The sequence below is a fragment of the Streptomyces sp. NPDC037126 genome, assembly GCF_055605965.1.
Map to the genome: position 1 here is coordinate 1 of NZ_JBVJTD010000040.1, position 47047 is coordinate 47047.

Genomic DNA, 47047 nt, shown 5'->3' on the forward strand with positions numbered 1-47047 from the left:
CAGCCCTTCGGAACGGGCCCGGTCGACCAACATCGAGATCAACTGCTCGTCCGACACCGCCTCCGCGGCCGACTCGACGACCGGCTCCTCCACCGGCTCATGCTCGCTGATGGTCTCGCTCATTTCAGGCGTCTCCTTGATCATCGGATCCGCCGTCTATTGGACACCCCCACTGATCATTTCAGAATGACGTGGCGGAGCCGTCGAAGGCAGATAATGCTGCAGGCGAGTTCGAGTGGTCCCTGGTGGAGGTCGGCTCGTTGCTCATAGCGGACACGGAGTCGTTTGAACTGATGGAGCCAGGCGAAGGTCCGCTCGGAGCAATTGTCAAATCCTGTGGATGGCTTGATCAGCCCAGTACGTTGCGGCAGTGTTCCCAGGCAGGCTCGGACAGCAAAGGCCGCCAGCGGGTGAACAGTTCCAGCAGCGCGGGGCCGAAGCGGCCGCGCACCTCCGGGCTAACCGCGGCGATGTCCAGCTCGTTGGCTGCCGTTAGTTCGGCGAAGTCCCGGCGCTGGTGGGCGGTCGGCTGGGTCCGCTCGCCGGTGAAACGGTCGGTGAACTCGGCATCGTCCGCGGTGAGGGTGCGGTAGGAGGTCTTGCGGTCGCAGGACGCATAGGAGTACACCAGCGCTTCGGCCTCCTCGCCGATGGCCTGCATCAAATCGGCCCGCCGGTCCAGTGGCAGCAGCGTGGCGGGGAATCCGTCGGTGCCGTAGAAGGCGTGACACAGCCCGGCCGACACCAGTGCCGGACGGGCGCCCCAGGAGGCAAGAAGGGCGCTGACCCGCTGTAGATGGGCCAGCAGGTTGCCACCGGGATGGTCGATCGCCTCTGCTCCGGCCGTCCGCAACATCACCAGTGCCTGCTCGGTCACGGTGCTACCGCCTTCTGTGGCTTGACATCCTTGTCCCTGGGGATAGGAGCGGAGGCTATCGACGCTCCGTCGATCCTGCCAGGGCGACCGGGCAACTGCCGGTTGGTCCGCCTCACCTCCCAGCACGCCTGAACAGACGGGATGCTCATGGCCAGAATCACCTATGACGCCGCAACAGCTGCTTCGTTCAGGGCTGTTCGAGAAATCCCGCGCGACGGGCTGACGGCCTGGGAGGACGCCGTGCGCCGACACCTGAGTCCGTCCCCAGACATGACCATCGTGGACATCGGCGCGGGCACCGGAGCCTTCGCGACAGCCTTTTGCGACTGGTTCGCCGCGAGGGTCGTCGCGGTCGAGCCCTCCGAAGCGATGCGCGCCCTGATACCCAATCGCCCCGACGTCCAAGTTCGGGCAGGTCACGCCACGTCCTTGCCACTGCCGGACGCCAGCGCCGACGCGGCATGGCTGTCCACGGTGACCCATCACATCCCCGACCTTTCGGGAGCCGCGCAGGAGATCCGCCGCGTGCTGCGCCCAGGAGCACCGGTACTCATCCGCAACGCCTTCGCGGGCCGCTACGAGCGGCTTCGCATCGTGCGCTGGTTCCCCGAGACAACCAGGCTGCTCGACACTTATCCGTCCGTCGAAGAGACCTGCGAGGCCTTCGCCGACGCGGGCTTCGCCCCGGCCGCCCTGGAGCCGGTTCCGCAGACCGATATCGCGAGTCTGGACGAACTCCTGAAACGTGTCGATGCTCTCCGAGACGCCGACACGCTAATGCGCAGCCTTACCGAGGAGGAGTTCACTCGCGGCAAGGACCGGCTGCGCGGAACTGCGGGCGTGCACGACTCGGCCGCGGCGGCGGGCCTGGCGTCGTCTCTGGATCTGCTCGTGCTGCGTTGACCTCGGTCAGGCAGCCACGAGCTCGGCGCGTTCGACCAGCTGACCTCGTTCGAAGCGGGCTCCGGCGCGGACGAGCGGGACGAGGTGGGCTCCGTTGACGGCTCGCCAACGGGCCTGGGCGGACTCGACGAGTTTGAACACCATCGCGAGCCCGGCCGCGCGGGAGCCAGCGCCTTTGGTGACCTTGGTGCGGAGCCGGACAGTGGCGAAGGTGGACTCGATCGGGTTGGTACCAGGTATGAAAGTCGTGGGTGCCGCTGTCCGTGTCCTGGTGACCAGGCTACGGCCCGGTTGTACGGTGCGACCGTCAGGACAAGGGGTGCCCGGGGAATCAGCATGGGCAGGCCGATCTTGAACGATGGGCTGCGAGCCCGCCTTACTGATCATTTCAGAATGACGTGGCGGAGCCGTCGAAGGCAGATAATGCTGCAGGCGAGTTCGAGTAGTCCCTGGTGGAGGTCGGCTCGTTGCTCATAGCGGACACGGAGTCGTTTGAACTGATGGAGCCAGGCGAAGGTCCGCTCGACGACCCAGCGGGTGCGGCCGAGGCCGGATCCGTGGGCAACGCCGCGTCGGGCGATCAGGGATCGGATGCCGCGTTTCCGTATTAGGTGGTGGTACTTGTCGTAGTCGTAGCCCCGGTCGGCGAAGAGCCGTTTGGGTCGGTTGCGGGGACGTCCGCGCACTCCTCGGATGCGGGGTATCGCGTTCAGCAGGGGGATCAACTGTGTGCTGTGGTGCCGGTTCCCGCCGGTCAAGGAGACGGCCAGAGGCGTGCCGTGGCGGTCGACGATCACATGGTGTTTGGAGCCGGGGCAGCCGCGGTCGACGGGTGAAGGGCCGACGTGAGCCCCCCTTTGAGGGCCCTGATGTGGGAGCCGTCGATGGCCGCATCGTCCATGTCCAGCAGGCCGGTTACCCGCAGCTCGGCCAGCAGTGCCTCATGAAGGCGAGGCCAGACGCCAGCCTCGGTCCAGTCCCGCAGCCGACGCCAAGCGGTTACCCCCGAGCAGCCGACGCCCTGGACTGGGACGTCGCGCCAGGCCACTCCCTTGCGTAGTACGTACACGATGCCCGCCAGCGCAACCCGGTCCGGCACCGGCAGCCGTCCGGGATGACGGTGACGTCGGGGCGGCCGCTTTGGCAGCAGTGGAGCCATTCGCTCCCACAAGTCGTCGGAGACAAGATCGATAGACACCAGCCGGACCCTGCCCAGACGGACCTTCAACCACCAGCCGACACGCCGATCTCACCTCAAGTGCTCAACGGCCCTCTTCCGGCGCTGACCGCCGGTCGGTGAGGCGCTCCTGGTCGGCGGCGTTACCGGCACGAGCCTCGGTGCGGTGACCCCGTGCCAGGTAGTCCCGGACGATCAACTCGACAGCATCCTGAGGGCTCCTGGTGCCGGCCAGCAGCATGACCTCGATGGCCAAAACGCTGTCCAGGCTGATGGTGACCTTCGCCATGACACCTCCTGAAGGGTTCCCGAGGACCCCATCCAAGCGGCTAACGGTCGGCGATGGGTAGGTTGCCGCAACCGGGAAAGAGGGACGAAGCCGGAAACCCGGCCGGTCACGAACGGCTCATTCTGTAACGAGCTCTTAAACCCACAGCACACAAACCCCCGCGCAGGAAAACCTCCCCTCTCCCCCGGAAGGGTCCTCGACACATCCCCCTTTCCCACCCAGAGGCAAGCCGGAATTTCCCAAAATGCAAACCCGCGGGACGCCCCCACAAGAACGCCGCAAGCAAGAACGAACCGGAACACCCAAAACACCCTTCCGGCACACCTCCCACCGACCGACACCGCCGACCCGACAGGGAAACCACCACCGGCACCCCAGCAGGAGAACGATCACCGGCGACCGGACGAGGACCCGAGCACCAGCGACCGGACAGCAGGCCGAACACCAGCACATCCGCGACCGAACAGGAAGCCGGACACCGGCAACCGGACGAGAGACCGGACACCGGCGACGAGACGAGAGACCCAACAGCCGCAGCGCCCTGCAGCCACGAGGCCGGATACAGGACGGCACGGCCGCTGCGCCGAAACCCGCCCCCACCGCGGCACTGTCGGGGCCGGCCAGGGAACCGCCAGACCCCCCACCGGTCGACGAGCCCGTCACCCGGCCGGTCCTCCAGCCGGGGGACGCACAGCGACCCCCCAGCAAGCTGAAATGAATTCACGAAAGCTCGACCACCGAGAACCGAGAACCGAGAAAAAGAGGATTCCTCATGTCTAACGCTCGACGTCACATGGCCCGCATCGCCGGAATCTCCTGCATCGCCGCCCTCGCCGCAGGAACCATAAGCGTGGCCAGCGCCGAAGCCGCACCCATGCTGCAGCACCACGCCGCCGCATACTCCAACCACCACCAGAACAACATGTCACGCCACAGCGGCAACACCCAAGGCGGAACCCAGGGCAACGGCCGCGGCAACACCCAGGGCGGCACCCAGGGAGGCGGCCGCGGCAACACCCAGGGCGGCACCCAGGGAAGCGGCCGAGGCAACACCCAGGGCGGCACCCAGGGAGGCGGCAACGGGAACACGCAGGGAGGTACGCAGGGCGGCGGCAACGGGAACACGCAGGGAGGTACGCAGGGAGGCGGCAACGGGAACACGCAGGGTGGCACCCAGGGAGGCGGCAACGGGAACACGCAGGGCGGCACCCAGGGCGGCGGCAACGGCAACACCCAGGGCGGCACCCAGGGCGGCGGCAACGGCAACACCCAGGGCGGCACCCAGGGCTGACCACCCACAAGAAACACCGGCACCTCGCGGAGACAACCTCCGCGAGGCCTCCGGCATCCCCCCACCACACACACAACCCCTAACCCGACACCCCCAGCCGCCCCCCAGCCGACGGAGGCGGCTGAAGACCAGGAGACCAGACACACTCACACCCCCCAAACCCCACCCGAGGAAAGCAAAACAACCCCCAAGACCGACCAGGACACCCCCGAGCCACAACAACACCGACACAGCCCGAACCCGCAACACCACCCGCCCCCCACACACCAGACCCGCAAAAACACCACACACACCCAACAACCCGACACCGAAAGAACACGCACACCGCGCCCACACCCACTAGGCACCGAACACATCCCTCACCCCGGCGGCAGCCTCCTCACCCACCTCCAGCACGTACACACACGACCCGCAACCTGCAACGCCCGCCCCACCCTCCAACTCGCCGGCCTCTGCCACGCCCTCTACGGCACCGACAGCTTCCCGCAAGCCCTGCCCCCACTCGACCGACGCAACGACCTGGCACAGATCACCCGCGACGAAGCCGAGGTCATCGTCAACCTCTACGCCTCATGCGACCGCAAGGCCACCCACCCCGGCTCACAGCCAGCCCGACGCCGCCTTCCACAACAGATCCACCGGACACCCCAGCATCCCAACACCGCAACCGCGCCATGACTTCGCCGAACTGCCCACGGCCAACGAACCCGACATCGCCCACACAAACTCAGCCGTCCCCCGACAGCGGGGCCCCACACTCCTCACCCTGTTCACCCACCCCCAGAACCTGCCGAGCACCCGCGCCCAGCGCGAATGCCCCACCAAGCTCACCACACCCACCCGCCGGCCACCCCGCTGACCAAACAACACGCAGTCCGCCCCACCGGAACACACCCCCCAAACCGCAACCTCAACACATCCGCCCCCCTCACCCACCACCCAGAATCACGTCCCCACAAAGCCGACGTGCAGGCTCCGCCGGCTGCCAAACCCCCACAACCCTTCAACGGACCTCCGGCACAACCATCCCGAAAAGCCGTACACCGCGAACTCGGAGACGGGCAGCACCCGATCCACTGACAGAGACCATTACTCGCGGAGTTGCCCAAGTCCGCGAACAACACGACCTCAGCCACGTCCTCGCCGACCGGAAGCAGGCCGATGCCGTCGATCAGGATCAGATCGGCCCGGTAGATTGGGGGGACCGTGCTGGTGGTCGAGCCGTCGACCTTCGACTTGACGATCGCGGCAGCGAGGGTCTCCGGAGTGAACCAGGCGACCCGCAGGTCCTTCTCGATCGCGGCCTGGGCCAGACCCTCGGTGGAGTGCGACTTCCCGGTCCCGGACGGGCCGGCGATCAACAGGTTCTCCGCACGGCCGATCCACTCCAGGGTGATCAGGGAATTTTGCGTGGGTGCGGGGACGGTGGAGTCTTCGGCTCGCCAGGACGCGAGGGTCTTGCCGGTGGGGAAGTTCGCCGAGCGGCGCCGGAGGCGCCTGATTGCCGCGTCGCGGCCGGTGACTTCCTCGGAGATCAGCAGGCGCAGGACCTCGACGGGGTCCCACCGCTGGGCCCGGGCGGTCGCCAGGACGTCGGGTGCAGCCTTGCGCATGTAAGGCAGGCGCATCCGGCGCATCAGCTTGTCGAGCTCCTCGGGCAGGGCCGGAGCCTGGGGGGAACGTCACGGTCGGTAATTCCTTCGTGGGTCGCAGTGGGCGCCGCTAGGCTCGGCGGATGATCAATATGGCGGTGCGGGGTGACAGCGGGAACGTCGTGGCTCGTGCCAAAGCCGGTGTGGAGTGGACGGCCGGCTTCGCGGATCTGGACCCGGCGGAGTTCCCGATGATCTGGGCCCTGACGCCGTATGGGGATGCAGTTTTCAACCAGCGGCAGGTGCCGCTGCTGCTGGCGGAACTCGACCGGCTTCCTGCCGACTTGGGCGGTGACTGGGTCGGTCAGGCCCGCGAGCTGTGCCAGGTCGTGGAGCGCGGGCTGCACCTGTATCTGTGGTTCATCGGCGACTGACTCAGGTCAGTCTGCCCTCGACTTCCCCATCCGCCGTCTGCTGCTGGCCCAGGGCCTGCCAGGCGATGGTGCCGTTCTGGATCCACGGACGGTAGGTCCGCCGTTTGCCCGCCTTGCATGCGGTCTTCGCCGCGTTGACCGCCCGCCGGGTCGAGCGCGCGCTGCCCCGGAAGCCCATCTTCACCAGCTTGTCGTGGACCACGTCGGCGCGGATCGTCGCTTTCGACTGCTCGACCCACGCCTCGATCTTCTCCAAGAACGCGTCGATCACCTTCGGTCACGGCTCGCGCTCGAACAGGTTCCGTCCGCTGGCACGGGCCTCGGCATACCGCTTGACCGTCTTCGGGTCGTATCCCGTGAGGGCGGCCGCCGACCAGACCGTCTCGGTCAGGTCGTACGCCTCGAATATCTCCATGATCTCTCTGTCAGACTTTGTCACCGCCGGCCGGACTGCCATCCACCTGGATTTCTGGTGACCATCAGCCGGGACTCAACTGGCCGCACACCTGGACTCTGCCACGGCTGCCGACAGCAAGCCGAAGAGACCTCACGCAGCACAAAACCCCGCACCGCTCGGAAACCCCGCACTCACCAACTACCCGGCGCCCACCTCGCCCCACCAGGACACTCGACCCCCTGAGCCAGCAATCGCAAAACGACGGCGACGCCAGGCCATCTCCGACCTCGACGTGGGCTACGAACCCAGTTTCGGGGAGAGGCCGTCACCGGATGGTGAAGGCGCCGAAACCTGGCACGAGGCTGCGCAGTTGCATGGTCGGGTACAGACCGAGCTCGGCGCGGAGTCGCCGCGCATAGCGTTCGAAGTCCCGCATCGCCTCTGAGGGGTTTCCTTCGGCCAGGTGCGCTCGGATCAGGCATGACTGGCTGCTCTCACGCAGGGCGTCAGCGCGGATTGCCCCGTGGGCGGCGGCGACCGCATCGGCATACCTGCCGGCCGCGGTGAAGACTTCCGCGAGCCTTTCCAGTGCATGTATCCGCAGCTGCTGCCAATCCTCCGCCCGCAACATGGCCCAGTCGTCGTACCAGCCAGGCAGCAGGTCCAGCGAGAGCTCCTCGATTGCATCGGTCGACGCGCGCCAGGCCTCCTGGGCCGAACCCCGGAGGATCCGCTGGGCCAGCTGCTTGCCCTGGTGGAAATCGACGCTTACGTGACGCGCCAAGCGGACCTCACTCGGTCCGACGTCGAGCGCCGACCTGCCAAGCCGGTGAAGGCGGGACAGGGCAGATCTGAGGCTGGCGTGGGCTCGGCACTCGGGAGCGTCCGGCCACAGTGTTCCGGCTACCAGAGCCCGCGGCACAGCCGCCCTGCAGCACAGCGCGACGAACGCCAGCAATCGTTCCGAGCCGGACGGAAGCTGCACCGACTGGCCGTCGATCATCAAATCGAAGCCGCCCAGCACGACGAGGTGGTGCGCCGCCTCGGCCTCGACTCCGGACGAGCCCCGCGCACTGCCCGACCAGGTCACGGAAGAGCGCCCCCGCCCATCCCCCGTCAGCGCTACCGCTCGAGCAGCGCTGCAACCAATCCCGTCCTGTATCGCCATCGCCGTAACCGAACCCTTGGCGGTACACCTCAGTACGCTCCCATTTTGCGGCGTGCTCCGGGACCTGTCGAAAGATGCCGCGGACATCGGGCCCATCCCGTCGCGCCACGGGTGCCGGGAACGGCTTCGAGCGCATGCCGTCGCGTTGCCGTAACGCCACAGTCACGGCCACCACTCAGAGTGAGAGGAGTGGTGGGCGTATGTTCCACCTTCAACTTCGGCGCGGCTGGAGGAGCAGTGCCGAATATCAAAATGCGAGTGGCCAACGAGAGCACAGTCCTGTAGGACGACGCGGTTGCAGCCGTGGAACCGGCACTCCGGAAGCAGGTCACCGAGCACTGCGCGCCAGCCTGAGAATGGTGACCCAACTCTCGTATGTCGCGCGTACCGAGGTCTCCGAATCGTCCTGGTGGCCACCGGCATTGGACAACTCCGGCCAGGCCCGCGCCCGGGGCCTCCACAACCTCACCCCGAACTCATGCCGTTGGGCAAGGTGTTCGCGGGTACAGACCTACAGTTCGGCGAGGAGCGGACCGTGACTGCCAGCCATGAACTTCTTGAGACTCTCGCAGATCCCGAAATCAACCGCGGTGACCACATCGGCGTCGTCGACATCGCGACAAGTGGCACGGGATCGCACCCGTCGACCCCCGACGTGGTCTCCGACCGCGATGCCAACCGGCCGCCCGTTGGCAGCCGGCGCGACCGCCGTGCGACATCGCAATCCGGCTGGTGGCCGAACTGTGGGCGGTCATGATGTCGGACGCAAATCAACTCTCAGCCATGGAGCACCTCGTGGTGTTGATGCTGGAGAATCGCTCGTTCGACCACCTGCTCGGTTTTCTCTACACCGAACACGACAACGTCTCAGCCTCAGGTCAGCCCTACGAGGGCCTGACCGGCACGGAGTCCAACCCCGACAAGCAGGGACAGCCCGTCAAGGTCAGCCGCATCCAACCTACAGATCCGCATCCCTACTTCACGCCGGGCGTGAATCCGGGCGAGGGCTACCGGCCGACCAACGCACAGCTCTTCAGCTCACTCACACCTCCGTCACCACCAACGGCTACCATGAACGGTTTCGTCACGAACTTCGCCGACACATTGGTCTTGCGGGCCCAGCAGGTGGAGCACAATCCGCCTGGCCACCGGCCGACAATCATCCCGGGCACCACCGATGGCGACGTCATGCGCTGTCACACCCCCAGCAGTCTGCCCGTCCTGTCCAGCCTGGCCAGCGGCTACGCCGTATGCGACCACTGGTTCAGCCCGGCGCCCACCGAGACGATGCCGAACCGCGCGTTCGCCTGCGCCGGCACCAGCCAGGGGCACATGGACGACCACACCCACACCTTCACCTGCCCGAGCATCTTCGGCCTGCTCAGCCGACAACGCCTCGACTGGAGGGTATACGGGTACCGCAGTGATCCTCTGACCAGGGGAAACTTCCCAGACATCCACAACGCCACTGCCGATCACTTCGGCCTGTTCACCGACTTCCAAACCGCTGCCGGGACGGGAACACTGCCCGCCTTCACCTTCCTCGAACCCAGTTGGGATGCCACCGGCAACAGCGAGCACCCGGTCAACGACATGGCCAGCGGCGAACGGCTCATCCAGCAGGTGTACCGCACCCTGCACGACAGCCCAGCCTGGAACCACACGCTCTTGGTCATCACTTACGACGAACACGGCGGATGCTACGACCACGTTCCTCCTCCGGCCTCGGCCACGCCGCCCGGGGACGGCACCACAGGCGAGTTCGGCTTCGGCTTCGACCGGTTCGGCGTCCGCGTGCCGAGCGTGTTGGTGTCCCCTCTGATCGATCAGGGCATCGTGTTTCGCGTACCCGCCAACGGGACTCCGCTGGATCACACCAGCATTCTCAAGACCCTCGAAGAACGCTGGTCGCTGCCTGCCCTCACCCAACGGGACGCCGCCGCCACCGGCCTCGGAGACGTACTCACTCTCACCACCCCCCGTACCGACGACGTCCTCGCGAACGTGACCCCGCCCGCAGTGGCGGCAGTCAACCCGTCCGCCGGCGAGATCTCCCATCTCCAGCAGATCCACGCCGACCTCGTCGCACGCCACCTTGTCCCGGGCCCGCACGATCTGTACCGCGTCCTCCCCACTGATCAGACACCCGAGGCGTACGACGAGTTCATTCGCTCCCACACCGAATGACCGGCCCCGCGCCCCTCAGGCCCCGCAGCAAGCGGGATCGCCGGACGGATCAGCAGCGATGTTGATTCCGGCCGATGTTTCTGACCGTATCGGCACTCATTGACCGATCCACATTGGATGTCATTCACCATTGAGCGACATACGAAATGAGACATCCCAACTTGCGGTCGGAATCTGAGAATGCTGGTCCGGAAGCGGGTGAGGCGCAACCGGAATTGGTGCTGGACCCGATGTGTGGCGCTCGGCCGACGGGGGGTTGCACCGGAGTCGGCTGACTACACCGGGACCGGCGGTCGAAATGATTTTCCCGCCTGCAGCTCAACGCGTCGCGTAACCGCACGATGCCCCGTTTCGCCGGCCGCTGACGGAGGTTCACGATGCCACACGTCTCCTATCTGCTCCGTTCGCTATGCCGCATCATGTCCATCTTTGTGGCCGCCGTCGGGTGCGTACCTGACGACGGGTGACCGGATCGCCCTGTTCGGGCCGGTCGATGGCCTGCCGCCCCACGCCGTTCCGCAGCACATGGGCCAGCCGGCGGGAGACCTCGGGTGCGCTCGCGGCCTCGCTCAGCACCAGGCGCGCGTCGCTGTCGTGGAGCATCGACCGGAACCAGTCCGCGCGTCGTCTGTGATCGCCGTGCCCCCACTGCCGCAGTTCGACCTGGGCCTCGGCCTCCAGCCACTGGGGGACACGCTCGCGCAGCACACTCGCGAAGGTGACCGGCCCGGAGGCGAACAGGGCGGCTCGCTTCCCGTTGCGACGGTGACCAGCCGCACTCCCCCGTCCGGAGTACGACCCCATACCTGCCGAGCATCCTCGACTGCCCACCGAAGATCTGCTGGCACCGGCCGAAGCCTGACCGCACCGGTCTATCTCACGGGCTCTGGAGATGCGCCGAGCCACGAGAGCAGGGCGGCCCCAACGGCGGCTTCGCAGCACTACAGCGCCGCTGGACCCGCTGGTTGGTAACACGCTGGCGGCGTATTGGTGCGCACGGGTGAAAAGCGGTGGTGCGTCGTTCGTGTCAGGGCAGTCGACACTCCTGGTGTGCAAAGTTGACTGACTGTCGAACGCAGATCGGAACAGGGGTGATCATGCGGGGCGCAGTCCGGCGGGTCGTGTGCGTGGCTTCGATGGTGGCCGTGGCCGTGTGGGCGACGGCGGGATGCCAGGTGCAGAAGGACTCGGACAAGCTGTACGGCGATGTCCACACCGGGGACACTTCGAGCGTGGATGTTCCTACGGTGGAACTCGGATCCTCTGCCACCGGCCGGGTTCGCGTCACCAATACCGAGGACCATCCGGTGAGGGTCCGGAGCGTTCACACCATCGAAAGCACCGCCGGATCGATGCCCCACCGGGCCACGGCATCCCCACGGCCGCCTCAGCTCTCCGCCAACCTGGGGACGTGTGCCGGAAAGACGCTCAAGCCCTCAGAGACGTGTGAGATCGAGATCGTGTCCCGACCGACGGTCGCGGGGGTCAGCAAGGTCCTTCTCGTCATCGAGACGGATCCGCCCTCTGCCACCATTCGGGTGAGCCTGGTGGTGCATGCGTCGAAGGCGGGTGTCACCCCCAAAACACCGCCGAGCGTACCGGGGAATCCCACGTCCGGGTCGAAGAACCCCTCTGCCGGGAAGACGGGCTCTTCCACCGCTCCGGCGCCCGAGAGCGACACTTCCCCTCCCGTCTCACCGGATACCTCTCCCGGCTCCCCGGATACTTCACCTGGCACGCCGGACAAGTCTCCCGTCTCACCGGGTCCCACTGCACCAAGCCCTCATCCACCTACCGGGGCGACCGAACCCGGAGGTAGCGGGTCCGCTTCCTGACGGGCGTCAAGGCATCCGGTACTCGTTTCCGCGGACGTCGACACGAACGCTGTCGTTGTCAGGCAGCAGCACCACCGTGTTGAACCGCGTCCCGGACCGATCCCATGTGGGACCCACCAGGTAGTAACGGCCACTGCTTTTGGCCAGCAGCACGAACCATTCGTACTGGTACCGGTATGGCTCGTGGCCGGCTCCCAGATCCTTCCGCGTGACATCGGGCAGGTCGTATCCGATGGGCTGCCGCGCGTAGACGCGGACCCTGGGCAGACCGCGATAGCGATTGACCGCATCACGTCTGGCCTGTGTCACACCGGATTCGTCGGCATATCGCGCCATGCCGAAGAACAGCGTCATCACGAGAGTGGCGGTGAAGAGCGACCCGCCGACCAACCACAGCCTGTTGTCCGTCCGGCGGGCGTACGGGCGACGCTGCTGTCCTATGCGCAGATGAACCGCACAGATTCCCATGGTCGCGCCCAGCGCCACCACCAGCGTGGGGAGAAACTCCCGGACCGTACCGATCCACAGTCGGGCGACGACCTCGTCATTCCACCAAGGGGGCGCCACGAACACGACGGGGCCCAGCAGCGTCAGGGCGGTCCCCACACCCAGCAGCCCCCAGGTAACCCAGCACCGCAGCCTTCGGCCGCCCCTCACCAGCAGCCGCTCCAACAGCCCGAAGACGAGCAGCGCGGCGAACCCGCAGCAAGACAGGAGCCACAGGGGCAGAAAAATTGCCTTGTCACTTTTCACAACGTACGTCTGCGACGACAACTGAAGGTCGTTCGTCGGGACACCGAAGAAGGCGTAGTACGACGTGATGTAGGTATTGCCGAAGTAGTAGAGCAGAGCAAAGACGACCGTCCCGGGCCCCAGGGCATAGGCAGCCTTCTCGAGAAGGGACTTCTCGGACGGCTCCCGTGCAGCGGGTCGGCTGCGAACCGGAGACCGGGCCGGTGAACCGGCACGAGACATCCGCTTTCGTCGCCCACGTCGTTGCGCACACACGGTCCAAGGCTGTTCCGCCACGTCCAGAGCTGCATCCCTGGACAGGCCGATCGCGTGATCTATACCCGAGGACGGTCCACGTCGTGCTGATCGTCGCGGAGCCGGCCGCCAAGGCCGTACGGCCCGGCCAGGTCTCGGCCCGGACTTCCACCTCGGCGTGCGCCCCCGGCCCCCGGCCGATGTCCGCCTGGTAGGGGCGAGGTCGTCGACACCCGCGCCGAACGCCTCCCGTGCCGCCGCGCCGACGCGGAGGACACCGGACGTGGGACGCTCGTCGCGGCGAGCGCCTCGCCGCTCGCTCGGGTTGGCGCCCGCGTGCCTACGGGCCATGGAAGACGGTTCGGCGGACTACGCCGTGCCGTGGTGCCCGGCTGCCGCACGAACGAAGGCGCGGCAGGAAGAGACCGCGCACGGTCCTCCATGGCCGTCCCAGGGTAGTTTCCGGACCCCTTCACACCGACGGCCCAGGGAGCGAATCGGGCACATGCGGCCGGGCGAGAGCTGTGAAAGCGTCATGAGCACCCGGACCCATTCCCCGCTGCTCATGAAGGGCCAACGGTGATTACTGCGGCAATCGAAATGGGGGCGCGATCGGCGCTGTCCTGGGGGAAATTCAGCCTCGGTCAGTACCTGGGGCTGATCCTGATCGCGGCGGGGACGCTGGTCGGCGCCCGGCTGGGGCGCCGGTGGTCGCACCGCTCGACGATGCTGCTCGGAGCCGCGTCAGGGCTGCTGCTGGCTGTGGCCAGCGCCGACATCGTGCCGCACGCTCTGCACGAGGCACAGGAGCAGGGGCTGGCGAGCTGGATCGTACCGGGCACCGTCATCGCGGCCTTCGCCATCGCCACGGCGGGGCACACCCTGCGCAGACGGGGTGAGCGGGAGCGGCTCGGGGCGCAGGAACGGCCGTCGCCTCTTGCTGCACCGGCTGGTCGAGGGCATGACGGGAACTGCGCCAGTTGGGCATGTGGGACGGCAAGGGCATTCCGCCCGTCGTGGTGACACCTGCTCCGCTCGGTCCGCCGCCGCCCGGCACCGGGGAGGAGGCACGCGTCCTCGCGGCCGTGTCGACGCCACCGGCCGACTCACGTCCCCGTGTCGGCAGCGTCTCCCTGAGCCTGACCTGACCGGGGGCGCAGAGGACGGAACGGCTACCGCAGACCTGGCGGGACCTCCACGTAGCGAAGCTTCCTCGACCGACCGGAGACGGTGAACGACTTCACCCGGCTGCGGTTCGCCCAGCTGAGGTTGACGGCCCGTGCTGACCTGACAGGGGTGAACCAGCGGCCGAGCCTGGCAGGGACCGTGTGCGTGCGGTGGACCGCGGCAACGGACCGGCACCGGCGCCGGCCAGCTTCCTCTCGGCTTCCTCGCGGTGAAGCGGGACGGTTGATCCGGCACGCACGGGGTCGGCGGCGGACGGAAGGGTCCGCCGCCGACGTCCAGCTCTGTCGGAGGGGAGCGTCGAGCGGGGTGATGCGGGGCCGCGCGCGTCGGGCCCCCACGAAGCCTCGTTCCGCGTGCGCAACTCCACCTACCGGCGCAGAATGAGAAGCACGGGACTCTTGCGGCCTGCGTGAACACGCGGCCCCTCGCTCCGAGTCCCCTGCGCAGGGGACTTGTGACTCTCCTCGAACAACCCTCTCCTTTCTAGGAGGGCCCCATGCGCGCCGTCTGCGGCATCCTCCCGCCGTACATCCTCGAAAAGCTGGCCGAGGCGGACCATCCCGACGTCCGCGAGGCCGCCAGGGAGACGCTCTCCATCGCCGCCGACTTCCGGCAGAACCGGATCGACACACCGAGCCTGACGGCACCCGCCCCGCCCACACAGTTCGTCCTGACACGGACGATCTACGACACCAGCTACGGCATGACCCTGCCCGGCACCGAGGTCAGGGGAGAGGGTCAGGCCCCCACGCTGGACGGCACCGTCAACCGTGCCTACGAAAGCCTCGGCCTCACTTTCACGTTTTTCCAGAAGGTCTACGGGCGCCACTCCATCGATGACGCCAACCTGCCCCTGGACGCGACAGTCCACTATCGTCGACGGTTCGACAACGCGCTCTGGAACGGCAGTCAGATGGTCTTCGGGGACGGTGACGGTCTCGTGTTCAACGACTTCACCCTCGCCGTCGACATCCCCGGCCACGAACTCTTCCACGGGGTCACGCAATACACCGCCGGTCTCGTCTACCAGGACGAGGCCGGCGCTCTCAACGAGTCGGTCTCGGATGTCTTCGGCTCGCTCGTGAAGCAGTACGGGCGGCAGCAGACAGCCGATCAGGCCGACTGGCTGATCGGGGCCGGCGTGTTCACCCCCGCGGTGCGTGGCCAGGCCCTGCGGTCCATGAAGGACCCGGGTTCGGCGTTCGACGACCCGAAACTGGGCGGCAAGGACCCCCAGCCGCAGCACATGGCCGACTACCTCCACACCAGCGACGACAACGGCGGTGTGCACTTCAACTCGGGCATTCCCAACCACGCCTTCTACCTGGCCGCGATTGCCATGGGCGGCTTCGCCTGGGAGAAGGCTGGACGCATCTGGTACGAGACGATGACCTCCGGTCAGCTCCCCCAGGACTGCACCTTCCGTCAGTTCGCGGATGCCACGGAGAACACCGCCAAGCGGCTCTACAACTCAGGAAGCGAGCTGGCCGCGGTGGAGGAGGCGTGGCGGGCCGTCGGCGTGTGAGGTCCAGCGGCATGCGCATCCGGCTGATCAGAAGCGGTGGCCTGCTCGGCATGCCCCGCCAGGCCGTCGCGGACACCTCCGGCCGGTCCGACGGGGCAAAGCTGGAACGGCTTGCGCACCAGATCCTCGCCGAACCGGACGCCCGGCCCACAGCCGGGCCGGGCGTACCTGACGCCTACCACTACACACTGACCGTGGATGACCAGCCCCCGGTCGAGTTCACCGACCCGGGACTGACCGAGAGCCAGCTCCAGTTGGTCGAGCGAGTCCTCGGGGAGGGCTTCTGAGTCGCGCAGGGCTTCTCTCAAGGCCTTGGCATGTGGGTTTTGCCGGCACATATTCCTCCGAGGCAACGGTGTCAGATCCGGCAGATCCCTCGCTCGTAGTCGACGGTCGCCGAGGCCTGGGAGTACGTCCACTGCGGCTGGAGCAGGTCGCTGTCGAGCTGGCGGGCGGCGGCCGGGCTCTCCACGATGTATCCGAAGTCCTGGAGCCATGCCGGGTAGAGGTTCTTCGAGCCGACGTAGAACGCCGAGCCGTCGACCGCGATGAGCTTGTGGTGCTGGGCGTACGGGTGGCCGTCGGCCCACTTCTCGCTCGCCGAGTCGCGGAGCGAGGCGAGTTGGAGGTTGCCGCACAGGGCCGCCCGGGCGCTCTGCTCGTCCCCCGTGACTCGGGCGAGCCGACTGCGCAGCGCGTCGCTGATCTCAGAGAGAGACTTGATCTGCGAGTAGCCGCCGCTGCCGACGGTCCCACGGTTGGCGGGGTCGCTGACGACGATGCGTACCTTGACACCTTCGGCGAGCTTCGCGGCCAGGGCGTCGTAGACGCGGGTGTCGTAGCGGGGCAGCGGCGGACACGTGGCGTTGAGGTCCTGTTGCGAGATCTCGATGTGCTCGGTAGCGCTGGAGATCAGCGAACGCAGGGCCCTCTCTTCCGGGTTGACCGTGTCGTAGTCGCGGTCGCCGTTGGTGTTGTCGTGCAGGCCCACCACGCACCGGGTGTCAGCGGTGTCCGGCAACGAAGGACGCCAGGCGGACGCCGGGTCGGAGTCCTTGATGCCCACGCCGAGGCCGCCGACGGCGATGACCGGGACGTCACCGGTGGCGGGAACGGCTCGGGGGTTGGTGTCCCGTTCCATGCCGGCCTGGCAGTCCGCTCCGCCGGAGGTGGCGTACCAGACGCTCGCGACGTTGGTCCGGTTGCGGCAGGTCCAGTCCCACAGCTGGTCGAGGTAGCGGCCCGCCGTGCCGGCCGCGGGGCCCGACAGCGCCAGGTCGACGTCCGTCACCGGGTGCGGGGTGTCGAGGTAGTCGCCCTTCCAGTCGTTGATGCCGCCGGTGATCGCGGTCTCTCCGTCAACGACCAGGAGCTTGGAGTGGTTCCACGAGAAGGCTGTCTTCGACGTCGTCATGGAGGCGACGTCGATGGTGAGGGCGTCGGCCGCGGGGCCTAGCTTGGCGCGCAGGTCGTCCAGGTATTTCGAGGGGCGCACGTTGAGGTGGTACACGGGTGCGGCGCCGACGAGCACCCGGACCTTCAGGTGGTGTCCTGCGGCCACGGAGGACTTCAGGCCTGCGACGATCGCGTCCTGGAAGGCGCCGTCCGGAAAGGGGGCGAGGCTGGAGATGTCGACGGTGCGGGTGGCCCGGGCGATGTTCTCGGTCATCCTGGCGAGGAGTCTCCTGCTCCCGGCGCGATCATGGCACTCCGGGTCGCCCCAGCAGCCGGGCGTCGGCAACAGCCAGCCCGTGGGGTCGCCGGGCGGGGCGTCGAGCCGGTTCCCGGCCGTCCGCTCCCATACGGTGCCTTCGAGTCCGGGTGAGACCTCAAGGAGGCTGCGTTCCACGGCGTCGAGATGCGGGGTCGTCGATGGGGCGGCGATGGCGGGACCGGCGGGCAGTACGGCGAGGGCCAGAGCGGATATCAGCGCGGCCCGCACCGCGCGGTCTAAGCGGAGCGAAATGATCACGTGCAGAAGTTACCAGTGAGTATGACCGGACGGTGAACGTGACACAACGCCTCGGTGGACCCAGACCCGACACGCCCCACGCCCGCCACTCCGGAACCATCCAATTCGGCGAAGGCCATCCCACCGTCACCAGCGCCTGGGCGACAACGGCTGCAAGACCAAAGCCGTGGAACGAACCGCCCCCTCGCCATCGGCTAACGCCATCCCGTCACCCGCGGCTTGCACATCCAACCCCGGCGCCGGGCCGTCGAACGCACCCTGGGCTGAGTCATGTACCAAGGGACGGGCCGTAGTCGGAGCCAATGTCGTTGTGGAACCACCCTGAGTCGGCTTCGAAGTGGAACCACGTACGCTGCCGGGCCTGGTGCTCCACCTCCGGCGCGCTCGCGGGTGCCGGAGCGCCACTGAGGCCCGACATCGAGCGCCATGCCCACAGTCTTCCCTAGGCTCCGTGCACGCCCGAGCTGTGGATGCCTCCCCTCGAGGCGGTTTCGAAGAGCGGGTGCCGGACCTCTTCCATCGGGCGGCGCGCGATCTCGAAGCGATCCGTCGGGCCGATTCCGTCCGCGCAGGCCATGGGCAGGGGCGGCAGCAGGGCGGTACCTGCTCTGGCGTGATGGCCTGGTCCAGCAGAAGACCCAGGCACCGCAGCCGCCTGCCTGCGGAGCGGCGACAATGGTCTCGTACATGTAGACAGTAGCGACGTCGTGACGCGTGAACGGCTCGGATGAGCGTGGTGTGGGCGGATCCGTCCGGCACTTTGTGGACGGCTGGGCCGATGACCTGCTGCCGGAGTATCCGGCGGACGTGGCCGATGCAGACGCAGCGACGGTCGCCGACGCATTGGTCGCCTCATACGGAGGCCGACGCTCGGCCTCCGGTGTACGGAACATCACCTGATATCGCTGCTGCGTCATGTCCGTTCAGGTGGCTGTTGCGTGCCGTCGGCCTTCTGGGGGCTTTATGTCAGCGGGACGGCTCCGGGGCCGGGCAGGCGCCAACGGCTCCGCCGGCCAACTGGCCCAGCGTCGTGCCGACCGACACATCCGTCCGGCAGCCATCCTTCTCCGGGTCGGCCAGGACAGAGCCACCGGCACTCGGGGGCTGGCCGTTCACCGGGCGTGTGATGCGCACGCCCCTCGCGCTGAGGCAGAGGGCAGCTCGACCGCCGATGGCGGCGCAGCTCATGCCAGTATCCCGTCACCGGCACGCCACGCCGTTCAATGACGTCATACGCGCTCTGGGTCGTTCGCTTCCTCGGCAGCCGCAGTCCGGGTACGGCGGTGCCTCAGCAGGGCGCTTCCAGCCATCACCAGACCGATGGCGGCGGCCTTGGCGGCCTGGTAGTAGCCAGATGCCAGGTTCTCCGGGGTGCCCGGGAGCCGGAAGAAGACCCACGCTGCTACGAGCCCCCCGAGGACGATCAATAAGACAGAGCCCATCGTCCCCAGCTCTGCCCACCAGGGCCCGGGCCCATATTCCTGCTCGTCGGTCTGGTCAACGCCCTTGTCTGACACGGTCTGTTCTCCTGATTGATTGGTGGCCGTCGCGAGGGTAGACGTGGGCCCGGCATGGGTGGTTCACCGGTCGCACCACTTCGACAAGCATCACCAATGGCACCCATGGGGCCGGTAGGCATCGCAACCCTCGCCCTCCAGCAGATCGAAGACGACCCAGCGGCTCAGGTACCCGCTCCCTCAGGACGTCCGCGCCGTCGTCGGGATCGGACACCTCTGGCGGTGCGGACGCGTCCATCGCCTTGGCCATGGCCAACTCACTGATCGTTTCAGAATGAGGTTCGCAGGCGGCGGAGGCATATGAGGCCGCAGGCGGTTCGAGTAGGCGGTGATGAAGATCCGCGCGTCGCTCGTATCGGATCCGGAGTCGTTGACCTGATGCAGCCAGGCGAAAGCATGCTCGACTACCCAACGCACGTTGCGTCAGGCTCTGGGTGACGTCGTGTCGGTCCCGTCGGTGAGCGTGACCGCGGGCGGGGTGTCGTGGCGATCGACGATCAGGCGGTGCTTGGAGCCGGGGCGGGCGCGGTCGACAGGCGTAGCGGTAGTGGTAACAGCATGCGGTCGGCTGCTGCACCGTGTACGTCTTCTGCGGACCCGGACTCTCCGTAATCGCCCGCGCCCCGCCCGGCACACTCACGCCGGACCCTCCCGACGTCGCAGTGCCAGACGACGAGGAGGGCCCGAAGTGACCATGTGGACCGGCGAGCAGCCCGCCAACAGCAGACAGGCAAACAGGGCCGGCGGCTCGGCACGGTGGATGAAACGCATGACGTCCCCTCACCGGCAGGCATCGCTGAGCGGATGCCGCGGCTACGACTTCTACTGAGGCGTCGGCAGATCGTGCCCCGTATCGCTCGCCGCGGCGTCGAGACATCCAACGGCCTCGGTGAACACCACTGGGTCGTCGAGCGAACGATGTCCTGGCTGAACGGGTGCCGTCGCCTGCACCGCCGCTACGAACGCAAGGCCGTACATTTGCTCGCCTTTCGTCGGCATCGCCAACACCCTCATCTGCTACCGCCGCTGCCTCAACTCGGGTGACATCCCGGTGTCGGCTCCTTGATGATGAGCGGCGTGCCTGCTTCCGAGACGCCCAAAGCCGTCGTGGCCCGCCTCTTCCAGCAGATCCGGAACGAGACATGGCCTGCCCATCTCAACACTGCCGAGCGGGCAGGCATCGACCTCGTGATGCTCGATGCCGATATCGCCGGGTGCGTGACGACCTGGCTGAGCAACAACGGTTCCCTCGACGCATGGCGTCTCTCAATTCTCCGCCGGAGGCTCTCCGATCTGGAACAGATACTGCCTGAGCTCGACGAAGGTGACAACCTTCGTTTGTGGCAGCTCTGGCACCAGGTCGCTCAGCTCGTCTCCGCGACCGCTTCGTACTCCACCAACTGAGACGACGTCAAGTACGTGCTCTTCTGGCCTGCGGGTGCGGCCGGCGACCAGCAGGGTCAGGGTCACGCACGTGACAACGCACCAAGGGCCGTCGCCCGACCCGTCGTACCCCTTGCCCCTACTCCCGGTGGGACCGCGAGACCCCCATGTCCGTCGAAGTAGTCGACGGGGTGCGTCACTTCGTCGGCCACCGCTCTGTGATCACCGGCTCCGGTCGGAGCGTCCCCGGTACCGAAGCCGTGCTCGTCCTCGGTGCGTTCTGGTCAGCAGCGTGCCAGCACTGCCACGTCCCATCCGAACCCCACCATCAGCCGGCCATCCGAAGTGACGGCCACCGCAGATACCTCCGCTGGGAACACCAACTCCGGTCCAGACTGTCGGCCGACGGCCAGATCCCACACCCGCACCGTGCGATCGTTGCTGCCGGTACGGCGACAGGACGGCCCTCCACCACGCCCGTCGCGACCACCGACACGCGGTCCTCGTGGCCGGTGAGTGGTTCGCCGACGGCCCGGCCGGTGGCGAGGTCCCACACGCGCACCGTCCCCCGCAGCCGCCAACGCCTCCTCACGCCCGGCGGCATCGCCGAGCGCCGCCAGGACCTGCTCCGGATCACCGTTCACGAGCCACTCGGGATCCGTCAGCCACCCACCGACCGCCGCGGCCTCGCGGGCAGGTAAACCCCTTTGGAGATCACGAGACATGGCCAGCACCCTAGCCGCCCTGGTTGCGGCGATCGCTGTGCTTCCGAAGCATCACATCAGACATCGCACACTGGGGTGTTGAGGACTCACGGCGGCTTGGCTTCACCACGATGACAATGGGAGTGGCGCTGCCGGCAGCGCAGTTGGCTCACACGCCGCGGTGCTGGCCGTACCAGGACCCAGGACGGACTGAGCTGTTGAGTCCGGTCGGAGAAGCTGACGCGGTGTTCTGCCCATGACCTACGGACCCGCCCCCTCCCGGTCGGGAGGGGGCGGGTCCGTAGGTCAGTCGGTCAGCGGACGGCCACCGTGTCGTTCACGGCCCGCTCGCCCTCTGCGGAAGCGCTCCAGGCGGACACGATGTCGTCCCGATGATTACAGTCCGACCGGGTTGACGTAGGTGCCCGGGTGGGTGGCCCCGTCCTGCTTGAGGATCTGGCCGCCGAACGGCCACTTCAGGGTGAAGTGCTGCGTCTCGTTCGGCGGGGTCACCAGGAACTTCGCCGGAACGAACTTCTCGTTCTGCGGCGTGGACCCGGCCACCGGGAGCAGGTTGATGCTGAAGTCCGTCGTGGCCCCCGGCTCCAGGGTCAGCTTTTCGGGCTTCTTGGAGGAGCGCACCAGGGACCAGGTGCCGTCTGTCTTCTGAGCGCCGATCATGTCGACACCGGCGAAGCCGGACAGGGTGCAGGTCCGCTTGCTCTGGTTGGTGAACCAGATGTACGCCTGGGTCTGCTTGTCGAACTGCCCCATATCCGGCTTCGCGTCCTCCCCCGTCGCGAAGCCGGCCTTCAGGTCGGCGGTGTGGCAGCGGGTCGGCGAGGCCTTGGCGGGGGCGGCCGAGGCCGGGATGGCGGCAGCGGCGGTGCCGGCGACGACAACGGCCGCAAGGGCCACGGCGGTCAGCTTGCTGTTCATGAAGTTCGGGTTCCCCTCGATTACGGATCGGCGCGCGAGGTCACTGCGCGCCTACGTCACTGAAGACGCGAAATGTCTCGGAGGCGTTCGGTGTGCCGACGACCTTTTCCCCCGGTCAGGCTCCCGGACGCGGGGCCCGGGGAGCGCGCCGTGGAGCCGTGTTGCACTTCTTGGCCGACACGAGTCAAGCGCGCCCAGTGCCGAAGCGCGGGATCGATCGGGTGGGTCACCGCGCCAACCTTTCCGGCCAGGGGGCAAAGCGGATCCCCCGCTCGAGAGGCCGCGGCCTTGCGGCGCGGCGGGTCCGCGGCCGACGTGCCCCTGCCCCTGCCCCTGCCCCTGCCCAGGGGCTTGGCCACGCGTCACCATCCTCTCCTCGCGCGACTTTACCAACCCTTTACAACCTGTCGTGATCCTGTCTCGTCTCTCCGCTCGATCCATCACGCAGCCGGCCCGGCCACCCGCCGGGCCGGCCGACGAAAGAGAGCGATTCATGCGCCGAACAGTCCTCAGCGCCACGGCAGCCGCGTGCGTCGCCGTGCTGGCGAGCACGGTGCCCGCGTTCGCCCACGGTGGGAGCGCGTCCCCGACCGCCCGTCCCTCCGCCACCTCCGTCCCGTCGGCCCGGCCGAGCGCGCCGGCCAGCGCGGAGCCGAGCGCGGTCCCCACCCGGGCGCCGAGCCGGGCGGCCACCCCCGTGCCCTCCGTCGTGCCGAGCGAGGGACGCGGCCAGGTCGGCGTCGTACCGAGTGGTGCACCCAACACCGGCGTGGCCACCGGCTCCGACAGTTCCGGCTCGGACGGCGCGCTGATCGGCGGCAGCGCCGCCGGTGCCCTCGCACTGGGCGGCGCGGCGGTCTTCCTCGTGCGCCGCCGACGGGCGACCGGGGCATGACCCACCTCTCCAGGCGCGCGTTCGTCACCGTGGCACTGGCCTCGCTGCTCGTGAGCTGCGCCGGCCACAGCGGCGACGGGGCATCCTCCACCCGCCCGAGTGGGACGCAGGTGACCGCCCGGTCCTCCGCGGGCCCGACCAACGCATCGGCCCCGCTGAGCCGTTCGGTCCCGGCACGGCTGCGGATCCCCGAGATCGGCGTCGACACCCCGGTCATGCGACTCGGGCTGGCGCAGGACGGCAGCGTGCAGGTGCCCCCGATCACCGCGCACGACCAGGCGGGCTGGTACCAGAACTCCCCGACACCGGGCCAGACGGGCCCGTCGGTGATCCTCGGCCATGTCACGGTCGGCGCCTACGGGGACGGCGTCTTCCGCCACCTCGACCGGCTGCGCCGGGGCGACGGGATCACGGTGCGTCTGGAGAACGGCAGATCGGCCGGGTTCACCGTCACCTCCGTACGGACCGTCGCCAAGGCCGACTTTCCGACGAAGTCGGTCTACGGCGACGTCGACCGGCCGGAACTACGGCTCATCACCTGCGGCGGACCCCGTACCGGCAACGGCTATCTCGACAACGTGATCGTCTTCGCCGCGTTGAGCACCCCGAGCCGCTGACCGGTTGCCGCCCACCTCGATCCCGGGCCGATGGAACGTACGCCGTCGGTCCGGGGTCTTTCCCGCGGGTGCCCCGCGCCCAGGGGCGCAGAGAGTCCCCCATCCCTCCATGGAGAGTGTTGAAACGGTCCCGTGAGAAGGCGGCAGCAGAGCTGTTCGCCGCTCTCTACCCGCGCCTGGCCGGCTGGTGCCGCCGTCTGGTCGACGACGACGAGACCGCCCACGAGATCGCCTCGGAGGCGTTCACCCGCCTCTGGGCCCGCTGGACGACCGTGTCGGAGCCCCGGGGCTTCCTCTACGTCACGGCCGCCAACATCGTCCGGGACCACTGGCGCCGCCTGGAGCGCGAGCGCAAAGCCATGCGCCGCGCCACCGTGGAGGCGTCGGTCCGCCCGGCCACCGAGCAGCCCGACCCGTCTGTCCGCCTGCTCGTGCGGGGGCTCCCCGAACGACTGCGCATACCGACCCTGCTGCACTACTACGCTGACTTGCCGATCCGGGAGGTGGCCGTGCTGACCGGGCGCAAGGAAGGAACCGTCAAGGCCGACCTGCACGCGGCCCGCGAACTGCTCCGCGCCCACCTGAGGAGAAGCCTTGATCACATACAATGACGACGGTCCGGACTTCGAACCCGACGACCCCCTCGCCGTCATCATGCGGCCGCCCTCCGAGCACCTCGCCCCTCCCCCCGGCCGGTACGAGGCGATCCGCCGTGGCGCGGCCCGCCGCCGCCTCCTGCGCGCCGCGGTCGGGGCCGGCGCGACCTGCGCGGTCGCCGCCCTGCTCGCCGTACCGTTGCTGCGCACCGCCCACCACGACCCCGCCTCCCCGACGGTCCCCCTCGCTCCGCCGCCCGTGAGCGGCCCCACGGCCCTGCCGACCCCGACCGAGTCGACTCCCGCGAGTGTCACCCCTCGCCCCAGCGTCCGCCCCTCGACGGGTACGGCACCGGTTCCTACGCGCCCCTGGGCCACCACCGCCTCGCCCTCCGCTGTCCCCTCCACAACCCCGACAGAACGCCCGCCCACGGCCCCCACCTCACGCTCGCGCACAGCGGCGCCGTCGCTGGACCCAAGGCGCTCCGACGCCGCCGCGGCCTCTGGAACGAGGTGACATGTCGCGCATCAGCGCGGCCACGGCGGGGGGAAGGAAGCCATCCGGCCAGCCCTGCCCCCGGGGCGGCTGTGGTGCGGCGGGTAGGCCACCCCAGGCGGCCTCGACCGCGTTCCCCCGCGGGACGGGCGCACCGGATTAGCGATGAGGCGCTCGTCTTCGGCAGGATGTGCGCATGACCGAGATCCGCACACCCCGTCTCCTCCTCCGCAGCTGGCACGACGACGACCTCGTACCTATGGCGGACATCAACGCGGACCCCCGGGTCATGCGCTGGATCGACGACGGCTCCGTGCGCGACCTGGACCACACGGCCGAGGACATCGAGCGATGGGAGGAGGAGTGGGACGAGGAGGGCTTCGGGCTCTTCGCCGTCGAGCTGCTGGCCTCGGGCGAGCTGATCGGTTTCGCGGGACTGACCGTGCCCGAGTTCCTGCCGGAGGTGATGCCGGCCGTGGCGATCAGCTGGCGGATCGGTTCACAGTTCTGGGGCCAGGGATACGCGTCCGAAGCCGCGCACGCCACGCTGGAGTTCGCTCTCCAGGACCGCGGCCTGGACCGCGTCATCAGCGTCAACCGGGTGGGTGACAACGCCTCCGAGAACGTCATCCGCAAGCTCGGAATGGAGCCCGAGCGGGAGACGGCACACCCGGTGCACGGCTACCCGCTGCGCGTTCACGCCATCGACCTCACCGAGTTCCAGGCGTGAACCGGCCGACCCCTCGGCCACGAGCCCGTTGATCGCGAAGGGGCCCCGGCAGTGGGCGTATCAGGTGCACGCCCCACGTAACCTCTTCCTGTGTCCGCACCCCGCCTGCATCGCGTCGCCGTCCTTGTGCTCGAGGGTGCGAAACCGCTCGACGTCGGAATTCCCGCGCAGGTCTTCACGACCCGCGCGAGCATGCCGTACGAGGTGCGGGTGTGCGGGGCCACACCCGGTCTCGTGACCGGCGGCGACGGCCTCGCGTACTACGTCGCCCATGGCCTTGACGCGCTTGCCTGGGCCGACATCGTCTTCGTCCCCGGCTACCGGTTCCCGGACCGCGACGATCCGCCGCAGGCCGTCGTCGAGGCACTGATCGCCGCCCACGAACGCGGCGCGCGGCTCGCCGCCATCTCGACGGGCGCCTTCGCGCTCGCCGCCACGGGGCTGCTCGACGGCAGGCGCGCCACGACGCACTGGCACTACACGCGGGCACTCGTGGCCAGGCATCCGCTCGTCCAGGTCGACGAGAACGTGCTGTTCGTCGACGAGGGCAGCGTGCTCACCTCGGCCGGCGCCGCCTCCGGCATCGACCTGTGCCTGCACATCCTGCGCGGCGACCTCGGAGTGGCCGCGTCCAACCACGCGGCCCGGCGTCTGGTCGCCGCCCCCTACCGCAGCGGCGGCCAGGCCCAGTACGTGCCGCGCAGCGTTCCCGAGCCGCTCGGCGAGCGGTTCGCCGCCACCCGCGAGTGGGCGCTGCACCGGCTCGCCGAGCCCCTCACCCTGGACGTGCTGGCGCGGCAGGCGGGGGTCTCGCCGCGCACGTTCTCCCGGCGCTTCGTCGAGGAGACCGGCTACACGCCGATGCAGTGGGTGATGCGCGCCCGTATCGACCTGGCCCGCGAACTGCTCGAACGTTCGCAGCGCAGCGTCGAGCAGATCGCCGCCGACATCGGGCTCGGCACCGGCGCGAACCTGCGCCTGCACTTCCAGCGCATCCTCGGCACCACACCTAGCGAGTACCGGCGCACCTTCACCCGGGGCGAGTGACCGCTCGTACGGGGCTTGGCGGGATCCTTTTGAACCATGGCGATCCCGCCACTGTCGGTCGCGCCCGGCCGCAGGCGAGCCTGTGGTGAAACGGAAGGGACACCACTCATGACTCGCATCGCCATCAACGGATTCGGCCGCATCGGACGGAACGTGCTGCGCGCACTGCTGGAGCGCGACAGCACCCTCGAGATCGTCGCCGTGAACGACCTGACGGAGCCCGCCACTCTCGCGCGGCTGCTCGCCTACGACAGCACGGCCGGCCGGCTCGGGCGCCCGGTGACCGTCGACGGGAACGCCCTCGTCGTCGACGGCCGTCGGATCACGGTGCTGGCCGAGCGCGAGCCGGCGCTGCTGCCGTGGGCCGAACTCGGCGTCGACATCGTCCTGGAAGCCACGGGCCGTTTCACCTCGGCCGAGGCCGCCCGCGCCCACCTCGACGCGGGAACGAAGAAGGTGCTCGTCAGCGCGCCGTCGGACGGCGCCGACGTCACGCTCGCGTTCGGGGTCAACACCGACGCCTACGACCCGGCCCTCCACACGATCGTCTCGAACGCCTCCTGCACCACCAACGCGCTCGCGCCGCTGGCCGCGGTCCTCGATGAACTCGCCGGTATCGAACACGGGTTCATGACGACGGTGCACGCCTACACGCAGGAGCAGAACCTGCAGGACGGTCCGCACCGCGACGCCCGTCGCGCCCGGGCCGCCGGCGTCAACATCGTGCCGACGACGACCGGCGCCGCCAAGGCGATCGGCCTGGTGCTGCCGAACCTCGACGGCAGGCTGTCGGGCGACTCGATCCGCGTGCCGGTGCCGGTGGGCTCGATCGTAGAACTCAACACGACCGTCGCCCGCGACGTCACACGCGACGACGTGCTGGCGGCGTACCGCGCAGCAGCGGAGGGGCCGCTCGCCGGCATCCTCGAGTACTCGGAAGACCCGCTCGTGTCGTCCGACATCACGGGCAATCCCGCCTCGTCGATCTTCGACTCGGCCCTCACCCGCGTCGACGGCCGCCACGTCAAGGTAGTCGCGTGGTACGACAACGAGTGGGGCTTCTCGAACCGCGTGATCGACACGCTCGAGTTCCTCGCCCGCCGCTGACCGGGCGCCGGGGCGGTACCCCGCCACCGGCGTTTCCTTCGGGCGCTCTGGTCCGCCGTTCGCCAGCCGGAGCTCTCAGCCACCAGAGCGGGGCGAACCGGCTGACCGAGGATGTGGGCGCACCACGGCCGGTCAAGGCACTCTTCGGGCGTCGCCCCGCCCTGCCCCTTGTGCACCCTGTCCTCGAATCCGTCGGTGATCAGACGGACGCGCCCCTGGCCGGGCCGAATTGATGCTGGAATCCGTTGTCGGCAACTAGGGTTGGGGCGAAGGTCAACGGTTGAGCAACGGGGGTTGTGATGACTGGTCAGTGGGAAACGCTCGGCGAGGCAGGCGGCATCGAAGCGTACGTGCACCGTCCGGCGGGCGAGGTGCGGGGCGCGGTGGTGGTCTGCTCCGAGCTGTACGGGGTCAATGCCTATGTCCGTGGGACCTGCGCGGAGTTGGCGGCGGCCGGGTACGTCGCGCTGGCGCCGGACTACTACTGGCGCAATGCTCGCCGCACCGCACTCGGCTACTCCGCCGAAGAGCGCGACGACGGCCTGGTGCTCATGCGCGCGCTGGACCGGGACGAGTTGGTGGCCGACGCTTCCGCGGCGCTGACGGTGGCGCGTGCCGAAGCCGGGGAGCGGGGCGTGGCGTTCATCGGCCTGAGCATGGGCGGTCACATCGCGATTCGGGCGGCAACTGAGCTGAGCTTCGAGCTGGCCGCGGTCTTCTACCCCGGGTGGCTGCTGAACAGCGGTTTCCCTCTGGTCGGTCCCGTGCCCCCGCTGGAGACCAGCGAGCGGATCGCCGCGGGCGGAGCGTTCGTACTGGGCTTCCGCGGCGAACTCGACCACATCATCCCGGCCGCGGAGTGGGAGCAGGCAGAGGAGCGACTGACCAAGGCCCAGGTACCGCACGAACTGGTGACCTATCCCGATGCCCGGCACGGCTTCGCCTGCGCCGACCGCCCGGCCGACTATGACCCGCGGGCCGGCGCCGACGCCTGGCGGAAGGTCTACGAAGCCTTGGCATCACACCTGTAGTCCCGCGCCCTCCGGGGCGGGCCCGCCCGGCTGTGGCACCACCTTGGTGCCACAGCGGGACGGCCGACGCCTCGGCTTCCCTGACATCGGGGATCTTCACCGCCTTCCTCCGCCGCCGGATGGCCGATGTTGCTGAATCGGCAAGGAAGTTCGCTTTGCCGGTGGCACCTTCCGCAGTATCGAGATCGAGCCTGGGGAACGGGGCAAGGCAGCCGTCCTGGGGCACAGCAGACCGGCGGTACTGGAGGAGATGCATGTTGCAGCACGTCGCCGATGTCACTCACCGGTCCGTCCCTTCGCCAGGGGGCCGGATCCACCTCGTGGAGCAGGGAACCGGGCCGCTGGTGCTGCTCGTACACGGCTTCCCCGAATCCTGGTACTCGTGGCGTCACCAGTTGCCTGTGCTGGCTGCGGCGGGATACCGGGCGGTCGCCGTCGACGTCCGCGGCTACGGCCGCTCCTCCAGGCCGGCGGCGACACCGGCGTACCGGATGCTCGATCTGGTGGAGGACAACGTCGCGGTGGTGCACGCCCTGGGCCATTCGACGGCAGTGGTCGTCGGCCACGACTGGGGAGCGAACATCGCCGCGAGTTCCGCCCTGCTCAGGCCGGAGGTCTTCCGTGCGGTGGGAATGCTGAGCGTTCCCTACACCCCGCCCGGCGGGCCCCGCCCCAGTGACGTCTTCGCCCACATGGGCGGGGACGAGGAGTTCTACGTCTCGTACTTCCAGCGGCCCGGTCGCGCCGAGGCCGAGATCGAGCCGGACGTACGCGGCTGGCTCGCGGGGTTCTACGCGGCCCTGTCCGGCGACACCATGCCCCAACCCGGCACGCCCGACCCGCACTTCGTCAAGGAGAACGGCACGCTGCGCGACCGGTTCCCCGTCGGCCGGCTGCCCGCCTGGCTGAGCGAGGAAGACCTCGACGTCTACGCCGGGGAGTTCGAACGCACCGGCATGACCGGAGCGCTCAACCGCTACCGGAACATGGACCGCGACTGGGAGGACCTCGCACTCCTCCACGGCGCCCCCATCACCCAGCCGTCGGTGTTCGTCGGCGGCAGCCTGGACGCCTCCACGGTCTGGCTGGCCGACGCGATCAAGGCCTACCCGGTCACCCTCCCGGGCCTGGTCTCCTCCCACATCCTTGACGGCTGCGGCCACTGGATCCAGCAGGAACGCCCCGCCGAGGTCAACCGGATCCTGACCGAGTGGCTCGCCGCCCTGCCTACCTGAGGCATAGGCCGGTACGGGGCCGGGTGCCCGGCTTTCGTGTCCCTACGGGCGCACCATGAGGCCGTCCAAAGTCAGGTCGAGCAGACGCTCGGCCTGCTGTCGGTGTTCGGCGCCCGCCGAGGTGAGGGCGATGCCTTCGAGGGCGGCTCCGATGTCGCTGGGCCTGATGTCGGTACGGATCATCCCGGCCGCCACGCACGCGTCCATGAGTGTGGTGATGGCGGCCTGGATCATTTCCCGGCTGTGACCGTACGGGCTGCTTCCCGACGCGGCGATGGCGCGCAGGGCGTCGATCATGCCGTATTTCGCGGTGACGTAGTCCAGGAAGAGGCGGGTCCAAGCGCGCAGGGCATCGACGGGCGGCTCCTGCGCGAGCAGGGCGGGTGCCGCGTCGCAGAGCTGGGCCACCTCGTTGCGGTAGACCGCCTCGACCAGGGCGTCCCGGGTGGGGAAGTTCCGGTACAGGGTCGCGCTGCCCACGCCCGCCTCCTTGGCGATGCGTTCCAGGTGCACGTCCAGCCCCTCCGTCGTGAACACGCGCCCGGCGACAGTGAGGATCTTCTCCCTGTTGCGCCGCGCGTCGGCCCGCAACGGACGATGTGCTTCGTCGGTCATCAGTGCTCGCCATCCCTCGCAGCGGCGCGTGTCACCTTGCTAAACGGAGTCGCCCCCGCTTAGGCTCCCAATAAGTGGAGGCGTCCCCACTTTACTTCAGGTCAACGCGCAGACCTGCCCACCCCCTCGAAAGAAGGCTGGTCATGTCGAGAATCCAGGGCAAAGTCGTCGCGATCACAGGTGCCAGCAGCGGCATCGGCGAAGCGACCGCGACCTACCTCGCCGAGAGGGGTGCCCGACTCGTGCTCGGCGCCCGCAGGGAGGACCGGCTGAAGGCGGTCGTCGACGGCATCACGGCCAAGGGCGGCACCGCCACCGGCGTCCTCGTCGACGTCAGGCACCGCGAGGACCTCCAGCGCCTGACGGACACAGCCGTCGAGCGGTTCGGCCGACTCGACGTCCTCGTCTCCAACGCGGGCACGATGGCCGTCTCACCGTTCGACGACCTGCGCCAGGACGACTGGGACGCCATGGTCGCCACCCACATCACCGGCCTGCTCAACGGCATCGGGGCGGCACTGCCCGTCTTCCGCCGGCAGCGCTCCGGCCAGTTCGTCAACGTCGGTTCCACGGCGGCCCATGTCGTCAAATCCCCCCAGGCGGTCTACGCGGCCACCAAGACGGCGGTGAAGGTGCTCACCGAAGGCCTGCGCCAGGAATCAGGCCCCGACCTGCGCGTCACCCTCGTCTCGCCCGGCTTCACCCACACCGAAGGCGTCGGCAAGGGAGCCAGCCCCGAGGCGGCGGCCGCGATGATCCAGCAGCGCGACGAGATCGCCATGCCGCCGTCCGCCATCGCCTCCGCCATCGGCTACGCGATCGAGCAGCCGGACGGCGTCGATGTGAGCGAGATCGTCGTCCGGCCCACCGCACAAGCCTGACAATGCCGCGGGAGCCACCCGCATCCTCGTCCGCGACGACGGCAGGCGATCGCTGGACGACACACGCGTCCAAGATCCCGTCGCCTGCACCGGCGCTACGCACGCAACACCGGGTAAGCGCGGAGTAACAGCGGCAACAGGGCGACGGTCCGCCACTAGGCGCGGCAGAAGCCGTGGACGCCGACGCGAACCGTCGTGGTGCCGGACTCCTCCGGTGTCGGAAAGTACGGTGGTGTCCTGGTGCTCGGACCCCGGTCCGGGTGACGTAGCGGGTCGTCGGGTGATGGAGGCGGCATGGCCGGTCAGAAGGCGGCGAAGCTGCCGCGCACGGTGTACGAGAAGGAACTGCTGCGGCTGCAGACCGAGTTGGTGAAAGTGCAGGAGTGGGTGCGAACCGAGGGCGCCCGGCTGGTCGTGATCTTCGAGGGCCGGGACGCCGCCGGCAAGGGGGGCACCATCAAGCGGGTCGGCGAGCACCTGAACCCGCGAGTGGCGCGGATCGCGGCGCTGCCGAAGCCGACCGAGCGCGAGCGCACGCAGTGGTACTTCCAGCGGTACGTGGCGCATCTGCCGGCCGCCGGGGAGATCGTGCTGTTCGACCGATCTTGGTACAACCGGGCCGGCGTCGAGCACGTGATGGGCTTCTGCACGAAGGAGGAGTACCAGCTCTTCCTGCGGCAGTGTCCGATCTTCGAGCGGATGCTCGTGGAGGACGGGATTCTGCTGCGCAAGTACTGGTTCTCGGTGAGCGACACCGAGCAGCAGGAGCGGTTCCGGCGCCGCCTTGAGGACCCGCTGCGGCGTTGGAAGCTGTCTCCCATGGACCTGGAGTCGATCAGCCGCTGGGAGGCCTACTCGCGCGCCAAGGACGAGATGCTGGTCCACACCGACATCAGTGAGGCTCCCTGGTACGTCGTGGAGAGCGACGACAAGCGGCGGGCACGGCTGAACATGATCGCCCACCTGCTCGACTCGGTCCCCTACCACGATGTGCCCCCGCCGGTTCTGGAGCTGCCGCCTCGGCCGTCGTCGACCGGCTACGAGCGTCCCCCTCGTGACCTGCAGACCTACGTCCCCGATCACACGGCGAGCCTGTGAGCGAAGGACCGCCCGTCTGACGGCAAGGGTGGCGGGGCCCTGCAGACCGATTGGTAGGCCGATCGAGGGACCTCCTTGGCCGAGGAAACCCGATACGCGCCCCGCTTGGACCGCCTACTTCACCCGGCCGGGACGGGAGCGGTGCCGGGGGGGCCGGCCCGGTGTCCGGACTCGGATCACCGACCGGCGCCTGCTCCGAGCGGGGAGTGCGGCCATGGGAGCCGGTGCTCCCGCGATCTCAGGCGCCCACGGCCCCGTCGATACCCTCACGCAGGAAATCCGCATGGCCGTTGTGGCGGCCGTACTCCAGGAGCACGTGCACCATCACCATCCGCAGCGAGACCTCCTCGTCCCACCTCGGCTGAAATCCGGCCTGGTCCAGGGACTCAGCCTCCCGCTCGATGCGTCGCGAGTTCTCGACCTCGGCCTCCCAGGCCGCGAACGCCTCTTCCCGGGTCGACGCACTCGCGTCGTACGCCGCCTGGAAGTCGATCTTGTCGGACCAGACCATGGGCGCGTCGTTGTCCTCGAACACTCGGCGGAACCAAGCGCGCTCCACCTCTGCCATGTGCCGGACCAGACCGAGCAGCGACAGCGTGGACGGCGGCATCGACAGCTGCCGCAACTCCTCGTCGGTGAGCCCTTCGCACTTCATGGCAAGCGTGGCACGGTGGAAGTCCAGAAAGGCCCTCAGCGTGTCCCGCTCGGTTCCAAAACTGGGCGGCCCTGTGCGGTTGTCCGTGGTCATTGGCCCCTGCTCCCCATCTGTGCCTACATTCAGGGCCAGTATCCACTCCCGTCGGTCATCCCCCAACCGAGATCTCTCGACCGGACTTGACTGTCATCACGAGGGCGGACGGTCGTCGGTGACCGAATCCGGTTGCTGCTTCCTGGCCGACTGCGCATCCTGCTGGGATGCGCTTCTCCGTGAACATCCCGAACTTCGGTGACTTCGCCGACCCCCGAAACGTCGCGACCGTTGCGGCTGCCGCCGAACAGGCCGGCTGGGACGGGCTCTTCGTCTGGGACCACGTACTGCACCGGTATCACCAGGGGCGCCCTTTCGGAGACCCCTGGATGCTGCTGACCGCGGCCGCGCTGGCCACCTCCCGGATCCGACTGGGCACACTGCTCACGCCGGTCCCCCGTTACCGTCCACAGCAACTGGCCCGCCAGGTGGCCACCTTGGACCAACTCAGCGGCGGCCGGGCGATCTTCGCCGCCGGCCTGGGCGGTCCGGTCGAGGACGAATACCGCAGCTTCGGTGACACCGCCGAGCCACGCGTCCTCGCCGAACGACTGGACGAGGGACTGGAGTTGTTGGACCGCTTCTGGTCCGGTGAGCCGGTGAACCATCACGGTCGACACTACGAGGTACGGGACGTGACACTGCTGCCCGCCACCCCGCAGCGGCCACGTCCGCCGGTGTGGGTCGGCGGGTTCTGGCCGCGTCGTGCACCCATGCGGCGGGCCGCCCGGTGGGACGGCGCCGTGCCGCTGTTCGAGACGGCCCGGCACGGTCAGGTGCCGGACGTGGCGGAGGTGCGCGAGCTGGTCCGCTACGTGCGCAAGCACCGTACAGCCGAGGCCGGGCGCCCCTTCGAGTTGGTGCTCGGCGGTGTCACGCCCCCAGACGCGGTGCAGGCAAGGGACGTGATCGGTCCCCTGCACGACGCCGGAGCCACCTGGTGGGACGAGCGACAGGTCCAGACCGGCCCCGACCTGGACCGCCTTTCTCCGGTGCTCCGCCGCATCGAAGCGGGTCCGCCAACGATCTGATCGGCCGTCGCAGACGGCGCCGGAAGCGTTCACCCTCCCCCTGGTGGATCGCAATCACATGACGCCGGCCAGGTGGACAGACCCCATGGGTGCGGGCCGTCGCCGCCGGCCGTCCACCAGCGTCGAACGCCGCCCCGCACCCGGACGGGCACTCGCCAACACCCTCGTACCAGGCTGGAAGTCGCACGGACAGCGTCCCTCGGTTCGATCGATCCCGAGGCCGGGGACGGCCGCCATGGAGCGGGGCGGCCATGCGGTGCCGCGCAGCCGGCTCAGCGCGTCCTGCGCCAGTCGACGGCCCTGCCGATCAGGGACGCGACCGTGTTGATGGCCCAGATGATGCCGAGCGACACCGCGACGAAAGCGATGAGGGCCATTGCGACAACCGCGGTGATGTGCATGATGCCGTGGCCGTCCTGCACCGCCCGTAGCGCACTGGCCTCGGTCCCGGCGGCTCCAACGACCGGCACCGCGACAGCCGCGAGCAGGATCCGGCCGCGTCGTGAACGGTCACGGTCGTCGTCCTCCTCCTCGTATCGGTCGTACTCAGGTATCTGTGGACCCTCATCCCTGCCCCTCACGGGGTCATTGTGCATCCTGGGGGCTCGCCTCGGGTCGCTTGTGCGTGATCTTTCGGCTGTTGTCAGGCTTCGTCCGCGCGGTCCTCGTCCCCCACCGCCACCAGGCCCCACCCTCGCTCCGCCCAAGAGGTCTTCGCGGGATCGCGGACCGGCTCGGGCTGCATGTCTCGACGGTGTCCCGGGTTCTCAACGGCCCGTCAGGAGACCAGGGTCGTGCGGCGTCCGGCGAGACGGCCCGCCGGATCCGTGAGTTGGCCGACGAACTCGGCTACCGGCCCAACCCGCACGCCACGAGCCTCAGGACCCGGCGCAGCAACCTGGTCGGGGTGCTCTTCCCTCGCCTATCGGAGATCGTGGTGGCCACCATCTACGAGGGGGTGGAGGAGGCGACCATGCGCGGACTCTCCACCTTCGTCACCAACACCCACGACGATCCCGCCACCCAGCGCGAGCGGATCGGTATGGTCCTGGGCCGACGGGTGGACGGTCTCATCATTGGTGACGCGCATCTGGACGGGGCCGCGCTGAAGGATCCGGCCCTGGACGGCACGCCCTTCGTGCTCGTCAACCGCCGCACCGTCTTCGCTGCGGGCGAACCGGGTCGTCGTGGTGCCGGACGGGCAGCGCACGACGGGTGAGGCGCACGCGGCCGAGCAGGGCCCCGTGCGGGCCACGGGCGATCGGATCGCCCTGCACGCGCAGGCCGAGGCCATCGGGGCCTGGCGGGCGATGAAGCGGGCGCGCCCCGCCACCGGGTTGGACCGGCCGGCTACCTTCGGAACGTACGAGGTGTTGGAGCCCGTCGGCGAGGGCGGCTTCGGGCGGGTCTACCTGTGTCAGGATCCCGACGGGCTGATGGTCGCGGTCAAGACGCTGCACGCGCACCTCGCCGCGGCTCCGCCGGTCAAGCTGGGATTCGCCCATGAGGTGCGCGCCGCCCAGCGGGTCGACGGCCGGTTCACCGTGCCGGTGATCGCCGCGGACACCGAGGGTGCGACGCCGTGGATGGCGGTGCCGTACGTGGCCGCCCCCTCGCTGCAGGAACTCGTCGAGCGTTGCGGCCGGTTGGAACCGGACCTGGTACGCACGCTGGGCGCGGGCATCGCCGTCGCCCTGAGCGCCATCCACGCCCAGGGCATCGTGCACCTCGACCTCAAGCCGGCCAACGTGCTGCTGACCGAGGACGGCCCGCGCGTCATCGACTTCGGCATCGCCCAGATCGAGCGGCTCACCGAACCACGGCGCGGCTTCACCGGCACCTACCCGTACGCCTCTCCCGAGCAGTTGAGGGAGCAGCGCACTTTCACACCCGCCAGTGACGTGTTCTCCCTGGGCACCGTCCTCGCCCGCCTTGCTCTCGGGCGCAGTCCGTGGGGGCAGGACATACCGTCCGTGGTCGCCCACATCCGGGCCGGCAAGCCCGATCTCGCCCGGCTGCCCGAGGACTTCGCGGCACTGGTCCGATCGTGTCTCCACCCCGATCCCGGTCGGCGGCCAACGGCCGGAGAGGTGGCCGAGGCGCTGGTTCCCGGTGCCGGTGGGGCAGGATAGGCCCCCCGCCGCTGTCGGAGCAGGCACGGGCGCTCGTCGCCGAGCACGCCAACGCGCCTGCCACACACCACTACGCGACGCTCGCGTACACCCGGGCTCATGCCGCCGATGACGCCACGTGGGCCGTACCGCAGGCTGCCCGGACCGTCGAGGCCACAGTTACCGAGACCGCACCCGAGCCGGAGGCGCACAGTGATGCCGGCGCTGCCTCCACGGTGACACTCGACGTGGCGGCCGAGGAACTGACCGCCCGGGTCCTTCGGTGGGAGCGTGAGCAGGAGGGGGTGCCCATGGCGCAGACGCGTCGTGGATGCGGCACGTTCCTCGACGAGGCCCAGGCACGGCTGGGCGCGCGCCACCCCCTGACGCTGCACCTGCGGGTGTCCCACGCCATGCTCGGCTCCGACCCGGCCGGGCGGAGTGTCACACGCCGAGCAGGTGGTGAACGACGCCGCTGCCGAGCTCGGCGAGGAACACCCCACGGTACGGGATGCCCGCATGCTGCTGACGGTGCTCAAGTCGGCGTCCACAGGGTGAGGTTGGGCAGGCGAAGTATCTCTCCAGCGCTGTTCGTCCTCCCCCCTGCTATCGTGCGCCGATGTCATCGATCAAGCAGTTCCAGGTCACCTTCGACTGTGCTGAACCCGAGCGCGTCGCTCGCTTTTGGTGCGAGGTGTTGGGGTACGTCGTACCGCCGCCGCCGAAGGGGTACGCCACGTGGGACGATTTCGATCGCTCTCTGCCGCCTGAGCGACAGGGTTCCGCGTTCGCCTGCACTGATCCCACAGGCGTGGGCCCGCGGCTGTACTTCCAGCGTGTACCCGAGGGCAAGGTCGTCAAGAATCGGCTGCACCTTGACGTGCGAGTCGGCACCGGGCTCGTGGGTGAAGAGCGCCTCGCCACCCTTGAGGCCGAGTGCGCGCGGCTGATCGCACTCGGTGCGACATGCGTGCGTGTACTGCGAGCCGATGGTGTCAACGAGTCGTGCATCGTGATGCAGGACATCGAGGGCAACGAGTTCTGTCTCGACTGAGCATCCGGGCTCTGGCCACGCTCGCGGCGGCGCGCGAGACTGCTGCGCCGCCGAGTACCGTGTGTACATGCTCACTCGCGCGGAGCTCCGTCGGATGCGCTGGATGGACCGCCTGATGAGGGTCGTTCTCCCGGCGGTGGTCCGACGCATGGTCACCGGCGAGGTGGCGCAGCTCCGTTGGCTGCCTCACCGCTGGGTGGCCCTGGTGTCGGGAGACGTCGACTTGGACGCGGGTGTCGGCGCCCTTTGGCTCGAGTGGCGCCCCGGGTCCGCGAAGGCGGAGACGCATACCGCACTGATCGAACGCTGCGGCAAGAGGTGGCAGTACACGGGCGGTGGGAGCGCTTCGGGCGGTGAATTGCCCGCGCAGAGGCTCGCGGTGGGACGGCCGGGCCAGTGCGGCATGATCGAGCTCGGTGGAGGCGCCGGTTGCCTGAGCCATGCCGACCGCCCGCAGCATCGACATCCGCACCTCATCGAGACGAGCTCGTGGGTAGGGTCCAACGAATTACAGGTGGCAGCCGAAGTGGATCACCTCCTCCTCGGCGACCGACGGATCGAGGTTCCAAGACACGGCCGGCTCATCGTGGTCTGGAAGTCCCGGTTCACTGGTCACGGCGGGATACGACCACTCATCGTGGCAGTGGGGAGTGACGGCTCAGAACTCTCAAGGTTCGGCCCTCACGATGGTGTGGACAGCTACACCTGGGCGGAGTTGAAGGGGCAGGCGGGTTGTTAGCTGCGGGTGCGGTACCCCCGGAGAATGTCCGAGGATGGCTTGACCTGCCCGTGGACGTAGCCGAGGTGCTCGCGGACTCCTTGCGCGCCTGGGCTGGAGTGCTAGCTGACCAACCTGTTCGTCTCATCTGCGTTCCACCGGAACTGCAGGTCCTCGTTCTTCAGCAGCACGCCGGACTCGGCCATTCGATCGAGGACGTCGGTGAGCATCTCGCCGACAGGGTCGGCCGTCCAGAACATCCCTTTGGCGCGGCCGAAGCGCCAGTCCTCCGGAAATACTCCCAAGATCTTCCCGAGCCGGAAGCCCGCTATGTCGAAGTCGGTCCAGTCGGCCAGCTCATCCTGAAGTCTGCCTACCGCCACACGCCGCTCCCTACCCGGGCCCCGTCGCTCCGGGGACCGGACGATCGTAGCCGTCCTGTCGTCAGCCTTGGCGGCGGAGGTCCAGCATGTACAAGACCTTGTCGTAGCGGCGTTCGCCGACTGCGACGAAGTTGAGGAGACGGCCGTACTCGGTGAAGCCCAGCGACCGGTAGAGGTGGAGGGCATTGGCGTTGTCGCCTCGGGCGTCCAGAGTGAGGACCTCGATTCCCGCCTCGCGGGCGTCGGCGATCAGGGCGACGGTCAGCGCCCGACCGACGCCGCGACCATGGGCCGCGGCCTCCACCGCGATCTTCTCAAGGTCGGCGTGGGGCCGATGGGTCGGTCGGGCATAGCGGAGCCAGTACCCCAACCCGACAAGGCGACGGTCGAGGTAGGCGGCGCTCAGGGCCGCATCTCCGGCTCGTACCGCAGAGATGATGTGGCCGAGAAGTTCCGACACCTCGTCCCGCGAGGGTGGTTCGACCCAACCCAGTGCGGCGCCGCCACTGACCAGGTCCGCCAGGATCCGGTGGGCCGACTCCGCGAACTGGGCCGCCAGCTCGGGATCGGAAGTCACCTCCATGGCGCCAAGGATGGTGGGCTCGGTGGTCGTCACACCGCTGGTCGTGGCCGCATTCATGACCGGCAGCCTATCCAGCCCGAGGCTCGGCCGAGCCCCACGCCTCAGATGGGGTCTCAGCCGAGCCGTGACCGACTCGCGCTTCCAGGTCCTGGAGGAAAACGCCGCGGCCCTCCGGGTCAGTCGTCCTCAGCCCGGATCTGACCTGGCGTTTCACGCCTTGCGCTGCATGGACCTCCGGGCGGGGTTGCTCTGTTCGGCGGCCTTGGGGTCCTTTTCGTCCGCCTTGGCCCTGACACCGTCGGCGATGCGCTTGCCGATGGTTTCGTCGATGTTGGACCAGTATGCGAAGGCGCGTTCCAGAACAGGCTCGCTGACTCCGTTGAGGAGATGTCCGACGACATTGTCGACCAGACGGTCACGGGCGGCGTCGTCCATGACCTCGCGCACCATGGTGCCGGGCTGCCCCCAGTCGTCGTCCTCGGGGTGGGAGACATAGGCGGCGCGGGTGATCTCGCCGTCGGCCGTCCAGCTGGGCGGGGATCCGTAGCGCTCGGTGTCCGCCGCGGGGCCGCCCTTGGAGTTCGGGGCGTACACCGGGTCCGTCGTGTTCCGGTACGCCATCGCCCCGTCCTTGGAGTAGCTGTGGACGTCGACGACGGGTGCGTTCACGGGCAGCTGCTGGTAGTTGGCGCCGATGCGGTACCGGTGGGCGTCCGCGTAGGAGAACAGGCGGGCCAGCAGCATGCGGTCCGGGCTCGGTCCGATTCCGGGGACGAAATTGTTGGGCTGGAACGCCGCCTGCTCGATCTGTGCGTGGTTGTCGGTGGGGTTGCGGTCGAGCGTCATGCGGCCGACCTGGATGAGCGGGTAGTCGCCGTGCGGCCACACCTTCGTGAGGTCGAACGGGTTGAACCGGTAGCCCGCGGCTTCCTCGTACGGCATGACCTGGACGTACAGGGTCCAGCTGGGGTGGTCGCCGTCCCGGATGTGCTCGAAGAGGTCCCGGGTGTGGTAGTCGGTGTCGGCCGCGGCCATCTGGTCGGCCTCGTCCTGGGTGAAGTACTCGATGCCCTGGTCGGTCTTGAAGTGGTACTTCACCCAGAACCGCTCGCCGGCGGCGTTGATCCACATGTAGGTGTGGGAGGTGTAGCCGTTCATGTGGCGCCAGGTCCGCGGGATGCCGCGGTCACCCATCAGCCAGGTGACCTGGTGGGCGGACTCCGGGGAGAGGGTCCAGAAGTCCCACTGCATGTCGTGGTCGCGCAGGTTGTTGTCGGCGCGGCGCTTCTGGGACCGGATGAAGTGCTGGAACTTCATCGGGTCCTTCACGAAGAACACCGGAGTGTTGTTCCCGACCATGTCGTAGTTGCCTTCGCTGGTGTAGAACTTCACCGCGAAGCCGCGCGGGTCACGCCAGGTGTCCGGGCTACCGCGCTCTCCGGCTACGGTCGAGAAACGTACGACCAGGTCGGTGTGGGTGCCGGGCTGGAAGACCGCCGCTTTCGTGTACGCACTGACATCGTGCGTCACCTCGAAGTAGCCGAAGGCGCCGCTGCCCTTGGCGTGAGGCTGGCGCTCGGGAACCCGCTCCCGGTTGAACTGCGCCATCTGCTCGATCAGGTAGGCGTCCTGCAGCAGGATCGGACCACCGGGGCCCAAGGTCAACGAGTGTTCGTCGCTTTCCGCCGGGGCGCCGGAATCGGTCGTGGTCGTGGGTCGGATCTCCGTCATCACTCTGCCTTTCGCGGTGCGTCAGCAGCGACGTCGCACCCCTCGGGCGTGCCGACGTCAACTTGGTGCGGTGTGACTGCCGTCCTTCGAGCACTCCCGACCGACACCTTGTTTCCCACAGGTCGCGTCACCCAGAAGGGCCGAGGTAAACACCCCCACCGTGGTCCGCGACCGCCAGGCATGCCGGTATCGGCCATGAGCGAAGGGCAAGCCGCCGCGGCGTTGATCGGTCACGTTCACCGAGTTCGACGGCGCACCGTCGTAGGTGACCATGCGTTCGCTCGTCCGCAGTTCCGCGTGGCTGATGATCCGCCGGTCGGCCGGGTGCCCACCGCGTTGGGCCAAAAGCGCCGCCCCGTTGAGGACCCCTCCCCCGACTACGGACAGTTAAAGATCGCATCCGTGACGTAGGCGACGTGAGCGGTGGTCGCCTGGCACTCCCCGGCGCCGATCCGACGCGGGTGTTCGCGGCGGTGCCCCGCCTGCGGGCCGTCGGCGTCGCGGCCGTCGGTTCAGTGGCGTGGCCGGGACGGCCTGATCGTCGGTTCCTGGGCCAGCTTCTCCTTCTCGGCCTTCAGTTTGCGCCATACCGTGCCCAGGGCCTCTATGTCGCGCTCGTCGAGGAGGTCGGTGAAGACTGGTGCCAGTACCTCTCGGCGGGTGGCGTCGGCCTGCTCGAAGACACGGCGTCCCTCGTCGGTGAGCGAGACCTCGACCGACCGCGCATCGCGCTCCGACGGCGTGCGGGCCACCAGCCCCCGGGCCTGGAGGGCATCCACGACCCGGGAGACCTGGCTGCGACTGAGCATGGTGCTGTTACCGAGCACGGAGGCGGGCACGGGCTCGGGGCTGGACGCCAGCCACAACATGACCTCGAACCAGGAAACAGGGAGATCATGCGCCTTGATCAGGGCGCGGTCCACGCGTTCGGTCATCACCGTGCCCGCCCAGACCAGCCCGTAGAAGGCGTAGTCCGCGGCGGGCATCTCGGCCTGGGGCAGCTTCTTCGGCATGGATCGAGTATAGACGGGTTGCGTGCGCACACACATAAAGCTATGTTGTGTGTGCACGCACACAAACGGCTGTGAAAGGCTCCCCCATGTCCACCACCCCCCGCACCGTCCTCATCACCGGCACCTCCTCCGGTATCGGCCTCGCCGCCGCCGTTGCCGCCGCCCGGGCCGGCTGGCGTACGGTCGCCACCCTCCGCGACACCACCCGCGCCGGCGCACTGCGCAAGGCCGCCGCCGAAGCAGGCGTCGAGCTCGACGTCCGACAGCTCGACGTGACCGACGAGGCGTCCGTCACCGCCGCCATCGACAACGTGATCGCCGACTACGGCCGTCTGGACGCCGTCGTCAACAACGCGGGCGCGGGTCACCTTGGCACCCTGGAGAACGACTCCATGGCCGACATCCGCAACGTGATGGAGGTCAACTTCTTCGGCGTGCTGAACGTCTCCAAGGCCGCGCTGCCGCACCTTCGCGCCACCGGGGGCCGCCTGATCACCGTCACCAGCGTCGGCGGGGTCATCGGCCAGCCGTTCAACGAGGCCTACTGCGCGGCCAAGTTCGCCGTCGAGGGTTACATGGAGAGCCTCGCCCCGGTCGCGCGCACGCTGGGCGTGAGCGTGTCCGTCGTGGAACCCGGGGCCGTGGCCACCGAGTTCGTCAACAACATCGGCGTCGACCTCGATGCCGCCATCGACGCCGGGCAGTACACCGACGCCCTTCGCCACTACATCAACCGCACCGCCGAGCAGTTCCTCGACGGCAGCGCCCAGACCCCGGCCTCGGCGGCGGAGGCCGTCATGGAGGCACTCGACACCGACCGGCCCGCTTTCCGGATCCAGACCACCGACTGGGCCCGCACCTTCGTCGGCACCAAGCTGGCCGACGTCGACGGCTCCGCGGTGCAGGCCCTCACCTCGACCTGGGTCGCCTGACGACCACGTGGACCGGTGGACCAGCTGCCTGAACGCACTGCCGACGCTGCCGCCGCCCGCGAACGTGGCTGTTCAGTACCGGCGCAGCAGCGGCCAGAGCACGGGCCAGGGCCGGTCCGGACCCGCGCAGAGCACCACGGCCGCGTGCTGCTCCTGGTTCGCGGTGCCGTACCCGTTGTCGACGCGCGCCACCGTGTGGCAGGCGGTGAAGTGCTGCTCCAACTCGGGGTGGTCCGCAGGGTGGACGAGCAGCACCGGACCGGTGGCGGTGGACGGCGGCGGGCCCCAGGCGTACAGGCCCATGTGGCCGGAGTAGGGCGCGGGCAGGCCGAGAGCAGGACCGTATCGTGCGATGGCCCCGGCCTCGCCGTAGTTCGCGGTCAGCAGCACGGCGGTGGCCCGCTGGGCGGCGGAGATCTCCTCCCATCCGGTGGCGGTGGCGCGTACGAGCTGCGGCCACCCGACCTCCTCGCCGAGGTCGGGGTCGACGGCCATCGGCACGGCCAGCGCCGACGCGGGCAGCACCGGCAGGGCGGCCAGGGCGCTGGTGAGCAGGGCCGCGAGCAGTCCGGCTGTCAGCCGGGCGCGGTGTTCGCGGAGCCAGTGGGCGTAAGGCTCGCAGCCGGCGGCGGTGATCGCGTACAGCAGCGGAATCGGGTAGTACCCCTTGCCGCCGCCGGCCAGCACCAGCAGGCACAGCACCACCCAGGCCACCGCGACCGGTCGGGCCCAGCGCAGCTCAGGTCGGCGCGACAGGCGGCTCAGCCCGGTCAGCCACAGGGGTGCCAGCACAGGCGAGAACTGGAGCAGCTGCATCGGCAGGGCGAGCAGGCGCCCGCCGGTTCCGAGATCGGCGCTGATTCCGTGGGCCACCGTCAGCTCGGGCCAACCGCGCACGGCCTGCCACCACAGGGTCGGGATGGCGAAGGGCAGCGCGGCGAGGACTGCGGTCAGCGGGCCCAGGAGAGCCCGTGGACGCGGTACGAAGAGGCCGCGCGGTCCGGCCGTCAGCACACCCAACGCCAAGGCGGGCAAGAGGCCCAGCACCAGTAGCTTGTTCAGCAGCGCGATCCCGACCAGCGCTCCCAGCGGAGGCCACCAGCGGAATTCGCCCGTGCGCAGCAGTCGGAGCGTCAGCAGAACGATCGCCAGCCAGGCCGTCAGGTCGAAGGTCGCGGTGGAGAGCAGGTGGCCGATTCCGAGCGTGTAGCCCGAGCAGGCCGCGGCTCCCGCCGCGAGTATCTGCCCGCCGCGTCCGGCGCCCAGCTCTCGGGCGGTCAGCGCGGTGAGCGTGATCGTGACCGCGGTGAGCAACGCGGGCAGGATCCGCACGCCCGTCGGGGTGGAGCCGAAGAGCTCCGCGCCGAGCCTGGCCAGCAGCGGGGTGAGTGGAGGCTGGTCCGGGTAGCCCCAGGCAGGGTGGCGGCCCGCGAGCAGGAAGTAGAGCTCGTCGCGGTGGAAGCCGTAGCGGCCCGACAGCGCGACCAGCAGCGCCGCGGCCGCCGTCGCGATCCCCCCGACCGGCCCGGCTGCGAACGGCCGCAGGCCCGGCTGCGCATCCCCCCGCATGTGCATGTCGGCATTCTGACACCCCGGACGGGGCCGGAGAAGGCCCCGGAAGCCGATGGGGCGCTCCCTGCCGGTGAGCATCGGACTCCCACAAGTCGTCTTGAACGGCTGAAGGTCCGATGCGCGAGCGGCCCCAGGAATACGGCACTAATCTCCGCGAACGGCGGCATCCCAGCCGGTCTTCACCGGCTCTCACCGCATCGCCCGTGCCGTGCGGGTTGGTAGCTTGGCGCGTCTGCGTTCGGTGAACAAGAGGCGAGGAGGCGAGCGTTGGGCGTCGTACTGGTGGCACTCGGGGGGACGATCTCGGTACCGGGCGGTGCACGGGGAGCGCGACTGACCGGTGCCGAGATCACCGCAGCCGTACCGGGTCTGGAGGAACTGGCGCCCGTGGACGTCCGGGACGCGCAGGCCGTGCCGAGCGGAAGCCTCACCTTCGGGCAGATCCTCGACACCGTCGCCGTCGCCTCGCGGGCGGTGGCCGAGGGAGCGGACGGCGTCGTCGTCACTCAGGGCACCGACACCCTGGAGGAGACGGCGTTCCTGGTGGATCTGGTGTGGCCGCACGAGGAACCGATCGTGCTGACGGGGGCGATGCGGCAGCCGGCCATGGCGGGGGCGGACGGCCCGGCCAACGTGCTTGCCGCCGTTCGCGTCGCCATGGCGCCGGAAGCACGCGGGACCGGCGCTCTGGTGGTCCTCAACGACGAAGTGCACGCGGCGCGATGGGTGCGCAAGACACACAGCACTAGCCCCGCGACCTTCGCCTCACCGAGCGCCGGCCCGCTCGGCCATGTCGTCGAGGGCCGCGTACGGATGCTTCTCGCCGCGCCCCCGCGCGAGCCGCTGACGACCGGTCTCGACCAGGCCCGGCTGGAGTCGGTCCGCGTCGCCCTCCACGTGGTCACCTTGGACGACGACGGTGCCCAGTTGGACGGGTTGGAGACCACTCACGCGGGTCTGGTCGTCGCCGGATTCGGCGTCGGTCACGTGCCGGGGGTCCTCGCGCCCCGGCTCGGCGCGCTGGCCGAGCGGATGCCGGTGGTGCTGACCTCCCGCACCGGGGCAGGCTCAGTGCTTCGGCACACCTACAGCGCCCCCGGTTCGGAGTCGGACCTCCGGCAACGGGGGCTGATCGACGGCGGGCTCCTCGACCCCTACAAGGCGCGGGTCCTGCTCCGAGTACTGCTCGCCGCCGGGAGCGGACCCCGCGCCATCACGGACGCGTTCGCGCTGCGCGGCTGAGCCCCGCCCCTCCCCTCCCCCGCCGCCCGCCGCCCGCCGCCCGCCGCCCGCCGCCCGCCGCTCGCCGACACGCACGTGACTGCCGGGACCAACGCCGTTGCCAGAGCACACGGCTGCGGCGCGCGGCAGGCGTAGGTGCGCTTGCCGCTGGCGCGGTGTGGACACCATCACGCCCCGAACGGGGCGGCTGTTGCGATGGATGGTCAGTCGAAGTCGGTGGGGCGACCGATGGCTTCCGTCGTGTCCACTTCCTGCAGTCGTGCGTGAAGACGCTCGCGGATCCGGTCCACGGCGTCGGCGCCCAACGGCAGTCGCAGCGGGGGCTTTTCCATCCGGGTGGCGGCGATGATGGCGCGGGCCGCGCGGACGGGGTCGCCCGGCTGAGTGCCGTGCATGGCGAGGAACTGCCGCTTGGCCGGGTCGAGGACGGATCGATAGTCGTCCATCGGATCGGCCCAGCGCACGGACCGCCCGGTGAAGTCGGTGCGAAAGGGGCCGGGTTCCACGATGAGGACGTGAATTCCGAGGTGGGCTACTTCGGCGGCCAGCCCCTCGGACAGACCTTCGAGGGCGAACTTGGTCCCCGCGCAAGCGGCTCCGCCCAGGGTGGCCGTGACGCCTCCGACAGAGGACATCTGCACGATGCAGCCCGAACGCTGGGCTCGCATGGCGGGCAGGGCGGCGCGCGTGACGTCGAGCGCTCCGAAGACGTTGGTGTCGAACTGTTCGCGCAGTTCGGTGTCGGAGAGTTCTTCGAGTGCTCCGCGCAGGGCGTAGCCCGCGTTGTTGACCAGGACGTCGATCCGGCCGAACTCCGCGAGCGCGGTGTCCACGGCGACGCGTACCGCGGTGGGGTCGGTGACGTCGAGGGCGAGCGCGCGGACGCGGTCGGACGCGAGGGCGGCCAGGTCGTCGAGGGTCTTGGGGTCGCGTGCGGTGGCGATGAGGCGGTCGCCGTCGGCAATGACCTCGTGGGCCAGTGCCCGGCCGAGTCCGGTGCTCGTCCCGGTGATGAACCACACCTTGGTGGTGGCTGTGGGGTCAGCGTGCATGTGGCGACATCACGACTCCTAGGTGGTGGGCTTGCCCGGCGCCCCGGAGTGAGCGAGCGCTCCCTGTGTTAGGGTCCGTCTTCAAAGATCACCGGGTGGTGGATCATGGTCAGGTGATACGTCGCCATGAACTCACCGATCAGGAGTGGGAGTTACTCGCTCCG

48 protein-coding genes and 5 pseudogenes are annotated in these 47047 nt (G+C 68.9%); 27 read left to right on the plus strand and 26 right to left on the minus strand.

Annotation, left to right across the window (positions count from 1 at the left end; all coding sequences use genetic code 11):
* Positions 1–176: 176 nt before the first annotated feature.
* Together ACZ7FF_RS41790 and ACZ7FF_RS41795 are read right to left on the minus strand one after the other, a co-directional pair.
* Positions 177–317 (minus strand): annotated as a pseudogene (locus ACZ7FF_RS41790) (IS5/IS1182 family transposase); the annotation flags it as partial.
* A gap of 32 nt (positions 318–349) precedes the next feature.
* Complete coding sequence (locus ACZ7FF_RS41795; protein WP_470819597.1) at positions 350–877, minus strand: DUF6817 domain-containing protein; 528 nt, start codon at positions 875–877, stop codon at positions 350–352.
* Positions 878–1024: 147 nt separating this feature from the next.
* Here ACZ7FF_RS41795 and ACZ7FF_RS41800 point away from each other — a divergent pair, with 147 nt between their 5' ends.
* On the plus strand, positions 1025–1780 hold the full coding sequence (locus ACZ7FF_RS41800) for a class I SAM-dependent methyltransferase (protein ID WP_470819598.1): 756 nt from the start codon (positions 1025–1027) through the stop codon (positions 1778–1780).
* Between the two features lie 6 nt (positions 1781–1786).
* Here the strand turns inward: ACZ7FF_RS41800 and ACZ7FF_RS41805 are convergent.
* From ACZ7FF_RS41805 to ACZ7FF_RS41815, 3 genes and pseudogenes are all read right to left on the minus strand, one after another.
* Positions 1787–2011: pseudogene (locus tag ACZ7FF_RS41805) on the minus strand (IS256 family transposase); the annotation flags it as partial.
* A 152-nt stretch (positions 2012–2163) separates the two neighbouring features.
* Positions 2164–2939 (minus strand): IS5 family transposase gene (locus tag ACZ7FF_RS41810; RefSeq protein WP_470819673.1). Its coding sequence is split into 2 segments (ribosomal slippage): positions 2164–2639 and positions 2639–2939, totalling 777 coding nucleotides; the frame shifts between segments, so codons are not numbered across the junction.
* 103 nt (positions 2940–3042) lie between these two features.
* Entirely contained in the window at positions 3043–3246 is a 204-nt protein-coding gene (locus ACZ7FF_RS41815) for a hypothetical protein (protein ID WP_470819599.1), read from the minus strand.
* Positions 3247–4018: 772 nt separating this feature from the next.
* Here ACZ7FF_RS41815 and ACZ7FF_RS41820 point away from each other — a divergent pair.
* Both ACZ7FF_RS41820 and ACZ7FF_RS41825 read left to right on the plus strand, forming a co-directional pair.
* Positions 4019–4537 (plus strand): hypothetical protein, encoded by a 519-nt coding sequence (locus ACZ7FF_RS41820; protein ID WP_470819601.1) that lies wholly within the window; start codon positions 4019–4021, stop codon positions 4535–4537.
* A gap of 354 nt (positions 4538–4891) precedes the next feature.
* Positions 4892–5215 carry a DUF6817 domain-containing protein gene (locus ACZ7FF_RS41825; RefSeq protein ID WP_470819675.1) on the plus strand — a complete coding sequence of 108 codons (324 nt, stop codon included), beginning with the start codon at positions 4892–4894 and terminating at the stop codon, positions 5213–5215.
* Positions 5216–5364: 149 nt separating this feature from the next.
* Here ACZ7FF_RS41825 and ACZ7FF_RS41830 read toward each other — a convergent pair whose 3' ends face one another.
* Complete coding sequence (locus tag ACZ7FF_RS41830; RefSeq protein ID WP_470819602.1) at positions 5365–6174, minus strand: ATP-binding protein; 810 nt, start codon at positions 6172–6174, stop codon at positions 5365–5367.
* A 98-nt stretch (positions 6175–6272) separates the two neighbouring features.
* On the opposite strand from ACZ7FF_RS41830, the gene ACZ7FF_RS41835 reads away from it, so the two are divergent.
* Positions 6273–6563 carry a hypothetical protein gene (locus tag ACZ7FF_RS41835; RefSeq protein ID WP_470819604.1) on the plus strand — a complete coding sequence of 97 codons (291 nt, stop codon included), beginning with the start codon at positions 6273–6275 and terminating at the stop codon, positions 6561–6563.
* 1 nt (position 6564) lies between these two features.
* Here ACZ7FF_RS41835 and ACZ7FF_RS41840 read toward each other — a convergent pair whose 3' ends face one another.
* The 3 genes from ACZ7FF_RS41840 to ACZ7FF_RS41850 form a co-directional block, all read right to left on the minus strand.
* A complete protein-coding gene (locus ACZ7FF_RS41840; RefSeq protein WP_470819606.1) occupies positions 6565–6819 on the minus strand; it encodes a hypothetical protein in 255 nt (84 codons plus the stop codon).
* A gap of 21 nt (positions 6820–6840) precedes the next feature.
* The gene (locus ACZ7FF_RS41845) at positions 6841–6978 is read right to left on the minus strand and encodes a hypothetical protein (RefSeq protein WP_470819608.1); all 138 of its coding nucleotides are present in this window, start codon (positions 6976–6978) and stop codon (positions 6841–6843) included.
* A 307-nt stretch (positions 6979–7285) separates the two neighbouring features.
* Positions 7286–8050 carry an AfsR/SARP family transcriptional regulator gene (locus ACZ7FF_RS41850; RefSeq protein WP_470819609.1) on the minus strand — a complete coding sequence of 255 codons (765 nt, stop codon included), beginning with the start codon at positions 8048–8050 and terminating at the stop codon, positions 7286–7288.
* A gap of 810 nt (positions 8051–8860) precedes the next feature.
* On the opposite strand from ACZ7FF_RS41850, the gene ACZ7FF_RS41855 reads away from it, so the two are divergent.
* Positions 8861–10315 (plus strand): alkaline phosphatase family protein, encoded by a 1455-nt coding sequence (locus ACZ7FF_RS41855; RefSeq protein WP_470819611.1) that lies wholly within the window; start codon positions 8861–8863, stop codon positions 10313–10315.
* Positions 10316–10732: 417 nt separating this feature from the next.
* On the opposite strand, the gene ACZ7FF_RS41860 is transcribed toward ACZ7FF_RS41855, so the two are convergent.
* The 3 genes from ACZ7FF_RS41860 to ACZ7FF_RS41870 form a co-directional block, all read right to left on the minus strand.
* Positions 10733–11023, minus strand: coding sequence for a hypothetical protein (locus ACZ7FF_RS41860; RefSeq protein ID WP_470819612.1), 291 nt, complete (start codon positions 11021–11023; stop codon positions 10733–10735).
* Positions 11024–11702: 679 nt separating this feature from the next.
* Complete coding sequence (locus ACZ7FF_RS41865; protein ID WP_470819613.1) at positions 11703–12053, minus strand: hypothetical protein; 351 nt, start codon at positions 12051–12053, stop codon at positions 11703–11705.
* 103 nt (positions 12054–12156) lie between these two features.
* A complete protein-coding gene (locus ACZ7FF_RS41870; protein ID WP_470819614.1) occupies positions 12157–13125 on the minus strand; it encodes a hypothetical protein in 969 nt (322 codons plus the stop codon).
* Between the two features lie 591 nt (positions 13126–13716).
* On the opposite strand from ACZ7FF_RS41870, the gene ACZ7FF_RS41875 reads away from it, so the two are divergent.
* The 3 genes from ACZ7FF_RS41875 (at position 13717) to ACZ7FF_RS41885 (ending at position 16137) form a co-directional block, all read left to right on the plus strand.
* A complete protein-coding gene (locus tag ACZ7FF_RS41875) occupies positions 13717–14160 on the plus strand; it encodes a hypothetical protein (protein ID WP_470819615.1) in 444 nt (147 codons plus the stop codon).
* A gap of 661 nt (positions 14161–14821) precedes the next feature.
* Entirely contained in the window at positions 14822–15850 is a 1029-nt protein-coding gene (locus ACZ7FF_RS41880) for a M4 family metallopeptidase (RefSeq protein WP_470819616.1), read from the plus strand.
* 11 nt (positions 15851–15861) lie between these two features.
* Positions 15862–16137 (plus strand): protealysin inhibitor emfourin, encoded by a 276-nt coding sequence (locus ACZ7FF_RS41885; protein ID WP_470819618.1) that lies wholly within the window; start codon positions 15862–15864, stop codon positions 16135–16137.
* 71 nt (positions 16138–16208) lie between these two features.
* On the opposite strand, the gene ACZ7FF_RS41890 is transcribed toward ACZ7FF_RS41885, so the two are convergent.
* The 4 genes and pseudogenes from ACZ7FF_RS41890 to ACZ7FF_RS41905 all read right to left on the minus strand — a co-directional run.
* A complete protein-coding gene (locus ACZ7FF_RS41890; RefSeq protein ID WP_470819619.1) occupies positions 16209–17822 on the minus strand; it encodes a phospholipase D-like domain-containing protein in 1614 nt (537 codons plus the stop codon).
* A 268-nt stretch (positions 17823–18090) separates the two neighbouring features.
* Positions 18091–18678, minus strand: a pseudogene (locus tag ACZ7FF_RS41895) (DUF6183 family protein).
* Positions 18679–19051: 373 nt separating this feature from the next.
* On the minus strand, positions 19052–19339 hold the full coding sequence (locus tag ACZ7FF_RS41900; protein ID WP_470819621.1) for a hypothetical protein: 288 nt from the start codon (positions 19337–19339) through the stop codon (positions 19052–19054).
* 269 nt (positions 19340–19608) lie between these two features.
* Positions 19609–19879 (minus strand): annotated as a pseudogene (locus ACZ7FF_RS41905) (transposase); the annotation flags it as partial.
* Positions 19880–20167: 288 nt separating this feature from the next.
* On the opposite strand from ACZ7FF_RS41905, the pseudogene ACZ7FF_RS41910 reads away from it, so the two are divergent.
* Together ACZ7FF_RS41910 and ACZ7FF_RS41915 are read left to right on the plus strand one after the other, a co-directional pair.
* A pseudogene (locus ACZ7FF_RS41910) lies at positions 20168–20405 on the plus strand (hypothetical protein); the annotation flags it as partial.
* A gap of 11 nt (positions 20406–20416) precedes the next feature.
* Positions 20417–20743 carry a hypothetical protein gene (locus ACZ7FF_RS41915; RefSeq protein ID WP_470819623.1) on the plus strand — a complete coding sequence of 109 codons (327 nt, stop codon included), beginning with the start codon at positions 20417–20419 and terminating at the stop codon, positions 20741–20743.
* A 1079-nt stretch (positions 20744–21822) separates the two neighbouring features.
* On the opposite strand, the gene ACZ7FF_RS41920 is transcribed toward ACZ7FF_RS41915, so the two are convergent.
* Entirely contained in the window at positions 21823–22365 is a 543-nt protein-coding gene (locus tag ACZ7FF_RS41920) for a DUF4232 domain-containing protein (RefSeq protein ID WP_470819625.1), read from the minus strand.
* 493 nt (positions 22366–22858) lie between these two features.
* On the opposite strand from ACZ7FF_RS41920, the gene ACZ7FF_RS41925 reads away from it, so the two are divergent.
* The 9 genes from ACZ7FF_RS41925 (at position 22859) to ACZ7FF_RS41965 (ending at position 30119) form a co-directional block, all read left to right on the plus strand.
* Entirely contained in the window at positions 22859–23260 is a 402-nt protein-coding gene (locus ACZ7FF_RS41925) for a sortase-dependent protein (RefSeq protein WP_470819627.1), read from the plus strand.
* A complete protein-coding gene (locus ACZ7FF_RS41930) occupies positions 23257–23877 on the plus strand; it encodes a class F sortase (RefSeq protein ID WP_470819629.1) in 621 nt (206 codons plus the stop codon). Before ACZ7FF_RS41925 ends, ACZ7FF_RS41930 begins: the two co-directional genes overlap by 4 nt.
* 119 nt (positions 23878–23996) lie before the next feature.
* Positions 23997–24488, plus strand: a complete 492-nt coding sequence (locus tag ACZ7FF_RS41935) for an RNA polymerase sigma factor (RefSeq protein WP_470819631.1) — start codon at positions 23997–23999, stop codon at positions 24486–24488.
* On the plus strand, positions 24472–24990 hold the full coding sequence (locus ACZ7FF_RS41940) for a hypothetical protein (RefSeq protein WP_470819633.1): 519 nt from the start codon (positions 24472–24474) through the stop codon (positions 24988–24990). Before ACZ7FF_RS41935 ends, ACZ7FF_RS41940 begins: the two co-directional genes overlap by 17 nt.
* Before the next feature lie 175 nt (positions 24991–25165).
* A complete protein-coding gene (locus ACZ7FF_RS41945; protein ID WP_470819634.1) occupies positions 25166–25699 on the plus strand; it encodes a GNAT family N-acetyltransferase in 534 nt (177 codons plus the stop codon).
* Between the two features lie 90 nt (positions 25700–25789).
* Complete coding sequence (locus ACZ7FF_RS41950; RefSeq protein ID WP_470819635.1) at positions 25790–26746, plus strand: GlxA family transcriptional regulator; 957 nt, start codon at positions 25790–25792, stop codon at positions 26744–26746.
* Positions 26747–26854: 108 nt separating this feature from the next.
* Positions 26855–27853, plus strand: coding sequence for a type I glyceraldehyde-3-phosphate dehydrogenase (gene gap, locus ACZ7FF_RS41955; RefSeq protein ID WP_470819637.1), 999 nt, complete (start codon positions 26855–26857; stop codon positions 27851–27853).
* Positions 27854–28152: 299 nt separating this feature from the next.
* Positions 28153–28884, plus strand: a complete 732-nt coding sequence (locus ACZ7FF_RS41960; RefSeq protein WP_470819639.1) for a dienelactone hydrolase family protein — start codon at positions 28153–28155, stop codon at positions 28882–28884.
* A gap of 254 nt (positions 28885–29138) precedes the next feature.
* Positions 29139–30119: an alpha/beta fold hydrolase gene (locus ACZ7FF_RS41965; protein WP_470819641.1), complete on the plus strand. Its 981-nt coding sequence runs from the start codon at positions 29139–29141 to the stop codon at positions 30117–30119.
* 42 nt (positions 30120–30161) lie between these two features.
* On the opposite strand, the gene ACZ7FF_RS41970 is transcribed toward ACZ7FF_RS41965, so the two are convergent.
* Positions 30162–30734, minus strand: coding sequence for a TetR/AcrR family transcriptional regulator (locus ACZ7FF_RS41970; protein WP_470819642.1), 573 nt, complete (start codon positions 30732–30734; stop codon positions 30162–30164).
* A gap of 143 nt (positions 30735–30877) precedes the next feature.
* On the opposite strand from ACZ7FF_RS41970, the gene ACZ7FF_RS41975 reads away from it, so the two are divergent.
* A complete protein-coding gene (locus ACZ7FF_RS41975; protein WP_470819643.1) occupies positions 30878–31615 on the plus strand; it encodes an SDR family oxidoreductase in 738 nt (245 codons plus the stop codon).
* Between the two features lie 294 nt (positions 31616–31909).
* Positions 31910–32713, plus strand: coding sequence for a polyphosphate kinase 2 (ppk2, locus tag ACZ7FF_RS41980; RefSeq protein ID WP_470819645.1), 804 nt, complete (start codon positions 31910–31912; stop codon positions 32711–32713).
* Positions 32714–32951: 238 nt separating this feature from the next.
* Here ppk2 and ACZ7FF_RS41985 read toward each other — a convergent pair whose 3' ends face one another.
* Positions 32952–33461 (minus strand): DinB family protein, encoded by a 510-nt coding sequence (locus tag ACZ7FF_RS41985; RefSeq protein WP_470819646.1) that lies wholly within the window; start codon positions 33459–33461, stop codon positions 32952–32954.
* A 167-nt stretch (positions 33462–33628) separates the two neighbouring features.
* On the opposite strand from ACZ7FF_RS41985, the gene ACZ7FF_RS41990 reads away from it, so the two are divergent.
* Positions 33629–34492 (plus strand): LLM class flavin-dependent oxidoreductase, encoded by an 864-nt coding sequence (locus tag ACZ7FF_RS41990; RefSeq protein WP_470819648.1) that lies wholly within the window; start codon positions 33629–33631, stop codon positions 34490–34492.
* Between the two features lie 272 nt (positions 34493–34764).
* Here ACZ7FF_RS41990 and ACZ7FF_RS41995 read toward each other — a convergent pair whose 3' ends face one another.
* Entirely contained in the window at positions 34765–35073 is a 309-nt protein-coding gene (locus tag ACZ7FF_RS41995) for a hypothetical protein (RefSeq protein WP_470819650.1), read from the minus strand.
* 173 nt (positions 35074–35246) lie between these two features.
* Between ACZ7FF_RS41995 and ACZ7FF_RS42000 the strand changes: the two genes are divergently transcribed.
* From ACZ7FF_RS42000 to ACZ7FF_RS42010, 3 genes are all read left to right on the plus strand, one after another.
* On the plus strand, positions 35247–35711 hold the full coding sequence (locus ACZ7FF_RS42000; RefSeq protein WP_470819652.1) for a LacI family DNA-binding transcriptional regulator: 465 nt from the start codon (positions 35247–35249) through the stop codon (positions 35709–35711).
* A complete protein-coding gene (locus tag ACZ7FF_RS42005) occupies positions 35683–36624 on the plus strand; it encodes a serine/threonine-protein kinase (RefSeq protein ID WP_470819654.1) in 942 nt (313 codons plus the stop codon). Before ACZ7FF_RS42000 ends, ACZ7FF_RS42005 begins: the two co-directional genes overlap by 29 nt.
* A 598-nt stretch (positions 36625–37222) precedes the next feature.
* On the plus strand, positions 37223–37657 hold the full coding sequence (locus tag ACZ7FF_RS42010) for a VOC family protein (RefSeq protein ID WP_470819656.1): 435 nt from the start codon (positions 37223–37225) through the stop codon (positions 37655–37657).
* An 840-nt stretch (positions 37658–38497) separates the two neighbouring features.
* On the opposite strand, the gene ACZ7FF_RS42015 is transcribed toward ACZ7FF_RS42010, so the two are convergent.
* From ACZ7FF_RS42015 to ACZ7FF_RS42030, 4 genes are all read right to left on the minus strand, one after another.
* Entirely contained in the window at positions 38498–38758 is a 261-nt protein-coding gene (locus tag ACZ7FF_RS42015) for a hypothetical protein (protein ID WP_470819658.1), read from the minus strand.
* Between the two features lie 61 nt (positions 38759–38819).
* Positions 38820–39398 carry a GNAT family N-acetyltransferase gene (locus ACZ7FF_RS42020; protein WP_470819660.1) on the minus strand — a complete coding sequence of 193 codons (579 nt, stop codon included), beginning with the start codon at positions 39396–39398 and terminating at the stop codon, positions 38820–38822.
* Positions 39399–39551: 153 nt separating this feature from the next.
* Positions 39552–41072: a catalase gene (locus ACZ7FF_RS42025; protein WP_470819662.1), complete on the minus strand. Its 1521-nt coding sequence runs from the start codon at positions 41070–41072 to the stop codon at positions 39552–39554.
* A gap of 512 nt (positions 41073–41584) precedes the next feature.
* A complete protein-coding gene (locus tag ACZ7FF_RS42030) occupies positions 41585–42085 on the minus strand; it encodes a MarR family winged helix-turn-helix transcriptional regulator (RefSeq protein WP_470819664.1) in 501 nt (166 codons plus the stop codon).
* 71 nt (positions 42086–42156) lie between these two features.
* On the opposite strand from ACZ7FF_RS42030, the gene ACZ7FF_RS42035 reads away from it, so the two are divergent.
* A complete protein-coding gene (locus ACZ7FF_RS42035) occupies positions 42157–43017 on the plus strand; it encodes an SDR family oxidoreductase (protein WP_470819666.1) in 861 nt (286 codons plus the stop codon).
* A 72-nt stretch (positions 43018–43089) separates the two neighbouring features.
* Here the strand turns inward: ACZ7FF_RS42035 and ACZ7FF_RS42040 are convergent, their stop codons facing one another.
* Positions 43090–44592 carry an ArnT family glycosyltransferase gene (locus ACZ7FF_RS42040; RefSeq protein ID WP_470819668.1) on the minus strand — a complete coding sequence of 501 codons (1503 nt, stop codon included), beginning with the start codon at positions 44590–44592 and terminating at the stop codon, positions 43090–43092.
* A gap of 264 nt (positions 44593–44856) precedes the next feature.
* Between ACZ7FF_RS42040 and ACZ7FF_RS42045 the strand changes: the two genes are divergently transcribed.
* Entirely contained in the window at positions 44857–45831 is a 975-nt protein-coding gene (locus tag ACZ7FF_RS42045; protein WP_470819670.1) for an asparaginase, read from the plus strand.
* 203 nt (positions 45832–46034) lie between these two features.
* On the opposite strand, the gene ACZ7FF_RS42050 is transcribed toward ACZ7FF_RS42045, so the two are convergent.
* A complete protein-coding gene (locus ACZ7FF_RS42050) occupies positions 46035–46883 on the minus strand; it encodes an oxidoreductase (protein WP_470819672.1) in 849 nt (282 codons plus the stop codon).
* Between the last annotated feature and the right edge of the window lie 164 nt (positions 46884–47047).

Coding starts and splice junctions, on each gene's coding strand:
- ACZ7FF_RS41985 (WP_470819646.1), bottom strand. CDS start 33,461: ATGACCACGGACAACCGCACAGGGCCGCCCAGTTTTGGAACCGAGCGG.
- ACZ7FF_RS41930 (WP_470819629.1), top strand. CDS start 23,257: ATGACCCACCTCTCCAGGCGCGCGTTCGTCACCGTGGCACTGGCCTCG.
- ACZ7FF_RS42050 (WP_470819672.1), bottom strand. CDS start 46,883: ATGCACGCTGACCCCACAGCCACCACCAAGGTGTGGTTCATCACCGGG.
- ppk2 (WP_470819645.1), top strand. CDS start 31,910: ATGGCCGGTCAGAAGGCGGCGAAGCTGCCGCGCACGGTGTACGAGAAG.
- ACZ7FF_RS41885 (WP_470819618.1), top strand. CDS start 15,862: ATGCGCATCCGGCTGATCAGAAGCGGTGGCCTGCTCGGCATGCCCCGC.
- ACZ7FF_RS42040 (WP_470819668.1), bottom strand. CDS start 44,592: ATGCACATGCGGGGGGATGCGCAGCCGGGCCTGCGGCCGTTCGCAGCC.
- ACZ7FF_RS41945 (WP_470819634.1), top strand. CDS start 25,166: ATGACCGAGATCCGCACACCCCGTCTCCTCCTCCGCAGCTGGCACGAC.
- ACZ7FF_RS41880 (WP_470819616.1), top strand. CDS start 14,822: ATGCGCGCCGTCTGCGGCATCCTCCCGCCGTACATCCTCGAAAAGCTG.
- ACZ7FF_RS41960 (WP_470819639.1), top strand. CDS start 28,153: ATGACTGGTCAGTGGGAAACGCTCGGCGAGGCAGGCGGCATCGAAGCG.
- ACZ7FF_RS41815 (WP_470819599.1), bottom strand. CDS start 3,246: ATGGCGAAGGTCACCATCAGCCTGGACAGCGTTTTGGCCATCGAGGTC.
- gap (WP_470819637.1), top strand. CDS start 26,855: ATGACTCGCATCGCCATCAACGGATTCGGCCGCATCGGACGGAACGTG.
- ACZ7FF_RS41845 (WP_470819608.1), bottom strand. CDS start 6,978: ATGGAGATATTCGAGGCGTACGACCTGACCGAGACGGTCTGGTCGGCG.
- ACZ7FF_RS42020 (WP_470819660.1), bottom strand. CDS start 39,398: ATGAATGCGGCCACGACCAGCGGTGTGACGACCACCGAGCCCACCATC.
- ACZ7FF_RS41965 (WP_470819641.1), top strand. CDS start 29,139: ATGTTGCAGCACGTCGCCGATGTCACTCACCGGTCCGTCCCTTCGCCA.
- ACZ7FF_RS41820 (WP_470819601.1), top strand. CDS start 4,019: ATGTCTAACGCTCGACGTCACATGGCCCGCATCGCCGGAATCTCCTGC.
- ACZ7FF_RS41800 (WP_470819598.1), top strand. CDS start 1,025: ATGGCCAGAATCACCTATGACGCCGCAACAGCTGCTTCGTTCAGGGCT.
- ACZ7FF_RS41870 (WP_470819614.1), bottom strand. CDS start 13,125: ATGTCTCGTGCCGGTTCACCGGCCCGGTCTCCGGTTCGCAGCCGACCC.
- ACZ7FF_RS42030 (WP_470819664.1), bottom strand. CDS start 42,085: ATGCCGAAGAAGCTGCCCCAGGCCGAGATGCCCGCCGCGGACTACGCC.
- ACZ7FF_RS41970 (WP_470819642.1), bottom strand. CDS start 30,734: ATGACCGACGAAGCACATCGTCCGTTGCGGGCCGACGCGCGGCGCAAC.
- ACZ7FF_RS41920 (WP_470819625.1), bottom strand. CDS start 22,365: ATGAACAGCAAGCTGACCGCCGTGGCCCTTGCGGCCGTTGTCGTCGCC.
- ACZ7FF_RS41925 (WP_470819627.1), top strand. CDS start 22,859: ATGCGCCGAACAGTCCTCAGCGCCACGGCAGCCGCGTGCGTCGCCGTG.
- ACZ7FF_RS41835 (WP_470819604.1), top strand. CDS start 6,273: ATGATCAATATGGCGGTGCGGGGTGACAGCGGGAACGTCGTGGCTCGT.
- ACZ7FF_RS42010 (WP_470819656.1), top strand. CDS start 37,223: ATGTCATCGATCAAGCAGTTCCAGGTCACCTTCGACTGTGCTGAACCC.
- ACZ7FF_RS41975 (WP_470819643.1), top strand. CDS start 30,878: ATGTCGAGAATCCAGGGCAAAGTCGTCGCGATCACAGGTGCCAGCAGC.
- ACZ7FF_RS42025 (WP_470819662.1), bottom strand. CDS start 41,072: ATGACGGAGATCCGACCCACGACCACGACCGATTCCGGCGCCCCGGCG.
- ACZ7FF_RS41830 (WP_470819602.1), bottom strand. CDS start 6,174: ATGCGCCGGATGCGCCTGCCTTACATGCGCAAGGCTGCACCCGACGTC.
- ACZ7FF_RS41990 (WP_470819648.1), top strand. CDS start 33,629: ATGCGCTTCTCCGTGAACATCCCGAACTTCGGTGACTTCGCCGACCCC.